The 50,993-nt window shown below is 59.8% G+C and carries 71 protein-coding genes and 1 pseudogene (2 of these 72 cut by a window edge); 40 read left to right on the forward strand and 32 right to left on the reverse strand.

Translation table 11 applies throughout. The features are described 5' to 3' along the window. The 11 genes from JH25_RS19435 to JH25_RS19385 all read right to left on the reverse strand — a co-directional run. A protein-coding gene (locus JH25_RS19435; protein WP_032877400.1) for a hypothetical protein crosses the window boundary here: on the reverse strand, positions 1–290 show its 5' portion. 367 nt of this gene lie to the left of the window's left edge; 290 of the gene's 657 nt are visible here — the first part of the coding sequence; its start codon is at positions 288–290; its stop codon lies beyond the left edge, outside the window. Between the two features lies 1 nt (position 291). Continuing rightward, positions 292–684: a hypothetical protein gene (locus JH25_RS19430; RefSeq protein ID WP_032877401.1), complete on the reverse strand. Its 393-nt coding sequence runs from the start codon at positions 682–684 to the stop codon at positions 292–294. A 2-nt stretch (positions 685–686) separates the two neighbouring features. Further along, complete coding sequence (locus JH25_RS19425; protein ID WP_032877402.1) at positions 687–1,064, reverse strand: hypothetical protein; 378 nt, start codon at positions 1,062–1,064, stop codon at positions 687–689. Between the two features lie 10 nt (positions 1,065–1,074). Beyond that, the gene (locus tag JH25_RS19420; RefSeq protein WP_032877403.1) at positions 1,075–1,380 is read right to left on the reverse strand and encodes a HeH/LEM domain-containing protein; all 306 of its coding nucleotides are present in this window, start codon (positions 1,378–1,380) and stop codon (positions 1,075–1,077) included. Between the two features lie 56 nt (positions 1,381–1,436). After that, positions 1,437–2,414, reverse strand: a complete 978-nt coding sequence (locus JH25_RS19415) for a major capsid protein (RefSeq protein ID WP_032877404.1) — start codon at positions 2,412–2,414, stop codon at positions 1,437–1,439. Positions 2,415–2,417: 3 nt separating this feature from the next. After that, complete coding sequence (locus JH25_RS19410) at positions 2,418–3,191, reverse strand: hypothetical protein (protein ID WP_032877405.1); 774 nt, start codon at positions 3,189–3,191, stop codon at positions 2,418–2,420. 84 nt (positions 3,192–3,275) lie between these two features. Beyond that, positions 3,276–3,761, reverse strand: a complete 486-nt coding sequence (locus tag JH25_RS19405) for a DnaT-like ssDNA-binding protein (RefSeq protein ID WP_032877406.1) — start codon at positions 3,759–3,761, stop codon at positions 3,276–3,278. An 8-nt stretch (positions 3,762–3,769) separates the two neighbouring features. Then, on the reverse strand, positions 3,770–4,882 hold the full coding sequence (locus JH25_RS19400) for a minor capsid protein (protein ID WP_032877407.1): 1,113 nt from the start codon (positions 4,880–4,882) through the stop codon (positions 3,770–3,772). Beyond that, on the reverse strand, positions 4,800–6,260 hold the full coding sequence (locus JH25_RS19395; RefSeq protein ID WP_032877408.1) for a DUF4055 domain-containing protein: 1,461 nt from the start codon (positions 6,258–6,260) through the stop codon (positions 4,800–4,802). The genes JH25_RS19400 and JH25_RS19395 overlap by 83 nt, the downstream gene beginning before the upstream one ends. Beyond that, a complete protein-coding gene (locus JH25_RS19390; protein ID WP_032877409.1) occupies positions 6,260–7,750 on the reverse strand; it encodes a terminase in 1,491 nt (496 codons plus the stop codon). The genes JH25_RS19395 and JH25_RS19390 overlap by 1 nt, the downstream gene beginning before the upstream one ends. 1 nt (position 7,751) lies before the next feature. Continuing rightward, on the reverse strand, positions 7,752–8,351 hold the full coding sequence (locus JH25_RS19385; RefSeq protein WP_032877410.1) for a hypothetical protein: 600 nt from the start codon (positions 8,349–8,351) through the stop codon (positions 7,752–7,754). A gap of 89 nt (positions 8,352–8,440) precedes the next feature. Between JH25_RS19385 and JH25_RS19380 the strand changes: the two genes are divergently transcribed. Further along, positions 8,441–8,635, forward strand: coding sequence for a hypothetical protein (locus JH25_RS19380; protein WP_032877411.1), 195 nt, complete (start codon positions 8,441–8,443; stop codon positions 8,633–8,635). Positions 8,636–8,666: 31 nt separating this feature from the next. Here the strand turns inward: JH25_RS19380 and JH25_RS19375 are convergent, their stop codons facing one another. The 4 genes from JH25_RS19375 to JH25_RS19360 are packed head-to-tail and all read right to left on the reverse strand — an operon-like array spanning position 8,667 to position 9,847. Further along, positions 8,667–8,921 (reverse strand): hypothetical protein, encoded by a 255-nt coding sequence (locus tag JH25_RS19375; protein WP_032877412.1) that lies wholly within the window; start codon positions 8,919–8,921, stop codon positions 8,667–8,669. Then, positions 8,918–9,109 carry a hypothetical protein gene (locus tag JH25_RS19370; protein WP_032877413.1) on the reverse strand — a complete coding sequence of 64 codons (192 nt, stop codon included), beginning with the start codon at positions 9,107–9,109 and terminating at the stop codon, positions 8,918–8,920. Before JH25_RS19370 ends, JH25_RS19375 begins: the two co-directional genes overlap by 4 nt. A 49-nt stretch (positions 9,110–9,158) precedes the next feature. Then, complete coding sequence (locus tag JH25_RS19365) at positions 9,159–9,476, reverse strand: hypothetical protein (protein ID WP_032877414.1); 318 nt, start codon at positions 9,474–9,476, stop codon at positions 9,159–9,161. Next, positions 9,476–9,847, reverse strand: coding sequence for a chemotaxis protein (locus tag JH25_RS19360; protein WP_025856073.1), 372 nt, complete (start codon positions 9,845–9,847; stop codon positions 9,476–9,478). The genes JH25_RS19365 and JH25_RS19360 overlap by 1 nt, the downstream gene beginning before the upstream one ends. 87 nt (positions 9,848–9,934) lie before the next feature. Here JH25_RS19360 and JH25_RS19355 point away from each other — a divergent pair, with 87 nt between their 5' ends. Continuing rightward, a complete protein-coding gene (locus tag JH25_RS19355) occupies positions 9,935–10,114 on the forward strand; it encodes a type II toxin-antitoxin system HicA family toxin (RefSeq protein WP_032877415.1) in 180 nt (59 codons plus the stop codon). Positions 10,115–10,165: 51 nt separating this feature from the next. Next, positions 10,166–10,573, forward strand: a pseudogene (locus tag JH25_RS29350) (type II toxin-antitoxin system HicB family antitoxin); the annotation flags it as partial. Positions 10,574–10,936: 363 nt separating this feature from the next. On the opposite strand, the gene JH25_RS19350 reads toward JH25_RS29350, so the two are convergent. The 12 genes from JH25_RS19350 to JH25_RS19295 all read right to left on the reverse strand — a co-directional run bounded on the left by JH25_RS19350 (position 10,937) and on the right by JH25_RS19295 (position 17,778). Continuing rightward, the gene (locus tag JH25_RS19350) at positions 10,937–11,449 is read right to left on the reverse strand and encodes an acyloxyacyl hydrolase (RefSeq protein WP_032877416.1); all 513 of its coding nucleotides are present in this window, start codon (positions 11,447–11,449) and stop codon (positions 10,937–10,939) included. Positions 11,450–11,714: 265 nt separating this feature from the next. After that, complete coding sequence (locus JH25_RS19345; RefSeq protein ID WP_032877417.1) at positions 11,715–12,401, reverse strand: hypothetical protein; 687 nt, start codon at positions 12,399–12,401, stop codon at positions 11,715–11,717. Between the two features lie 187 nt (positions 12,402–12,588). Beyond that, positions 12,589–13,200, reverse strand: a complete 612-nt coding sequence (locus JH25_RS19340) for a recombination protein NinG (protein ID WP_032877418.1) — start codon at positions 13,198–13,200, stop codon at positions 12,589–12,591. A gap of 330 nt (positions 13,201–13,530) precedes the next feature. After that, the gene (locus tag JH25_RS19330) at positions 13,531–13,947 is read right to left on the reverse strand and encodes a recombination protein NinB (protein WP_032877420.1); all 417 of its coding nucleotides are present in this window, start codon (positions 13,945–13,947) and stop codon (positions 13,531–13,533) included. Continuing rightward, a complete protein-coding gene (locus tag JH25_RS29200; protein WP_268872683.1) occupies positions 13,944–14,066 on the reverse strand; it encodes a hypothetical protein in 123 nt (40 codons plus the stop codon). Before JH25_RS29200 ends, JH25_RS19330 begins: the two co-directional genes overlap by 4 nt. Continuing rightward, on the reverse strand, positions 14,063–14,284 hold the full coding sequence (locus JH25_RS19325; protein ID WP_032877422.1) for a hypothetical protein: 222 nt from the start codon (positions 14,282–14,284) through the stop codon (positions 14,063–14,065). The genes JH25_RS29200 and JH25_RS19325 overlap by 4 nt, the downstream gene beginning before the upstream one ends. Next, positions 14,281–14,718, reverse strand: a complete 438-nt coding sequence (locus tag JH25_RS19320) for a hypothetical protein (protein ID WP_032877424.1) — start codon at positions 14,716–14,718, stop codon at positions 14,281–14,283. The genes JH25_RS19325 and JH25_RS19320 overlap by 4 nt, the downstream gene beginning before the upstream one ends. Next, positions 14,715–15,458 (reverse strand): replication protein P, encoded by a 744-nt coding sequence (locus tag JH25_RS19315; RefSeq protein WP_032877425.1) that lies wholly within the window; start codon positions 15,456–15,458, stop codon positions 14,715–14,717. The genes JH25_RS19320 and JH25_RS19315 overlap by 4 nt, the downstream gene beginning before the upstream one ends. Beyond that, complete coding sequence (locus JH25_RS19310; RefSeq protein WP_032877426.1) at positions 15,455–16,174, reverse strand: helix-turn-helix domain-containing protein; 720 nt, start codon at positions 16,172–16,174, stop codon at positions 15,455–15,457. Before JH25_RS19310 ends, JH25_RS19315 begins: the two co-directional genes overlap by 4 nt. Positions 16,175–16,176: 2 nt before the next feature. Then, a complete protein-coding gene (locus JH25_RS19305) occupies positions 16,177–16,980 on the reverse strand; it encodes a Rha family transcriptional regulator (protein ID WP_032877427.1) in 804 nt (267 codons plus the stop codon). A 61-nt stretch (positions 16,981–17,041) separates the two neighbouring features. Further along, entirely contained in the window at positions 17,042–17,509 is a 468-nt protein-coding gene (locus JH25_RS19300) for a YmfL family putative regulatory protein (RefSeq protein ID WP_032877428.1), read from the reverse strand. A 68-nt stretch (positions 17,510–17,577) separates the two neighbouring features. Further along, positions 17,578–17,778, reverse strand: coding sequence for a Cro/CI family transcriptional regulator (locus JH25_RS19295; protein WP_032877429.1), 201 nt, complete (start codon positions 17,776–17,778; stop codon positions 17,578–17,580). Positions 17,779–17,886: 108 nt separating this feature from the next. Between JH25_RS19295 and JH25_RS27885 the strand changes: the two genes are divergently transcribed. The 15 genes from JH25_RS27885 (at position 17,887) to JH25_RS19230 (ending at position 26,404) form a co-directional block, all read left to right on the forward strand. Next, positions 17,887–18,462: a helix-turn-helix domain-containing protein gene (locus JH25_RS27885; RefSeq protein ID WP_081883291.1), complete on the forward strand. Its 576-nt coding sequence runs from the start codon at positions 17,887–17,889 to the stop codon at positions 18,460–18,462. After that, entirely contained in the window at positions 18,443–19,321 is an 879-nt protein-coding gene (locus JH25_RS19290; RefSeq protein ID WP_032877430.1) for a hypothetical protein, read from the forward strand. The genes JH25_RS27885 and JH25_RS19290 overlap by 20 nt, the downstream gene beginning before the upstream one ends. Further along, positions 19,318–20,199 (forward strand): hypothetical protein, encoded by an 882-nt coding sequence (locus tag JH25_RS19285; RefSeq protein ID WP_032877431.1) that lies wholly within the window; start codon positions 19,318–19,320, stop codon positions 20,197–20,199. Before JH25_RS19290 ends, JH25_RS19285 begins: the two co-directional genes overlap by 4 nt. A gap of 461 nt (positions 20,200–20,660) precedes the next feature. Further along, the gene (locus JH25_RS29205; RefSeq protein WP_268872684.1) at positions 20,661–20,792 is read left to right on the forward strand and encodes a hypothetical protein; all 132 of its coding nucleotides are present in this window, start codon (positions 20,661–20,663) and stop codon (positions 20,790–20,792) included. A gap of 227 nt (positions 20,793–21,019) precedes the next feature. Further along, positions 21,020–21,211, forward strand: coding sequence for a hypothetical protein (locus JH25_RS19280; protein ID WP_032877432.1), 192 nt, complete (start codon positions 21,020–21,022; stop codon positions 21,209–21,211). Between the two features lie 15 nt (positions 21,212–21,226). Then, entirely contained in the window at positions 21,227–21,559 is a 333-nt protein-coding gene (locus tag JH25_RS19275; protein ID WP_032877433.1) for a hypothetical protein, read from the forward strand. Between the two features lie 21 nt (positions 21,560–21,580). Continuing rightward, positions 21,581–21,766, forward strand: a complete 186-nt coding sequence (locus tag JH25_RS19270) for a hypothetical protein (protein WP_032877434.1) — start codon at positions 21,581–21,583, stop codon at positions 21,764–21,766. 19 nt (positions 21,767–21,785) lie between these two features. Further along, positions 21,786–22,223 carry a hypothetical protein gene (locus tag JH25_RS19265; protein WP_032877435.1) on the forward strand — a complete coding sequence of 146 codons (438 nt, stop codon included), beginning with the start codon at positions 21,786–21,788 and terminating at the stop codon, positions 22,221–22,223. Then, entirely contained in the window at positions 22,220–22,411 is a 192-nt protein-coding gene (locus JH25_RS19260; protein WP_032877436.1) for a hypothetical protein, read from the forward strand. The genes JH25_RS19265 and JH25_RS19260 overlap by 4 nt, the downstream gene beginning before the upstream one ends. Beyond that, positions 22,408–22,602 carry a hypothetical protein gene (locus tag JH25_RS19255; protein ID WP_032877437.1) on the forward strand — a complete coding sequence of 65 codons (195 nt, stop codon included), beginning with the start codon at positions 22,408–22,410 and terminating at the stop codon, positions 22,600–22,602. Before JH25_RS19260 ends, JH25_RS19255 begins: the two co-directional genes overlap by 4 nt. 159 nt (positions 22,603–22,761) lie before the next feature. After that, on the forward strand, positions 22,762–23,919 hold the full coding sequence (locus JH25_RS19250) for a hypothetical protein (RefSeq protein ID WP_032877438.1): 1,158 nt from the start codon (positions 22,762–22,764) through the stop codon (positions 23,917–23,919). Between the two features lie 7 nt (positions 23,920–23,926). Next, positions 23,927–24,871 (forward strand): RecT family recombinase, encoded by a 945-nt coding sequence (locus tag JH25_RS19245; protein WP_032877439.1) that lies wholly within the window; start codon positions 23,927–23,929, stop codon positions 24,869–24,871. Then, positions 24,858–25,490: a lambda exonuclease family protein gene (locus JH25_RS19240; RefSeq protein ID WP_032877440.1), complete on the forward strand. Its 633-nt coding sequence runs from the start codon at positions 24,858–24,860 to the stop codon at positions 25,488–25,490. The genes JH25_RS19245 and JH25_RS19240 overlap by 14 nt, the downstream gene beginning before the upstream one ends. After that, positions 25,487–26,008: a hypothetical protein gene (locus JH25_RS19235; protein ID WP_032877441.1), complete on the forward strand. Its 522-nt coding sequence runs from the start codon at positions 25,487–25,489 to the stop codon at positions 26,006–26,008. Before JH25_RS19240 ends, JH25_RS19235 begins: the two co-directional genes overlap by 4 nt. 72 nt (positions 26,009–26,080) lie before the next feature. Further along, the gene (locus JH25_RS19230; RefSeq protein WP_032877442.1) at positions 26,081–26,404 is read left to right on the forward strand and encodes a hypothetical protein; all 324 of its coding nucleotides are present in this window, start codon (positions 26,081–26,083) and stop codon (positions 26,402–26,404) included. On the opposite strand, the gene JH25_RS19225 is transcribed toward JH25_RS19230, so the two are convergent. Continuing rightward, a complete protein-coding gene (locus JH25_RS19225) occupies positions 26,391–26,603 on the reverse strand; it encodes a hypothetical protein (protein WP_032877443.1) in 213 nt (70 codons plus the stop codon). The two genes, JH25_RS19230 and JH25_RS19225, sit on opposite strands and share 14 nt — an antisense overlap. Before the next feature lie 82 nt (positions 26,604–26,685). On the opposite strand from JH25_RS19225, the gene JH25_RS19220 reads away from it, so the two are divergent. The 15 genes from JH25_RS19220 (at position 26,686) to JH25_RS19155 (ending at position 37,198) form a co-directional block, all read left to right on the forward strand. After that, positions 26,686–28,770, forward strand: coding sequence for a DNA cytosine methyltransferase (locus tag JH25_RS19220; protein ID WP_032877444.1), 2,085 nt, complete (start codon positions 26,686–26,688; stop codon positions 28,768–28,770). A gap of 43 nt (positions 28,771–28,813) precedes the next feature. Further along, positions 28,814–29,140, forward strand: a complete 327-nt coding sequence (locus JH25_RS19215) for a hypothetical protein (protein ID WP_032877445.1) — start codon at positions 28,814–28,816, stop codon at positions 29,138–29,140. Beyond that, a complete protein-coding gene (locus tag JH25_RS19210) occupies positions 29,130–29,366 on the forward strand; it encodes a hypothetical protein (protein WP_032877446.1) in 237 nt (78 codons plus the stop codon). The genes JH25_RS19215 and JH25_RS19210 overlap by 11 nt, the downstream gene beginning before the upstream one ends. A gap of 64 nt (positions 29,367–29,430) precedes the next feature. Further along, on the forward strand, positions 29,431–29,691 hold the full coding sequence (locus JH25_RS19205; protein WP_032877447.1) for a hypothetical protein: 261 nt from the start codon (positions 29,431–29,433) through the stop codon (positions 29,689–29,691). Continuing rightward, positions 29,688–30,671: a hypothetical protein gene (locus JH25_RS28920; RefSeq protein WP_201772881.1), complete on the forward strand. Its 984-nt coding sequence runs from the start codon at positions 29,688–29,690 to the stop codon at positions 30,669–30,671. Before JH25_RS19205 ends, JH25_RS28920 begins: the two co-directional genes overlap by 4 nt. Positions 30,672–30,751: 80 nt before the next feature. Beyond that, on the forward strand, positions 30,752–31,708 hold the full coding sequence (locus JH25_RS19200) for a hypothetical protein (RefSeq protein ID WP_032877448.1): 957 nt from the start codon (positions 30,752–30,754) through the stop codon (positions 31,706–31,708). Positions 31,709–31,755: 47 nt separating this feature from the next. After that, a complete protein-coding gene (locus JH25_RS19195; protein WP_032877449.1) occupies positions 31,756–32,070 on the forward strand; it encodes a hypothetical protein in 315 nt (104 codons plus the stop codon). A 49-nt stretch (positions 32,071–32,119) separates the two neighbouring features. Further along, a complete protein-coding gene (locus tag JH25_RS19190) occupies positions 32,120–32,449 on the forward strand; it encodes a hypothetical protein (RefSeq protein ID WP_032877451.1) in 330 nt (109 codons plus the stop codon). Positions 32,450–32,484: 35 nt separating this feature from the next. Then, positions 32,485–32,712: a hypothetical protein gene (locus tag JH25_RS19185; protein WP_032877452.1), complete on the forward strand. Its 228-nt coding sequence runs from the start codon at positions 32,485–32,487 to the stop codon at positions 32,710–32,712. Continuing rightward, positions 32,709–32,951 carry an excisionase gene (locus JH25_RS19180; RefSeq protein ID WP_032877453.1) on the forward strand — a complete coding sequence of 81 codons (243 nt, stop codon included), beginning with the start codon at positions 32,709–32,711 and terminating at the stop codon, positions 32,949–32,951. The genes JH25_RS19185 and JH25_RS19180 overlap by 4 nt, the downstream gene beginning before the upstream one ends. Next, positions 32,932–34,035 carry a phage integrase Arm DNA-binding domain-containing protein gene (locus JH25_RS19175; protein WP_032877454.1) on the forward strand — a complete coding sequence of 368 codons (1,104 nt, stop codon included), beginning with the start codon at positions 32,932–32,934 and terminating at the stop codon, positions 34,033–34,035. The genes JH25_RS19180 and JH25_RS19175 overlap by 20 nt, the downstream gene beginning before the upstream one ends. Positions 34,036–34,085: 50 nt before the next feature. Continuing rightward, positions 34,086–34,448, forward strand: a complete 363-nt coding sequence (locus JH25_RS19170; RefSeq protein WP_005785565.1) for an ArsC family reductase — start codon at positions 34,086–34,088, stop codon at positions 34,446–34,448. A gap of 31 nt (positions 34,449–34,479) precedes the next feature. Further along, a complete protein-coding gene (dapD, locus tag JH25_RS19165) occupies positions 34,480–35,514 on the forward strand; it encodes a 2,3,4,5-tetrahydropyridine-2,6-dicarboxylate N-succinyltransferase (RefSeq protein ID WP_032877456.1) in 1,035 nt (344 codons plus the stop codon). A gap of 68 nt (positions 35,515–35,582) precedes the next feature. Beyond that, on the forward strand, positions 35,583–36,788 hold the full coding sequence (locus JH25_RS19160; RefSeq protein WP_032877458.1) for an aminotransferase class V-fold PLP-dependent enzyme: 1,206 nt from the start codon (positions 35,583–35,585) through the stop codon (positions 36,786–36,788). After that, a complete protein-coding gene (locus JH25_RS19155) occupies positions 36,785–37,198 on the forward strand; it encodes a SufE family protein (protein WP_032877459.1) in 414 nt (137 codons plus the stop codon). Before JH25_RS19160 ends, JH25_RS19155 begins: the two co-directional genes overlap by 4 nt. A gap of 486 nt (positions 37,199–37,684) precedes the next feature. Here the strand turns inward: JH25_RS19155 and tcdA are convergent, their stop codons facing one another. After that, a complete protein-coding gene (gene tcdA, locus JH25_RS19150) occupies positions 37,685–38,494 on the reverse strand; it encodes a tRNA cyclic N6-threonylcarbamoyladenosine(37) synthase TcdA (RefSeq protein WP_371920232.1) in 810 nt (269 codons plus the stop codon). 217 nt (positions 38,495–38,711) lie between these two features. Here tcdA and JH25_RS19145 point away from each other — a divergent pair, with 217 nt between their 5' ends. The 4 genes from JH25_RS19145 (at position 38,712) to JH25_RS19130 (ending at position 43,951) form a co-directional block, all read left to right on the forward strand. Continuing rightward, a complete protein-coding gene (locus JH25_RS19145; RefSeq protein ID WP_005785555.1) occupies positions 38,712–41,303 on the forward strand; it encodes a glycosyltransferase in 2,592 nt (863 codons plus the stop codon). A 254-nt stretch (positions 41,304–41,557) separates the two neighbouring features. Continuing rightward, on the forward strand, positions 41,558–42,709 hold the full coding sequence (dapE, locus tag JH25_RS19140) for a succinyl-diaminopimelate desuccinylase (RefSeq protein ID WP_005785553.1): 1,152 nt from the start codon (positions 41,558–41,560) through the stop codon (positions 42,707–42,709). After that, positions 42,709–43,518: a putative RNA methyltransferase gene (locus tag JH25_RS19135; protein WP_032877462.1), complete on the forward strand. Its 810-nt coding sequence runs from the start codon at positions 42,709–42,711 to the stop codon at positions 43,516–43,518. Before dapE ends, JH25_RS19135 begins: the two co-directional genes overlap by 1 nt. Positions 43,519–43,573: 55 nt before the next feature. Then, positions 43,574–43,951, forward strand: a complete 378-nt coding sequence (locus JH25_RS19130; RefSeq protein ID WP_032877463.1) for a hypothetical protein — start codon at positions 43,574–43,576, stop codon at positions 43,949–43,951. 71 nt (positions 43,952–44,022) lie between these two features. Here JH25_RS19130 and JH25_RS19125 read toward each other — a convergent pair whose 3' ends face one another. Then, positions 44,023–44,232: a cold-shock protein gene (locus tag JH25_RS19125; RefSeq protein WP_003219353.1), complete on the reverse strand. Its 210-nt coding sequence runs from the start codon at positions 44,230–44,232 to the stop codon at positions 44,023–44,025. A gap of 180 nt (positions 44,233–44,412) precedes the next feature. Here JH25_RS19125 and plsB point away from each other — a divergent pair, with 180 nt between their 5' ends. Genes plsB through JH25_RS19110 form a run of 3 tightly spaced genes read left to right on the forward strand, consistent with a single transcriptional unit; the run spans position 44,413 to position 48,101 of the window. Then, positions 44,413–46,932: a glycerol-3-phosphate 1-O-acyltransferase PlsB gene (gene plsB, locus JH25_RS19120; protein WP_032877465.1), complete on the forward strand. Its 2,520-nt coding sequence runs from the start codon at positions 44,413–44,415 to the stop codon at positions 46,930–46,932. Between the two features lie 51 nt (positions 46,933–46,983). Next, the gene (locus tag JH25_RS19115) at positions 46,984–47,385 is read left to right on the forward strand and encodes a YbaY family lipoprotein (protein WP_032877466.1); all 402 of its coding nucleotides are present in this window, start codon (positions 46,984–46,986) and stop codon (positions 47,383–47,385) included. 26 nt (positions 47,386–47,411) lie between these two features. Further along, positions 47,412–48,101, forward strand: a complete 690-nt coding sequence (locus JH25_RS19110; protein ID WP_005785540.1) for a DUF4197 domain-containing protein — start codon at positions 47,412–47,414, stop codon at positions 48,099–48,101. An 81-nt stretch (positions 48,102–48,182) separates the two neighbouring features. Here the strand turns inward: JH25_RS19110 and JH25_RS28615 are convergent, their stop codons facing one another. Next, a complete protein-coding gene (locus tag JH25_RS28615; RefSeq protein WP_143508414.1) occupies positions 48,183–48,434 on the reverse strand; it encodes a hypothetical protein in 252 nt (83 codons plus the stop codon). 235 nt (positions 48,435–48,669) lie between these two features. After that, positions 48,670–50,993 carry the 3' portion of an efflux RND transporter permease subunit gene (locus tag JH25_RS19100; RefSeq protein WP_032877469.1) on the reverse strand. Its footprint extends 742 nt past the window's final position, so the window shows 2,324 of its 3,066 coding nt (coding positions 743–3,066); its start codon lies beyond the right edge, outside the window; its stop codon occupies positions 48,670–48,672.

The raw sequence follows: 50,993 nt of genomic DNA on the forward strand, positions 1-50,993 counted from the left end.
TTTCGCAGCTTGCCGGCTTTGGTGAAGTTCGATTCGTTCAGATTGATGATCGTGTTGCGCACTGCGACCTTGAAATCGTAGTCATCAGCCGCCCGGGTGTTCGCCTGGCGGTGAATGACGTTCGCAGCCCAAATTTCAGGGTTTCCCACTGGCGACTTGAGGATGACGCTGCTACCGATTTCGATGACGATCTCGCGGATGGTTGCGTCGATACCAGCCTGGGCGCGCTCAGCGAAGTCGCGGATATTCTCGGCAAAGCTGCCGTTCATGCTAGCGTACTTGCTCGCCATATCATTTCCTCAGTTGCGCCGTCCACGTTGCGTCCGCCGGGTCCGCGGACACATTCATCACCCGTAGGCCATTGACGATATCGCCGATGGCCGGTGCAGCCGGTACCGCCGTCGGAACACCGGCCTCCGACACGAACAGTTCGTTCTGCAGCACCAGCAGCTTCTTGTCGGTGGTCTGGATAAGGGAGCCGTCGATCTCCTTGGACAGGTAGCTGCCCAGAACACCGCGCCCCGAGTACGTCACAGTGGTCTCCGGCGTTTCGCCGCCCAGGTCAGGGTCGTACTCGCCCGCCACCTTGCGCACGCCTGTGACCGGCTTGACTGCGTCGGCCAAGCCATCAGGATCGTCGAACGCCTCGGCCAGTTCAGCCTGGATCTCTTCGCGCATGCCCATGATCAGATCCTTTTCAGCATCATCACGCCTGAGCGCTTGATCCACGGCTCCAGTAGGGCCAGGGCGAAGTTGACGCCCGCCGACTGATCGGTAGAGCCCGCCACGTAGGTCTTGCTCACGGACGTGCCGGACTGCGCGGATACTGTCTTGCTCTGCACTTCCTTCTGCGTGGCCGTGTACAGCTTGCCCGCCGCTGCCTCTTTGGCAACCTGGGCGCCGGCTGTTTTGATCTCGGCCGGAACCGGATCAGGAACAGCCCGCTTAATCTTGGCCGTGAGCCAGGCATTGGCCATGGTCACAGCAAGGACCGGATCACCGGTGCCGGCCCAGTCAGGACCCAGCGAGGCATCAACATCGGCAACGGTGATGAAGTCGGTCATGTGTTTGTCCTTATTCCGCTGGCACCAGGGCCTGCAGGTCTTCTTTCTTGGCGGTCGCGTCGAAGGCAATGCCCTTCGCGGTCAACCACTCTTTCAACTCGGGGACCTTCATTTTCAAAGGGTCGGTTTCCGGCGCTTCCTGTTCGTTGCCATCGGAAACCTTGATGCCGGCCGCTTGGTAGGCGTCGTAGATGTCCGGGGCATCGCCATCAACGACCACCTCTGTCGCGGAGCCGATGACGCCAAAAAACTCGCTGAGCAGGCGGTAGCACACGCCGCGCTCTTTGCCCGGCTTGTCCGTATAAATCACTTTCATGAGTCACCTCAAAAGCATCCCGGCGCCCATAAAGACGCCAGGTTGTGTGGGCCGTATTACGGCGTGGTGGTACCGCTGATGACAGCGGCGAACGGGACTTGCTTGCGGTTGAACACGCGCTCCCAATTTCCTGCGGAGGCGTACTGAGTCGCGGTTGGGCTGAGGTTCTGAGCCTCGGAACCCTTCCAGCTGAAACCGGCAGGCTGGAGGATGTAGGTCTTCCGCTCCCACAGAACTTCGGCGCCGCCACCGTTACCGCCGCCTGGCTTACGTTCCAGCTCTACCGGCACCTTCGGCGTGCCTTCGCCGTAACCGAAAGCGCCCTGGCCGAAGAACACGGACAGGTACTTGCCCGCGCCATACACCAGCGCGTCGTCCATGAACACTGGCTTGCCGAGGTAGGTGGCCAGGATGATCTTGCCGTCGGAGTCGCGCAGGTACTCGATGAGGTCCTGCTTGACCATCTGGTTCATCACCACCGAGTGCACGCCGATCGCGCCGAACTGGTCGGCCGCATCACCGGCGGTGAACGCAGCGTCTTGGAAGGCGTTCGCACTGATGGTTGCGCCCGCGTCGATGACCATGTCACCACCGTTGTTCGCGATGTTCGAGGCGATGATGCCGCGAGCCGCGCCCAGGGTGTAACGCTGCCACTGGCGGGTCCAGTAGGTGCCGAAGCGGTTGCGGATCTGCTGCTGTGGTTCGGTGTTGGCCAGTTCCGCAGTCAGATCGGTTACGCCGTAGCCTTTGTTGAGGTACAGAACACGCGCACGCATGCTGTCCTGCTCGACCTTACCGACCTCGCCCTGGTCGTTCGGGTCATCGTTGCTGATGTTCGGGGCTTCATCAGCGTTGAGATCCTGCCAGTAGCTGATCTCGGCGGTACCCTGGCTGCCGGAGGCAATCGCGTCCAGCACGGGCGAGCGAGTTACGATGCCCGACTCGTACACAGCAGTCTTTTCCGGGCTGTTAACCGGCGCCAGGGAGGCGTAGTAGTCGCCGACGAAGATGTCGGTCAGTTGGGTAGTTGCCATGGATTAGGTTCCTTTGGTGGCCTGGATTTTCTTGAAGAGCTCAGGGTTGTCACGGGCGATCGCAGCGCGCTCGGTTTCCGTGTACTCGCCCCACTTTTTCGTGGCCTTGCCACCTTGATCGCCGGTCGGACCGGCACCCTGAGCCCTTGGCCACAGGTGCGTTGCTGTTTCACGCAGAGATTCCGCCCATTCGAGCGGCGACAGCGGGGTCTTCCCGTCCTTCCCGTAAACGACCTCGCCGTCACGGTCGGTGGCGATCGCTTCGCCGTCTTCACTGAGTTTGAAAGTGCCCCGGGCGCGCAGGATGATGTCCTCGGCGGCCTCAGGGAGCGCGCCGGCCTTGATCGCAGCAGCGCGGATGGAATCGGCCAGCACTTTGTCGCTGTACTTGGCGGCGAATTGCTCGGCCTTGTCGGCGCGGGTCTTCTCGGCGCTCAGCTTGGTGTCGTAGTCGCTGCGCAGGCGCTCGGTGCGGCGAGTGATCACCTCGTCCAGCTTGCCTTCAGCGATGAGCTTGGTTTCTTCGTCCTGGCCAACCTTCGCAAGCAGCCCCTTGACCGCTTCGATGTCCAGGCCTTCGAACTGCCCCTTCAGCTTGTCCAGTTCGGTTTTGATGGTCCGGTTCGAGCCCAGCAACTCCTGGTTCTTGGACTTGAGGCCGGTTACTTCCTTGTCCAGATACTCCTGAACCTTTCCGCCTAGCGCCTCCTGAAGGGCTACGGTCTGAGTTGCGTCGAGGGTGAGGCCAGCGGCGGCCGGGTCAAATTCAAATGGCATGGGTATCCCCTGGGGACTTGGTTGGCCCGCCTGACGGGCATAAAAAAAGCCGCCCATTGGGCGGCTTGGTGTGAATTCTGTGGTTTATCGGACTATCGAAAGCCCGCGCATGACCAGGTAATCGGCGAACTGCGTCCTGCTCGGCGCATATGGCGGCGGTCGCATACGCAGGCCTGGCGTATCTCGATTCAATCGAGTCCGCCGCCCGTTTGGCTCGGTACAGTGGGTCGGCTCTTCGATCTGAAAGCCCTGCTCTGCTGCATACAGCTCGATCGCCAGCCGTACCTGACCCCATTCAAGCTCAAAGGGCACGAACGTCTCAGACAATGTCTGGTATTCGATCTTGCAGTCACGTCGGGGCCAGGCCATTGCCTGTTCAGGATTGGCTTTGCGCCCTTTCCACTGGCGACCGTTGATGTCGGCCGCAGCGCGCAGCAGCAGTTCGACCTGGTCAGCCTCTGCTTCAGGTATCCGGAACCCGTAGTAGTTGCCGAAGAAGGTCAGCTTCTCCAGCGGCACGAAGCTATTCGCGTCTGGTCTGCCCTTCCCGTCCTCAACGATGATCTGCATGTGCTATCTCAACCTGGTTGAGCGCCGAGTGTAACGCCTGCTCGGATGAACATGTCAGGCTCTGCATCCTTCAGCTGCGCCAGGGTCAGCGGCTTGAACGACTTGTCGAGCTGCAGCTTGGCAAACTTCTCCGGCGTCAGGCCACCATCACGGAACAACTTACCCCGGACCGGCCCGAGGGCATGATCCTGGAAGCTCGCCGGCTGCGTTGCCAGCCACTCGTAATAATTCAGGCGAGCGTCGACCTGGGCCCCGCCATTATCGCCCACCGAGGCGCGCGTGGCGTCCTTGGCGAACATCTCCGAAAGCCTGGTGGTGGGCACCGTAGTTGATCGGCAGTTGATATGCGCCGGCGGCAGCGGGCCTTTACCCAGGTCGAAACGCATCCCATCCAGGCCCTTGCACTGCTGAGAGGTCTTGCGGTCGAGCGTCGACACCCAGCGGTAGCCCAGAACCACGTCACTGTTGGCCTTCAGCGTCTCCATTCGCGCCGTGGTAGCCACGTGCTGGATTGCCGTCTGCACCACGGCGGCAGCATTGCGGTTGCTCACCGCCAGGACGCCGTCAGTGAAGTTCTGCGCCGCGGTGCCGCGAATCGCCTGGATGATCTGGGCGTTGGTCTGGCCCTGGCCGAAGCCGAGCCGGATCGTGTTCGTGACGCGCATCGTCTCGGTCCGCGTCCAGCTGCTGACGAAGCTCTTCAGCAGCTTGCCGCCGTCGATGCCCTTGACCTGAAGCGGATAGGAGAACACCGCCGCACGGATCACCGTGTGGGTCGGCACCACCGCGTCGATGGAGAGCGCATTGCTCAGGCTTTTGGCCTCAAAGCTCGACTCATACAGCGCGATGTCGACCAGGTCGGCCTGTACCAGGTCGCCGTAGGCTTTGTAGATCTCCAGCAGCTTGCCGTCCACCCGGGCCAGGAATTGCTCAAGGCGGTCCCGGCTGTAGGTGGTCAGCTCCTTGCGGGTGAGTTGCTCCCGCACCAGTTTGTCGATCTGGCGCAGGTACTTCTCGAACTTCTTGACCTCGCCGGCCTTAAGTCGCTCCAGCATTACCGAGTGGCGGGTGGTCTGCTCCAGCAGTTGGCTGTCCGCCTGCGCCAGGCTTGTCGTTGGCATCGTCGTTGTCCAGGTTGATGCCGGCCGACTCGCGCTCATCGCTGATCAGGTCGGCCTCTTCGTCGTATGGGCGGTCCGGCAGCTTACCGGTGGTGAGGTACTGCCAATAAGTGTCGGCGCTTACAGTTCCAGCCATCACGCCCTTGAGAAGTTCGGCGAGCACCTGGGCGTCGACCACTGGGGTTACGAACTCGGGATTCACCTTGAACTTGACCTGCTTGGGGTCGTAGCCCTTCCACTCTGCCGCGTACCGCAGGCCCTGCTCCACCGCCTCGGCCACCGTGATAACGATGCTGTGCAGTGTCGCGTGCTGGTCGTTCTGGCGTGTTTTACGCGCTTCGCCCGACTCGGTGCCGGCCACGTCCATGACCTTGGCGCCTGCCTCAAGCGCGGCGTTCTTCTGGTCATCCATGGCTTTGCGCACGGCTTCGATGCCGGCGCCTTGGAATTCCAGGTAACCGCACTCGCCATTCGGACCGAGGTCCCATGCCGCCGATGGGCCGGTAACGCTCAGCTCCACCGCTTCATCCAGGCCAGAAACCCATGGCTGCGGGTGACTGGTCTGGTGCAGTGAGGTGAAGTAGTCAGCGCTCAACTGGTAGGACTTCAGCGCGGCCCGCGCCATGGTCAGCAGCGGCACCTCGTCGACATCCGGAGAATTGTCGGTGGAACCGCAGTAAATCACGGGCAGGTATGGCAGGCCTTTGACCAGCCGGTTATCGGTACCAGTGGTGCCCAGCGGCTTTTCGCCCTCGACCAGCTCACCGCCTTCATTCCGCACGGCGGTGTAGCAGACGTCGTTCAGCATGAAGAACTCGCGAAACACGGTGTAGCAGTCATGGCTGTAGCGATCGCCGCCCTTCTTGCGAAACTCGCGGAACACCGAGAGGACCAAGTCCTGCCGACCACCTTGATCAGCAGTGTCCCAGTTGATCGCGTTGCGAGTGGCGTACGTCGAGAAGTACGGCTCACCGCTCTCGTCGATGTTCACCACCAGCGGCACCCGGCCGTGGGAAATGGCCTGGCGCACCATCCGGAAGAAAAGTTGCTTCAGGCCGAAGCCGTCGGCCGTTGCATTGTCTTCCAGCGCCTTCAGCCCGGCGGGCAGTTCGATCTCCGGAATCAACCGGGAGACCAGACCCATCATCGAACGCAGCGAGTCGCGCACCCAGTGCTCGTACTGAGCCCGGTTCGTGTAGTTCTGGTACAGATACTTGTTGCCGGCGCCGTCGAGCTTTTCCGCCTCGACCATACCGCTCGGCTTGGGCAGGTTGCACTCGTTGCGCTTCACGGCGCACTCGCCCTCGAGCGCGTCGTCCATCATCTCCCACTCCGCGATGTGCGCGTCGTAGTCGGGGTTTGTCGATTGCACTGGCATCAGGCCAAGCCTCCAATTCGGCGTGTTCCGCCTGTGCGTTTGCGTCGGCCCATCGAGACGGCGAAGTAGCGGAAGGCATCCGCGCCGTGTGATGACCAGTCGTGAAGTGGTTTGTCTTTCCAGCAGCCCCGCTTGTCGTCCCACTCCTTTCGATAGTTCTCCAGGCAGGAAATACCCAGTTCGCACTTGGACTCATCGAAGGCGCAGGCCGGAAGAATCTCCCGAACCTGCTCAATACCCTCGTCGATGCCGAGCTTTGGAACAACGCTGAACTTGAGGCTGTATTTTTGCCCGTCGATCTCATAGCCCTCTCGGGCCAGTTCGCGCCGGGTCTTGCCGTCACTGCCGAATTCGCGGTTGTCGATGTCGTGCGGGCCCCAGTGATCGCCGTACGTGTATTTGCGATCCTTGAGCACCTTCATGTAGTGCCGCAGGCCTTCACCGCTGTTCTCGTAGAAGTCGATGACGTGGTATTCCTCGCCGACGATCCGAACGAACCAGATGGCCGTAGAGTCGCCGACGCCGATATCCCATATCGTGTGCACCGGCAGATGACTGTTGTCCGGTATCGGGCCGATTCTCTGCGCGCCATAAAGTTTGGTGAACTGCTTGGCGTAGTAGGCCCCCTCGATCGACTGCTGAAAGGCTTCGGCCGGCAGTGACGGGTATTCCCGCTTCATGTCGTCGCCGAGCGTCTTCTCCTTGGCTGCGTACCACGCTCGCTGGCCGTCGTCTGTGACGATCCCGTGCTTGGCGTGTAGTTCGCTGAAGTAGTCGGTCAGGCGCTGGGGCAGCACCACGTCGGTCGAGTCAAGGCTGTAGGCTTTGTTGTTCCACCAGCTGAAGAAAAAGAACTTCCAGTCGAGCAGGCCCAGCGGGACACCAGCGAGTTGCTGGCGCTCTGCTGACTGACTGTAATCAAAGAAATACCCGGCCCGGCCTTCTGCCGTCGACTCGATGGTGACGAAACAATCAGCGGCCACTGCCTCGAAAGCACCGGTGACAATCTCCCGCGCCTTGTGCGGGAACTTAGCGCAGATCTTCCCGAACTCGGATACGTGCAGGTAACGCAGCGTGCCGCCCCGGAAGGAGGTGGAGACGTAAAGCGAACCGCCCTTGCTGAATACCAGTTCGCCGGCGGCGTCATTCCTCGCCGGGTTGGCAGCGCGCAGCTCTTTCGGCAGGTTGTCGTAGGCGTACTTGACCTTCTCCCGAAACAGGCGCTTCGCGTCGTTCAGGGTGTGGGCAATCAAAGCGCACTTGGCAGCCTCGAACAGCGCGGCATCCAATTGGACGATGCACACCAGCGTCGTAAAGCCCAACTGGCGAGCTTTCAGGATGATGTTCCGGGTATGCATCCCCTGGAAGTAATCGATCTGCTCCTGCGTCATGCGGAAGCGAACCTTCTTTCCCTGCTTGTCGGTGATGAAGTAGAGATTATTCAGTCGCCAGAACCGATCCCGAAGCAGCTTCATGTGCTCGGGTTTCATATCAGGCGTCCTGTGATAGTTCGTCCATCATCTTCGAGATCTCGTCGGCGTCGTCCGTCTTCTCCTTCTCGTCCAGGCTGAATGCCTGACGCTCCAGAACCTGCAGGTTCTTCATTGCAGAGGAAAGCTGAAACAAGGTTTTGGAATTGCTGGGTAGTGCGACAGCAGCGAGCATCGAGGCCCGGCGCATGCTGTTATTGTCCTCGTCAGTCTCGTCGATGATCGCGTCTTCGATCTCTTCGCGGCGCTGGATGGTATTGAGCAGGTCATCCATCAGCAGGTTCGCAAGGTTCGTGGCTTTGCGAATGTCTCTACGGTGGCTGCGAACCACCCGAGCGCCTTCCTCTGCGGCCTCTTCGATGATCTCGGCGTCAAGTTCGCAGTTCGCGCCTTGGTCGTTGCGAACCTCTCCGCGAACCAGCTTGCTGCGAACCTCTTTGCGCACCTGGTCAGAAAGGTCTCTCGCCCATCCTTGGACCTTGGCTTTCTTCCTGATTGCAGTGTCGCTCACGCCTTGGCGCTCTGCGATAGTCCTGATGGAAAGCGAACCGGCCCGGTAGGCACGTTCGATTGCCTCCCAGTCGGGTTGCTTGGTTGTCATAAATTGTCTCAGCTAAACCTAAGGCTTGATTGAAATATTAGGGGTTTGCCGGTATTGGTGAGGATCAACTCAACAGCAAGGAATGCGACATGGCTCTTTTAGATCACGTCAAGTATGAAAACGGTTCAGCGGCAGACAAACGCGGCCTAGCTGTAAATGCTGCGCTGGAACTCATCTCTGTGCGCATTGGGGCAACCTCCCCCAACGGAAACCATCTAGACCAAGAGTTGGGAAAGCTCTCTAGCTACGCGGACAAAATCCAAGAGGCTCTGAAAGCGCAGTGATCCATCCGTGCCGCACTCACCTGCGGCACACCTACCCTTCCCCGTTATCCAGCAGGACATCAATCAGCTTCTGCTCACCCAGGCGTATCGCACCCAGGCATTGCAAGTCGTCACACTTGGGGCCGAGGCCAAACACAGTGACCTCTCCCTTCGCCCCGATCAGCGTCAAGGCGCCTACGGTGCACTCTGGATGCTCACCGGCATCAAGGTCATCGGCAATCTTGCGCAGGGTCTTGGCTGCATCGCGCCAGTCTTCGCGCTTGAACTCCAGAACCTTGACTCTCATACGGTCACCATCTGGTGTGTCTGTGCGTGTGCGTGACCGTGAAGCAGTCCAACGATCAGGCCCTGCGGCAACCCGGCAGACTTGGCGGCATCCACGGCATCAGCAATGGCTTTGTCGAGCGCAGTCACGGCTGCGTTGATTTCTTGCCCCAAGGGAAGCGCGTGGCGCAGGCGGGTGACTTTGCTCATCTGCAAAACCTCGCGCCACGATTTGGCGCATTCGAAAACGTGGCGCGGATTACTGCGATACCCGATTGAGGGCTTCGTCCGCTTTGTCGGCAGCCTGAGCCGCAGTAGTTGCAGCCTTCGTGGCTTTGTCGGCGGCGGTACCAGTTTGGCGGGTCAGCTCTTCCAGGCGCTTGTCCCGCTCAGTCATGGCCGTGTCGTAGGCCTTGCGTATGTCAGTCACTTGGCTGCTCTGCTTCTCGGCGAGCGACCAGTAAGCAGCCTGGTAGCCCAAGACAGCACCACCACCCACCAGCACGACTGCAATAGCCCAGACCTCGGCCCGGCGCCACCAGCGGCGTGCGATAAATTCCAAAGCACATCTGTCCATCAGGCAATTCCTCCCAGCTTGGTGCGCAGGCGAGTGATCTCGTCGCTCTGTTGCGTCACGCGGTCAGTGAGTTGAGCGACCTGACTGGTCAGCGCTTCGATCTTGCCTTCCATGCGCCCTACTGCTGCGGCCAGGTCGTTCCGCTCTTTCGCGAATTGATCGGCGCGGGCTTCGGCTTCCTTGCGGGCCGCTCGCTCCTGGTTCAGCAGCTCGTTCAACCGCTTCAGCGTGCCGATATCGGCGCTGTCCATCGCGCGGTCAGTCGCATCCTTTGAAAGGAACCGGCGCAGCCATAGCAGGCCGCCCAGCACAACGGTGGCACTACCGCCCAGCCAGGTAGCTGTGCCTGGGCCGAGGTCAGTAGGATCCATCGTCACTCCAAGAATAAATACCACAAATTAGTTGTATTACCACAAAAACGTTGTATGCTGGACCCATCCAAACAACGAGGCGAGGTGATGAAGTTCAGCGAGTTCAGACGATGGTTAAAGGCCAAAGGGGTGATCTTCGAAGCCGGCAAAGGAAGCCACTTCAAAGTCATAGCCCCAAACGGCAACAGGACCACCTTCGCGGATCACGGTAGTAAGGAAATGCCAGAACCGACCCGCAAGGCGATCATTAAACAACTGGGGCTCTGAGAGCCCCCTTCACCACATCTGAGCGCAGAGCATCACCTCCAAGGAGTGACCATGTACGACTATGCAATCCGTTTTGAGCAAGACAGCGCCACAGGGGTGGCCGTCTTCTGCCGCGATCTACCAGAGCTGAACAGCTACGGCGACGACAAAAATCACGCCATCAGTGAATCGGTGGATGCGATCGAGTCAACCTTGTCTATCTATGTTGATCAGCGTCGGACGATTCCCCAGGCATCAGCACCAGAGGAAGGCGAATATGTTGTTCGCCTTCCGGCCGTTACCGTGGCGAAGATATTCCTGTGGAACGAGATGATGGCTCGCGATATGCGCAAGGCCGATCTGTGCCGTCTGCTTGGCGTAGCCCAGACACAAGGCGATCGCCTGGTGGACTTCCTCCACACCTCCAAGATGGAAGCGATCGAAAAAGCTCTCTCCGCTCTTGGAGTAGGAATACTCGTGCAGCCTATCGATCCGGCAGCCGTTAAAATTCAGTTCTACCCAGGCTTCGGTCCGAAGGGTAATAGGGCCATCTTGGTCAAACTCCCAACGATTCCCTTCTCGGCCCTCCCAGATGAACTCCGCTTGGATTATGAAGGGATTACACCACAAGAGAGCGTGATTAACCTTAACGATCTTGAGTCTCGTTGGTGGCTTACAGAGCAGGATGCGCGCAACTTGAAAATCAAAGGCTGGTCAGCATTCTCGTTTGCGCCAATGGCATAACTTTCAGGTTGTTAATAGCCGCCATCTCTTGCAATGGAACCGTGGCGGCTAATTTGAGGCTCAAAAAACCCGGCGCTTTGCCGGGTTTCTCTGTGCTATTTAGATCGAATGACTATAGAAAAGAGCGTACGATTCGATTCCGTCGTTTGGCTGTTTGATGCCCGCATTTGAATAGTGAGTAGCGCGAATACCGACTCGCTGCGTATCGCCAAACTTCAAGCCAGCGCCGATCCGATCTTCAAAGTTGAAGGAGGATCCGAATTTTTGATCGCCAGCGGTCGTACCCGAAAACATTGCGACGCCGACGCCAGCTTCAATGAACGGCTTGATGTTGCCCTGTCCAAACTCGTAAACGAAAACTGGCGAGAAAGAGACAGAGTGACGGGCACCAGCCTCTTTGCCCGATTCCCAGTACGTGTACCCCAGATCCCAATAACCTGTCAGCTTGCCTGTCGAACTTTGCAACCAGGCCTTGTCCCAACCAAAACCCAGCGCCGTTCGGGCAGTCAGACCACTCTGACTAGTGGCACCAATAGCGCCAGATATTTCTGCAGCCTGCACGTTCAGGACTGCACAAGAAAGCACGAAAGCAGCGAGTACTATTTTCTTCATTTTATGACCAGTTAGTATTGAAAATACAGGCAATTACGTATTTTGGAGACACTCAGAGGCAAGCAGTATCCTAATCGCTCCAAAAACTTTCAACCCGTGATTTTTCAAGCGTGTCTTGGCCAAGTACCCCCACTCTCCGCGTATCCGTACATATCACACCCAATAAAAAACCCGGCGCTTGGCCGGGTTTAAGGTTTCGTGTGCGTTTCGCGTTACTTGTGCACTATGGGAAAAGTACATCAAAAACCCCAACATGACAATACCTTTATGCCGCTACCTCTTCTTTTTCTGAGTGAATGACCTGCCATACCGGCTGTTGCACACGAATATCCACTTCCTCAATGGCATCCCGCAGGAAATTCCACGCTTCTTTCCAGTCCCTATCCCAAACTTTGGGTTCTATGTGGATGCCGTAGAGCTTGAGCATACCCTCAGCGATACGAGCGGGACCCCACTGAGCGCCGTCGTGAGCCTCGACCTTGTAGGACTGCAGGGCCATCGTCACAAGGCAATGCACTTTCGCCTCCTTGGCTTCGGTCAGGGTGGAAAAGTCCACGCAGCTCCAGATCAGCTTCTCGGCGTTTAGCACGTGCGCGAGCGTCATGCATGGGTGATACAGGTAGTGCCCGAACTGCTGCTCCTGGAATGGCAGGGTGCCGATAGCGCGCAGGACTTTACCAATGGTGGCCAGGTGGGCGGCGCGGGCCGTTGACTTGCCCGCGGATGTGCGCCGGGTTTCGCTGATGCTGATCCGCTGCCCAGGCACGGAGAAGCGCCCGGCCTCCTCCCCTTTCTCGCTGCCCATGGCTGGGAACTGGGCGTCACGCTTGCCGATGCGCCCTCCAGTCTTCACCGGTGCCGACTCTGCCCGGTCAATTGCTACAGCGCTGATCGACGCGTTCGATTCATGCTGAGCTTCGGTCCATACCTGCCTTGCGTTGATCAGTTTCATGCTTCGCCCCCAGTCTTCTCAACTTTTTTTAGTTTTCCAGCTGCATCAATGTGAGCTGGTGGCCACCCGCGAATAGCGATGTTTACGGCTCTAAACGGAAGCGATATGAGCCACACAGCCGGCCCGCACAACATCCAGACAAGGAAGAATGTCAGCACTGGACTGTTTGACATAAATTCAAAAATATTCACGCTGCAGCCCTCTTGAGTTCTTTGGTCTTTGCCCGGTATTCGGTGGTCATCGCCTTCAGTTCTTCCACGGTGTACTTCTTGGCCTCATGAGGGCCTTCAAGCCATGCCACCTTTTCCTCGCCAATTCTCTGTAGGAGCGAGATTCGGTAATTGATGAGGTTTCCTGAGAGATGGTTGTTGCATGGGGCGCACTGTTTCCAAGCGTTGAGCGGTTCAAACCTCAACTCTGGGTTCGCTCCTACAGTGCGGTAATGGCCCGCGTGATACTGGCCTTCATGGTGGCGGCCGCAGCTGATGCATGGCAGTGCCGCATCACGGGCGCGCACCCAGGCGTTGAATGCCTGCTGTGTGTCCTTGAGGTGGTCCGCCCTGGTCTTCAGCTTCTCCTTGCGTACCTTGATCTCCCGGCGCCCTACCTCTGCCAGCGCCTTGCGAGCGGTCGCTTTCCCCCTCTCGGACTGTCCATGAGCGATCGCGCATTCGATCTCACCGCAAACCGCCTGCGAGTCACGGGCAGGCGCGAACATCACTCGGCACTCTGGGCAGCGCTTGCGGCGTGATGCACCAGACTTGAGCGGGGTTTTGCGTTGCAGCGGGGTGCGCTTCATACAGCCTCCTTGGCTGTCTGCCGGTTGTTACCGAACAATGGCGCTTGACCCTGGGCCAACTTCCAGTCGAACTTCTCCTTGCAGCCTGTAGCGCACTGGCGAAGGTTCAGGCTTGGCATGTTGCTCATAGGCTCGCCGCAGCCAGGGCAAGGCTTTCCGTATCCGTTGTCGTGGCTCATAGCGCCCTCCTCACTGCGCGCTCTACTTCGGCCTTACGGTCGCGGCACTTGCGTTCGAAGTCTTCTACTGCGCGCTTGCGGCGGTGATCGAGTACCGTCCCGATGACCAGGGCCAAGGCAATCAGGACTCCGTAAATATCTGCGTAATCCATCAGTACCTACCTCCCCAATTGTCCTTCTGCGTCCATCGCACCTGGTGCTCGGCGCCGAAGGCGTGAACCCACTCAATCAACTCGCCGCACTGCTTCACGGTGAGCTTGCTGGTGCGCTCGTAGATGACGTCGAAGCCGTTGCCGTCTACCGCAGGGATCATTTGCGGCTGGTCGCCCGACTCACGCAGCCAGGCGGCAGTCAGCAAACGCTTCCAGATCAGGACGTCCCACTTCTTACCGGCGTGCTCGACCTGGGCTGCGATATCTGCCAGCGCCGCGTGCAGCGCCTTGTTCTGCTCCCCGCTGCGGTCCACTTCGGTGATGGCGAGCTTCTTGGGCTTGGTGATGTCCATGCCAGCGATATGACCAAGCACCCTTGCGCGGTCTGATTCGTTGCGGATCTGGAGGCTGGTCATTGGGCAAACCCCGCATAAATGCCCATCCACACCGCCAGAACCAGGCCGATGAGGATTGACGAGAGAAGGACTAGGAGCGTGCAGTAGGCGAAGCGCTCAAGGTGTTTGCGCGTGCTCATGACTGAACCCCCGTCTTCTTGCTGACCTTGCCTTCCGCCTCAAGCTGACGCATGGTTTTGCGCAGGGTGTTCAAGTCATAGGCTCGCATCATTGCCTTGATCCACTTGTTCACGATCGTTACGCAGGCATAGGACAGAACGAAAAGAACCAAGGCCAGGACGCCAACGGCCGAACAAATCATCACTCCGTAGCCGATCCATTGAGCAATCTCGTTCATGACTGCTCTCCCTTGCCCATGGCGGCGAGCAGGTCGTCGCACTTCTTCACGACAGAATCCAGATTGGCCTGACGCAGCGGGCGGTAAGTCGCCATGCACTGTCGGTGTTCGTCCGCTTCGGTGTTGGCCGCATCGCGCAGGGTTTCGAACAGCTCCAGATCACAAAGCACCTTGCCTTCTCGTTCACGGCGCAGCGCCTCGTTCTCGGCCTTGAGCTGGTCGCGCTCGGCGCCCCACTGCATGGCGGCCTCCTCCCACTGCCTGGCACACATGGCGTGATGGTCGTTCTCGGCGAGCAGGGCCAGAACTGTTACGGGATCAACCTCTTCGTGGAACTGCTGGAGCGCTCGCATTTCCTCCTCTTCGTCGGCGAACTTGATGGTGTCCTGGGCGGCGTATTCGGCAGCCTTTTGGAGGTCCGTGTAGTCGGTCATGTCCGTTGCTCCTGAGTCTTGTTCTTGCCGAACTTGGCCAGCAGCAGTTCGCGGGCGGACTTGCCGTCGGCCGGGATGCCTTGCTGAATGATTTTTGCCTGGACTTGCTGGTCAGCCAGTTCGTTTGCCAGTTCGAATTCGGTCTTCTGGCTGTCGTGGCCAATACCGGTGAGGATCTTCCCGTCCATCGGCTGGCCTTCCTGGGCGCGGCGTATCACCACGGCGTAGTTGTGGTCGAAGCGCTGCCGAAGGCCCTTGTCTTCCTGTTTGGCGGAACGCAGGTCGAACAAGCCGGTGGCAATGGCCGCGATCTTCACGCCTTCGTGGCTGTAGACGCCCATCAATGCCTCCACCCATGCGTCAGCGCTCGCTGGCAGACCAAACGCCTCCGGCCCAGGCGTGCACCAGCCTATGAACTGGCCGACGCTTGGGGCGAACGGAGAGCCGCTTTTCCGGCACTGCTTGATTCCATAGCGGATCTGCTCCAGCGAGCGAATGCCGGCGGCCATAAAGCCCATCGTCCAGTTGCGCATCGCGGCGGCTTTGGCCTTGTCGTCTGGCCAGGCCTGCTTGTGCGCCGGGAAGATGGCCTGCAACTGCCGAAACAGGCGCTCCACCACTTCACCGGTGGCATCATCCACAACGCCCAGTTGGGTACCTGTCTGCGCCGGGGCCTGATAAGGGGCGGCGGTGGCCAGGGCCCGTGCTGCACCTGGGATCATCTGAGTGACGTTCTTCATAGGTCATCACTCGTATCGGTGCGCCACGATTGGTCGTAGTAGTCAGGGCCGTTGCCAACAGTTCTGCCGCCAGGCACGACCTTATCTGGGAACAGACCAGTCCAGCCGTTGCTGATGGACTGGATGATCACGGCGTCGGGCCAGTGGTGGCCGGCCAGGGTCTTGGCTTGGCGCTCGCAGGTGGTCTTGGTCAGCTGCTTGCGGATCTCTTTGCGGTGCTGGCACCAATCAGCCCAAACCTGTTCGCTAACGTTGGTCGGCTTGCAGGTAAGCGGGTCGAATTTTGAAGCCTTCTTTTTGCCCGCATAGGGAGCGTCAGCGACCGGCTGCTCTACTGGTTCAATGACTGGTTCAAAAGAGTGACTGGTTCTGGTGCTTTCTGGGCCTACAGGGGGTGTAGGCTGTGTGCCTACACCTGTGCTTTTTTGGCCTACAGGTGTGCTTTCTGTGCCTACACCTCCAAGGGTCAGCAAATAGAGGTTCGACGAATTGCCTTTCGGGCCATCGCGGTTCTCAATTTTCAGCAGACGCTGCTCTTCCAAGTGCTTGATATGGCGGCGAACAGTACTGCGGTCGATCTCGCATTGGTCGGCAATGTGCTGGTAGGACGGCCAGCACTCGCCCACGTCGTTAGCGTTGTCGGCCAGCTTGATCAGCACCAATTTTCGCAGCGGGTTCCCGACCTTGGTCTTCATGGCCTTGACCATCAGCTCCATGCTCACGCTGCACCCCGCATCGCCTTGTCATGGGTGAACAGGCCATCCCAGGTCTTCTTCATGGGCAGATCGCCGGCCAGGTACAGGTCGTACAGGCGTGCGGCGCCCTTCTTCAGCAGGATGGGCGTGTAGGAGATGAACGGTTCTTTGCCGTGCGGGGTGACTTCGACCTGGTGCTCGGTCATGTATTTGTCGCGGGCGTACGAGCCCACACGGTGACGGGTGCCGGACTTGCTCTCGTTGTAGAGCCAACTGCGCGCTTCCAGGTACTTGCCCACCTGCATGACGTTGACCCCATTGAGGCCCTTGCAGAACTGGGTGTGGGTCATGCCTTCCTTGAACAGGTTCTCCAGGGAATGGATCTTTGTGGCTTGTTGGTGATTCTCGACGCGCAGAACCGCCGTCTGCTCGATCTGGTCAGCGTATAGCCTCAAAGCCTCTGCGTAGGACGGCATCGCAACAGGCTGGGCGACCTGAGCATCCTGCAGCTCATGAAGTCGGCGGATGACCTTGTGGCGAAGCGGAATGCTGTACCCAGTCACCAGGGTTTCTGTAAGCTCGCGATCCAGATGAAAGCAAGGCATTGAGCGTCCAGAGCCGTCCATATAGGTGCCCCCAAATTTGGGGTCAGTGATTTTCAGTTCTGAGAGCATGTTGCGGATGTCGCGCATGACGTGGTCATGACGCTTTCCCGTCAAATCTGCAATCTCACGGGACGACATCGTGGTGAGCGCCACGTTTTCAGATTGCGGAAAATGTGGCGCGAGATTGTTGGGGGTATTGACGGGGATGGATTGTGTATTCATTATTGCCTCGCTGAAGTAGCAATGAGCCAGGCCACGAACCTGGCTTTTTTGTGCCTGCGATTTATGCGCGGGCTTTGTGCAACTCAATTACCGCCCCGATGGCCTCAAGGCTCGCCGACATGTACTTGGCGTGCAGGGCGCGGATCTTCTTTGCTTCGCTCGCGTCGATTTCGCCGTCTTCCAGGGCGGAAGCCACCATCTGGTCAAGCGCACCACGCTGTGCGGATGCGGCCAGCGAGCGCTGATACAGATCGACGTTGTCCAGCTCCCCCGCTTCAGGGATCTTCACGAACACGCCGCCGTACATCGCGCAGATGTAGTCCGGCAGATGCTCGGTCTTGGTCTCGCATTCCAGTACGTGGATCTCGACATCGCTGAGCGGCTTGCACCCGGCGGTTTCATAGATCTGGTTCTCCAGGCGCTTGTCCTTGATACCGAGGCGAGCAGCTGCGCAATCCATCCCGCCAGGGAAAGCGTTGGACACGGCTGCCATTACTTGGCGGCGGGTCTCTAGTACGGGCGTTTTCATGTCCTAGTTTTTCCTTGGGTCGGTTGCGGTCAGAATTGCTTCAATGGAACGGCGGACAGGGATGTCGCTTAGCTGGCGAGGCGTTGATTCTGCGAAGGAAAGGCTCTCACCTCTTCTGCTGTACAAATCCCATTCGGGTGAGGGGTGACATAGATGTCACGGCCGATTCGAATGGCTTTACTGATGGCGCCCTGCGTCATCCCCAGCAGAGCGGCAGCCTCGCTCTGCCCAAGCCAGCGGGCAAAATCAGTGATGTGAATTCGGTTCATGGGAGTGATCTCCGTGGTTCTTCATGCACGGATATTACCTATGGCATTTTTAAAAGTAAATGCCATTGGCATTTGTAGCTATATTACCGATGGGAATACGATTCAGGGATGAGCAAGAAACCCCTACCGCAAGACAAAAAGGATGAGTGCCTTCGGCTGAAGGCACTGTTCAATAGAAAGAAAAATGAGCTTGGCCTGACCCAGGAGAAGCTGGCTCACGCCTTAGAGATCAATCAAAGCTCCGTCAGCCACTATCTGAATGGCGTTAACCCGCTCAATCCTTCGATTGCCGCCTCGTTCGCGAACATATTGAAGGTAGATGTTCGGGAATTTAGTGAGCGCCTCGCCAAAGAGATTTCTCAAATGGCGTCGTCCATCGACCAGCGGCACGCCGGATCTGGCACCGCCATCTCGCTGGATGGAGAAGATTCGTCCAAATCTGATCGTGATTTTACGGGGGCTGGCGAAAGAGCAAGGGCCCTGGCCTTGGCTGCAAGCCCAAGGTCTAGATCGGCACTCGAGCGGATTGCAGAGGCCGCAGATTCTGGGCTGCTGAGCGAGCAAGATGTTCTGCTATTGGAGGCCATCGCTACTCGCCTCTCGATCAGGACCCCAACCAAAACAGAATCGCCTCATCAGCGTTTAAGGAAAAAGCTGACTCAAAATGATCCAGTTCCTGAATAGCGACTGCTTCGGTGGTCAATTGCGTGACCCAGTAAAAACGGGGCTTAACCCATTATTCCGCGCAAAAATTCGGGTCGGTGACGAGTCTTTGCACTGCTACGTTAAGCCGATCCCCGATAAGGTTTGGGAAAGGCCGGGCACCTACGAGTTTGAGTCATTTGAAATCGTAAGCGAGGCAATCGGGTATGCGCTGGCCGGTATCGTTGGTCTCCCGGTGGCCAAGAATGCAGGGGTAATTGAGCTGGATCGCGATCAAATCCCTGAGAGAGTTCAGCGCGCCCTCGACTTTATTTCTCCCTCAGGCCCACAAAAAAGCTATTTGGCGTGGTTCTCGCAAGACACGACGTATCCCAATCTCGTGCAAAAGCACGTGGATGGTTTTCCTGATTTTATGAAGGAGCGTCGAGCAAAGAGACTTGTAGCGCAGCTATCCAAGAACAAATCTATCCCGGCAATTTTGTCTTTTGATGCATGGCTTCAAAACTCTGACAGGCACCTAGGAAACCTGCTGTGGGCGTCTAGCGGCTCGTACACCTTGATAGATCATGGAAGGCTATTTGTATGGCCTGACTGGACTCCAGCCAAGCTGAGCGGGGCAAGGAAGTGCCCAAATAGGCTGATGGAAATAATCGATCTTTATGTCCCTCAGTGGAGCCAGAATTTACCCGTTCGAAGCGCAAGGTTGCTCGCGTACAATTCGTTCTCTGTAGCGTTTCGGGATGGTGGAGCAGAAAAAACAACGGAAATGCTATCGAGCTTTCTAGGCGACGAGGGGTCGGCCCAGGTGGTCGACTTCATTGCCGCGCGTCTGGATAATGACCGATACTCCAAGGAACTTGGAATGCTGGCAATATCATGAATATCTCCGAAAAGCTCAGAAGTCGCATAGGTGGCGCACCCCGCCAGGAGCTCGTGCGTGGCTCCTGGAGAAGCATAAGCATGTGCCTTGATCCTGATGCAGGGGAGTTCCTTAATGTGGGGGTTGCCTTCCAGCATGGCGTGCAAGTCGAGATTCGAATGCTCGACACCTTCCAGCGCCTGGCTTGCTTATATGACGGCCGAATCGATCAAAACGATTTGGTGCATTACCTTCAAGACGTAGAGGCCACCCTGCTGAGTTATGGCGGTAATCTTCCTGACTTTATCGGACACGATGTTCGACTGGGAGAGGCCCTATTTGCATCTGGCGCCACTGCAGAAAGCGTCGTCGATGAGTTCTTCAATGACGTAGTGACCCTCGCCCGCCCAAAATTTGGAGCCAAGCGTGACCACTTCCGCTATCACTCCACACCCAAGCTTCGAGACGGCGTGCTGAGAATAATGGAAGAGAAAATGAGGCTGAAGGCATCCCGCATTATTCAGCAGGGAAGATTCAGCTTAAAAATGAAAGGTTCTGCGAACCGCATCGAAGTAGACGTCCCCCTGCTTAGCAGTGACGCCGCCGGCACAATTGTCTCGGCGTGGTACAAGAGCCCGCTGGTGGTTGAGCACAACATCTTGCAAGCAGCCTCGGACATTCTGCTCATCACGAGCAACTCAGATCGAAAAGGGTCTATTTCGGTACTTATGCCCAGTTCTGATAGCGGCATGTCCGCAGAGGAATTTCGGAAAGTCCACGACACAGCCTTTCGCCAGATGGATCGGGCCAGCAAGGCTGGTGTTGACGTCATCGAAGCAGTGTCGACTGACGCATTGGCCAACCAAACAATCGAATGGTGGGACGATAGAGCTGCATAACGCCTAAATCATCCATCAAATCAGCCCGCCTAGTGCGGGCTTTTTATTGCCATCGACAAATATTATTACCAATGGCATTGACAGTAAATAATGCCATTGGTAATGTTCACCCATCGCAGCGACACACAGTCACTGCGAAGGGCCTCCGCCCGCCGCTCTTTAAAAACCTGAAATCTTCGCGGATCGATCCCCGGAAACGGGAAGCCCTTGAGGCATCGCCAATACGGCGAACAGCGCGAAAAACAAATTCGATCCCCATGCCAGCTCTGGAACTGGCCGTGCTCACCAGATGTGAGTACGCGAAACCACGCAAGCCGGTCGGCGAAGAACACCGTCCACGAAATGTGTGACGCCGGCCAGAGATATGAATCGGGCGATGCGCGTGGTGGAGATGAAACACCCACAGATTTACTGATGCCGCTTCTATGAGGCGGCATTGGAAATCAATGGAGGGCAAGAAAATGCAAATCATGATCAAAAGCCGTTTCGCGGGCACCGTTTACGTTCAAGGCTGGACGGTATCTACCGGTCAGGCCCAGGCCTTTGTATGCGAGGAAGGTTACGACGGCCCTTGCTGCATCGTTTTCTTTTGACCGCATCACCTCTGTCCATTCCACCGAGTGGGCAGACGGATGTGGACGAAGCAACACTCCTCGCAACGAGGCCACCTACATCAAGCACCTATGACGACCTACCCCGGCCCGACTCCAGCAGAGTGACCGGGTACAGATGGCTCCCTGCTGATTCAGGTAGCCATCTGGTTTCACAAATGCCTCTAGACCCCCTGGAGGTATTTGGAAGCCAACGAATGGAGAGAGTCATGCCTGAGCAACGAGCGCGGTATCCACGGCAGGCGGGCAACGCCGATCAAATGAATTTGCCCGATGGCAAGACCTGCGGCGACTGCGTGCATTGCCGCCGCTGCACGCTGATGTTCGGCCACATCCCGGCCGACGAATCTTGCGACTGGAGCCCATCGCGCTTTCGTGAAGTAGTCATCACCACCGCCTAGCCCAAGGAGAAAGTCATGGAAACCAAACATACGCCAGGAAACTGGACCCCGATTCAAGAGCGTCATTTCTGGGTTGTTGAGGATAGCGAGGGTCAGCGCCTTGCTTCGCTTCTTGAATCCGAGTGCGTGTTCACCGACGGCATTGAGCACGACGACGCCGCAGCCAACGCCACGTTGATGGCCGCTGCGCCTGACTTGCTGGCTGATTTGGTAGTAGCCGCTGAAACCCTTCGTCGCTACGAGGCACTGCACCGAGCCAAATGCACCGCAGAGAGCCTGGAAAAAGCCGAGGTGAACGCTGGGCTTGCTCAACGATTCGAGCAGACCATAGCCAAGGCAACCGCCTAACCCCAAACACTGGAGGTCGCCATGAGCGATAAACAGTTCGACTGCCCGCAATGTGGCTTCCAAACAGAGGCACTGCACGAAGGCTACTGCGAGGCCTGCTGCGCCAGTAATCAGGCGGCGCTGGACGACCACAACCACCAGCATGACCGCTGGGAGCAGTTGAGCGACAGCCAGCGCGCTTCCGAAATCAATCGGACCCACCGATAACGCCACCCTGGAGGCGACCATGAACGCAGCATTGAAGATATGCCAGGAGCGTTACGACGCTCAGTTGCCTCCAGAGGTCAGCGAGGCGAGCGCGGAACAGGAATGGCTGGAACACTCAGCGGAACAGTTGGTGTGCGGCATGGACATCAAGTGGAAGCGCCGCTACGGCCAGCCGCAGCTGGTGACGTTCGACCGGTTCTGCACCTACCTGCAAGGCGTCCTAAATCAGCGCCAGATCGACGGTCTGGACCAGCGCGATTCGTTCGCCCGGCTGTTCCTGTCTTCGATCCTGGGCAGCCAGGCCGATTCGCGCGGACACGCCGCTGACCTGATCGGCCAGCCCCGCCCCATCGAAGCCGCCGAGAAGGTCGCCATGGACCTGCTCAGGCCCTACGCCGCCGATGCTGTAGCAGCGGAGCGGGAAGAGGCAGAAGACGACGTGGATGCCGACCTATGAGCCCGCACATCCTGATCGATGAAGCGCTCGAGGCCCTGGAGCATCCCGCCAGCGAGCCAGGCGCCCAGCGCGTCGTCCTGAACATGATCACCAACATGCTCACCGGCAACGCCATCACCAATGAAGAGTTCGCCCACTACTGCCAGCGCCTCCTGAAGATCACCAGGCAGCGCAAGGAGGCCGCATGACCACTCCAGTCGTGAAAACGCTGATCGACGACCAGCTCGACGACATCGAGCGCCGCATTGCCATCCTGGGCTTCGGCCTTCCCTTCAACGAACTGATCGGGCGCAAGCGTGAAGACCTGGTGCGGGATCTGCCTCAGCGCCTGGCGCCGACAATGAAGGGTGGCCGAATCGCGGTGAGGGTTCGGCCGTGACCACCCACCAGCGGCACGGGCGCCGCGCCATCCGCGCTCTGTCGGCCATCGTTGGCCTGACCTTCCTCACCATCGTTCTACTGGGCCCCGCTGTAGGCGGCCTGATTACTCAATAAACAACACCTTCAATCGCTGCGACCATCGCGGCAAGGATTCCCCATGTCCGCACAACAGCAAGTCATCACCATCGACGACATCAGCGCCGACAATGCGCCGGCCATCTACGTGGCCGGCGGCCTGGGCCAGTTCTTCGAAGCGGTGAAGGCCGAAGTAACTGGCGAGGTGCCAGACCTCAAGACCGCAAAGGGCCGAGCCCGCATCGCCAGCCTGGCCGCGACTGTCAGCAAGTCCAAGACCGCAGTAGAGAAGCCTGGGCGTGACTACCTGAAGCGCCTCAAGGAAATGCCAAAGGTCGTCGAGGCTGAGCTGCGCGAGTTCGTCACCAAGATGGACAACCTGCGCGACACAACCCGCCAGCCCCTGACCGACTGGGAAAATGCCGAGCAGGCCCGCAAGGACCGGCACGTCGACAACATCCAGGCCATCAAGGATATGGAAGTGTTTGGCGCAACGCCGTCTGCAGCTGCGGTGGCGCAAGTGATTGTCCAGCTGGAAGCCATCGAGCTCGGCGACTCTTGGGAAGAGTTCCTTCCGGAGGCCGCCCAGGCCAAGGACCGAACCCTTTCCTTGTTGCGGGCCATGCAAAACGAGCGCACACAGCACGAGGCCGAACAGGCCGAACTCGTACGGTTGCGCGCCGAAGCAGAAGCCCAGGCCCAGCGTGACCGTGACGCCGCTATCGCCCAGGCCGCCGCTGATCAGGCCCGCCGTGAAGCAGCTGAGCGTGCCGAGGCTGAGCGCTTGGCTGCCGCCCGCCGAGAACAGGAGCTGCTTGATCAGGCTGCAGCAGCACAGCGCGCCGCTGCTCAGGCAGTGTTGGACGCCGAGGCCGCCGCTGAGCGCCAGCGTATGCAGCTCGAGTTGCAGGCCGAGCAAGCCCGCACAGCAGCAGCGCAAGCCGAGGCAAACCGAATCGCCGCCGAGCAGCGCGCAGAGCAAGACCGACTTGCGGCCATACGCAGACAGGAAGAAGCCGTCGAACAGGCGCGACTAGCTGAGAAGGCCAGGGCCGATGCAGCTGCAGACGAAATCCTGCGTCAGGAAAAGCTGCGGGAGGCTGACAAGGCCCACAAAGGGAAGATCTACAAGGCCGCCAAAGAAGCATTCATTGAGCACGGTATGACCGAAGACTGTGCCCGGCTGGCTGTGAAGCTGGTTGCAAGCGGCTTCATTCCCTCCATGTCCATCCAGTACTGAGGTCGCCATGAGCCAGGCCGTCGCAACAATCACCGAGGACATCTACGGCGCGCGCAATCAGTTCGCCAACGTCCTGACCGATCGCTCCCTGAATTTCGAACGCGAGGCTGAATTCGCCATTCAGGTGATCACCTCCAGCGAGTACGCCACCAAGATCGCCGTACAGAACCGGCAGTCGGTGGTCAACGCAATCACGAATATAGCCGCCATTGGGATCAGCCTGAACCCTGCCAAGAAGCAGGCTTACCTGGTTCCTCGCGACGGCAAGATCTGTCTCGACATCAGCTATATCGGCCTGATGGACTTGGCCATGGCTACCGGCGCAATCCGCTGGGCACAGGCCGAGCTGGTGTATACGGCCGATTCATTTGCCTTGAACGGCTTCGATAAGCCACCAACCCATTCGTACAACCCGTTCGCCAAGGACCGCGGCGATGTCGTCGGCGTTTACGTAGTGGTCAAGACTGCCGATGGCGACTACCTCACCGAGACGATGAGCATCGACGATGTGAACGCTATTCGTGACCGGTCCAGCGCGTGGAAGGCTTGGATCAGTAAGCAGAAGTCCTGTCCCTGGGTGACCGACCCTGGCGAGATGATGAAGAAGACCGTCGTAAAGCGCGGCTACAAGTACTGGCCGAAGACGGAACGCCTGGAGCAGGCCATCCACCACCTCAACACCGACGGCGGCGAAGGCCTCGCATCAATCCAAGGATCCGCACCAACCGATCCGGAGATGGTGAACAACTGGATTGATCTGGCGATGCGCGCCGGCAGCCTTGAAGCGCTCGCAGAGGTTTACCACAACGCCACAGCTGCCATGAAACAAGCCAAAGATGCTGCCGGCCATGCCCGCTTCAAGGCGGAGGTGACCAAGCGCAGTGAAGCCCTGAAAGCAGCGGCCGAGCCCATCGAGGGGCAGGCTGAGGAGGTGTTAGATGGAGCAGCGTAGCGCTGAATGGTTTGCGGCCAGGCTTGGCAACGTAACGGCCAGCCGGGTCAAGGATGTGATGGCCAGCGGGCGCGGTGGCGCTCCTTCTGCCATACGCAAAAACTACATGATGGAGCTTCTGTGCGAAAGGCTTACCGGCCAACAAGGCGGAAGCGACCTTTCGCGTAACGCCGCAGTGCAGCGCGGCGTCGAACTTGAGCCATTCGCCTGCATGGCCTACGAGGCTGATAAGGGCTTGATGGTCGCCGAGACCGGCCTTGTCATGCACCCAAAGATTCAGGGATTCGGCGCGTCACCCGACGGGCTTGCTGGTGATGATGGAGTGCTTGAGATCAAGTGCCCGAACACCGCCACCCATATCGCGACAATGCAGTCAGGCAAGCACGACCCACAGTACGAGTGGCAGATGCTTGCCCAGATGGCGTGCACGGGGCGCAAGTGGGCAGACTTCGTGAGCTACGACGACCGCCTGCCGGATGAACTCCAATACGTCTGCTTCCGGTACGAATTCGACTTCAAGCGTGCCAGGGACATGGAAGCCGAGATCCAGGCCTTCCTGGAAGAGCTGGCAGAACTGGAGAAGGAAATGCGGGAGCGGATGAGGAGCAAAGCAGCATGATCAGCATCCTACAGAACGAAGTAGAGCGCCTTCGGCCAGCATCCGACGAACTGGCGGCCCAGGTTGCGCAGTTCCTGGCAGCCGGCGGCAAGATCGACAGCTCTGGACAGTCAAAGCCCAGGCCAGAAGTACTCGCCAGCCTCAAGCAGCCACCATTCTTTCAGCGCCAGGAGGTCAAAGCCGAGACCGATCTACAGGTAGCGCGCATCCGAGAAATGGCGCCAACCATGAGCCGCCGCGATATCTGCGAGAAGGAAGGCATCACCATCGGCGTATTAAAAGGGATCGCTGGCCGGTACGGAATCACATTCCCCATCAGGCCAAAGCTACCAAGCCCGCCAAACAAAGTTGACTCAATCAGGGATGCGTTTTTGGTCGTCCGTATAGGCGAGTGCATCGCCGCTGGCGTCAGTCGGCAGCAGTGCTGCATCAAGCTAAAGATCAGCTCCACCCTGCTCTACCGCCTGATCAAGGAATGCGAGATCGACTATCCAAAGCTGAAACCCGCATTCCGATGAAGCGGCGAGTTCAGCAACGCAAACGACAAACCTGGCTCGCACTGCCGGCCAGCGGAATAGAAGAGGTAGGCCATGGCCAAGACTGTGCAGGAACGCTCGGCAAAAACTGCCAGGAAGCGCGTGGCAAATGCCGAAGAGGAATTGAGGCTCAGGGTGCGCCCAGGCACCCGGCAGGCCTTGGCCGATCTGATGGAGTGGTCAGGCATTACTGAGCAAGGCGAGGCGATGACGCTGATGATTCATCACCTGCATGCGCTTGGTTCGAAGGCCAGCTTCCTGCTGGAACCGCCGCGCCACGAAATCGCAATCTCTGAAAACGTGGCGCGGGATTTTCACAGAAAGAGCATGCAAATGATTCAGCAAGATCCAGGTGACGAAGTCATCAGCCCCGGATAAGGGGACGGTTCTCAGAGCAGAATCTCACCCACTGACCTGCAGCAGCTTGAGCCTCGTTCTCAAGCTCCCAATATTTATCAAGGGCGCCCGGCTCTTTCAGCTCTGGGTCTTTTTCTAAGAATGCCTCCACCGCCTCCATCTTTTGCCCGAAAGAGTTCGAAAGCCTGCTGGCCTCAACAAAATATTCGTGACGTTTCATTTTCAGCTCCTTGATCCGGCTCCATGCCGGTCACCCGTAATACCCCATATCCAACAATCACGCCAGCCGGCGAGGATCCCCTATGTCCGCACAACAGAAGAAACATCCCTTCGATTTCAAAACCCAATACGGACTCGGCTTCAACCCTCAGGACGATGAGATCGTTGTCGACTTCTTCTGTGGCGGTGGTGGCGCCGGTACCGGTCTGGAGATGGGCCTGGGCCGCACGGTGAACGTGGCGAAGAACCACAGCCCGCAAGCGATCAGCATGCACACCATCAACCACCCTGGCGCCAAGCACTTCACCACCGACGTGTTCGAGGGTGATCCGGACACCGAGTGCGACGGCAAGGCAGTGGGCTGGTTCCACATGTCACCGGACTGCACGCACCACAGCCAGGCGGCCGGCGGCCAACCGCGCAAGCGCGAGATCCGCAACCTGTCGTGGATCGGGCTGAAGTGGGCTGGCATGAAGCGCCCCCGGGTGATCAGCCTGGAGAACGTGAAGCAGATCTTGCAGTGGGGCCGACTGATCGCCAAGCGCGACAAGGCCACCGGCCGCGTCGTCACCCTCGACCAGGTTCCGCACCCTACCAAGAAGGGAGCGACCACCAACCGGGTCGCTGCGCCAGGCGAGCAGGTGCCCGTATCCAACCAGTTCTTGGTGCCCGACCCGAAGCAGCGCGGCCGGACCTGGCGCCGCTTCGTGGCCCTACTGGAAGGCATGGGCTACGTCGTTGAGTGGAAGGTGATCCGGGCCTGCGACTTCGGCGCGCCCACCAGCCGGGAGCGGCTGTTCATGATCGGCCGGTGCGACGGGCAGCCGATCGTTTGGCCGGAGCCGACCCACGTCAAGAACCCCACCAAAGGCCAGCAAGAGTGGAAGACAGCCGCTGACTGCATCGACTTCACTGACCTCGGCAAAAGCATCTTCGGCCGCAAGAAAGACCTGGCCCCGGCGACCCTGCGTCGCGTTGCCAAGGGAATGAAGAAGTTCGTCATCGACAGCGCGGCACCATTCATTGTGCCGATTGCCAACTGGTCCGGCGAGGCAGTTCAGTCAGCAGATGAACCGCTGCGCACAATCACCTCCTACCCGAAGGGCGGCGCCTTCAGTGTGGTCAGCCCAATCATCGCACCGGCAACGCACCAGGGTAGTGACCGAATCAATGACCCGCTCGACCCGCTGCCGACGGTGACCTGCGCGAACCGCGGCGAACTGACGTTGATCAGCCCGTTGATGGTTGGGGCCGGTGGCCCGGAGTACTCAGGAAAGCCGGTGGGCATGGACCAGCCGGTGGGCACGCTGATGACCCAGAACCACCGAGCGCTGGCTTCAGCCTGCATCGTCCAGGCTGGGCACGGCGAGGGCTCTGGCGCAAACAAGCGGCGCTCCCACGGGGTGAACGACATCTGCGGCCCGATCGGCACCATCACTGCCAGCGGCGGCGGCCAGTCCGTCAGCGCCGCAGTGATGATTCAGGCCAATGGCGGATTCAACACCACTCACGCCAAAAGCATGCACGAACCCATGACGACGGTCACCAACACCGGCAGCCAGCAGCAGTTGGCCGTGGCGAACCTGGTGCACCTGCGTGGCAACTGCGATGCGCGCGACCTCAATGACCCGCTTCACACCGTAAGCGCCGGCGGCCAGCACCACGGGTTGGTCAGTGCATTCATGGAGCGGGCATTTGGCGGCAGTGTTGGCCAGGGCCTGGAAGAGCCGGCGCCGACCATCACGGCAGGCGGCGGTGGCAAGAGCTCGCTGGTGTCGCTCACCTTGTCGCCTGAACACGAAGCCGGCGCCCTGCGCGTTGCTGCGTTCCTGATCAGCTACTACGGTACCGAGAACATCAGCGCCTGCGACTCACCGGCGCCGACGATCACCACCAAGGACCGCCTGGCCATGGTGACCGTGATTGTCAAGGGCACGCCCTACGTAATCGTCGATATCTGCCTGCGGATGCTGAAGCCGGCCGAGCTGTACAAGGCCCAGGGGTTCCCGGCCGACTACATCATCAGCCACGGCGCAGACGGCAAGCCGTTCACCAAGACCCAGCAGGTGCACATGTGCGGCAACAGCGTCAGCCCGCCGCCGATGGCTGCGCTGGCACGGGCCAACGACCCCTGGCGAGCCGAAGAACGCCAAGCGCACGCCGCATAACTCCCCCACTCCACCGCCGGGCATGGCCCGGCAAGGACTCCCCATGCCTACCAATCAAGACGAAACCCTTCCGCAGCGATACGCCAGGGAGCATCAGGACTACCTGAAGCTCTGCGGCAGCATGACTGCCGAGCAAGTGGCTGACATTCAGTTGCAGCTGCACAATTCGCTCGCCCGCGAGCAAGCCCTGCAACAGCGCCTGACCGCAGCGGATGAGCGGGCGGATGCGCTGGCGGATGCGCTGGAGAGTCGAAGAGGCGATTTTGAGCTAGCGCTGATGTGGGTGCGCAGCCAGATCACAGATCCGAAGATCGTCCAGTTTATTGATATCGCACTCAAGCCAGCAGAGGGTGGTGGCGATGTGGATTGAAATCCGTTGCGACAACAGAACTTCGAGCAGCGCCGAATTTGACGGCAAGGCGCGCTGCTATAGCCATGACAACGACGGGCCAATGGCCGAATCCTCCGATAACCAGCGCTCGATCATTCAAGTGGTTCGCGGCCTGGAGCAGGAGGCGAAGGAAACTGGCTGGAAAAAGGTCGGTGGTGACTGGGTTTGCCCACACTGCTCAAGGCTGCCCAACGCAAAGCCCTAACCCAACTCCCCGCCTACTGCTGGTGCCTGCTGGCACTGGCACAACTGATTTGCTGAGGTGATTTATGAGTGTTCTGACGGAGAACGAAATCCGAATCGCCAAAGACTGGCAGGCGATGACCGTAACCACCAATGAACAAGCGCAGTACCTGAAGATCGCTCGATACCTCGGCGACTCTCCGGCAACCACAACCTACATGGTAGGCCTACATATGCGTGAGGCTTGCTCGGTAGTGCGCCGCGACCTTCGCAAGATGGAAAAGCTCGGGTATGTCGTGGCAGATAGTAACGGATCGAACAATATTTGCTGGAGCCTGAAGCCATGACCACCAACCAAACGATTGACGGCGTGCTGGTACTGCGTGCGGCAGTTACCCTGGTCCGTAGCAATGAAGCGCCCGTAAAAGATGCCGCTATTCGTGAGCTGCGCGCCCTGCTGGATGCGCCTGCTGCGGATGCTAATGCTTGGCGCCTGGATCCATCTAAGCGCTGCCCTCAATGCGTCGGTCACGGTACTTACCTTGATGGCGTGCCGTGCGGCTCATGCGCAGGAGCTAGCAAGCCAGCCTCCCAGCCCCATGGCGAGCCGGTGGCGTGGCTGAACATTGCGACCGGCCATGTCACTACCAGCGCAGTCGTGGTGATGGATTGGGACGACGAAAAGGAGCAGGTTCAATCACTCTACGCCGAGCAGCCCGCGCCGTTCCAATCCCGCGTACAGCCGTGGATGATGGCTTGCTTCGGCGAAGCGATTGCCGCAGACCGCCAGGAGCGCAACCATCGTTTCCTTGAGGAAGCGCTCGAACTGGTGCAGGCCAACCAGTGCACTGCCAGCGAAGCGCACCAGCTTGTTGACTATGTGTACAGCCGCACGGTTGGCGAGCCATCGCAGGAGGTCGGCGGCGTGATGGTCACGCTGGCCGCGCTGTGCCTGGCTTCCGGCCTGGATATGCACACCGCCGGCGAAACCGAGTTGGCCCGCATCTGGAATAAGGTCGAGCAAATTCGCGCCAAGCAGGCGACAAAGCCGGCCATGTCGCCACTGCCAGGCGCCTACCCTGACCGCGAGCAGCCCGCGCCGGTAGCGGTGGCGCACCCATTCGCCGACAAGGTGATCCGCAAGCTGGAGCGCTTCCAAGAATGCGCGGACGACGGTCAAGGCGCCGACATTGGCCGACACTGGTTTGACCTGCTCACCCAGCTCGGCCTGCTGAATCGTGTGCAGCGCAGCCCTGCTCTCTGGGAGATGACCCAGCAAGGCGAAGACGCCCTGGATTTATCACGGCAGAACGCCAAATCCCGATAGGAGTACATCCGTACTCCACCCGCAAAACCTGTAACCCCTCCCCCTTCAAAGTCAGCCGCTATAGCGGCAAGGACGAAGTCATGCCCAGAAAAAACCACCTGATCGTCGACTCAGGGTGCACTCAGGATAACGAGCGCTGGGCGCTCTCGGCCTGTGGCCTGAACGAAGATTCAGAAGTAGCGTGGGACGGAACACACCAACGCGACTTCGTCAGCTGTAAGCGGTGCCAGGCGAAAATGGCCAAGCCGCGTCGGGCGCCGGAGCCACTCCATAAAGAGCGGCCCATTCTTTTCAACAGTGCGATGGTTCGCGCGATTCTGTCCGGACAAAAGACAGTCACGCGCCGCCTGGTCAAAGGCAATCAGATCCCGAGCCGTAGCAAATCCGACTCCCCGGAGCATCAGTGGATTGCCGTCGTTCAAGACCATCCACGCTGGGGTTTCGCCGCTTTTGGCGCGACTGAACAAGAATGCGCCGCTGAGCTTGCCATGTACGGCGGATGCCCATATGGGCGGCGCGGTGATCGGCTGTGGGTGCGCGAGACATTCATTGATCTGCGCGGTACCGGTGTTGAGCATCGCCCAGACCCGGACGGCCCGCTTCAGCGCTACGCCTACGCCGCAGACTGCCGCCCCGGATCGCACAGCGACGAGGCAAGGAAAGACTTCGGCTTGAAGTACAAGCCCAGCATTCATATGCCACGCGCCGCCTGCCGCATCCTGCTGGAGATCACCGGCGTGCGCGTCGAGCGGTTGCAGGACATCAGCGAAGACCAAGCCAAGGCCGAGGGCTGCTTCTTCACCGACTACGGCCAGAAGTGCGGCCACAGCGGCACTGGCTGGAAAGACGTCGGCATTTGTCCGTCGCAGGCCGGCCACCAGCAGCGCGCCGGCTGGGCCTGGGACAAAACCACCAGCCATGAGGAATGCCTCGGGAGTCCGCGCTGGGCGTTCGCCAATCTGTGGAACTCCACCGGCGGCGACTGGGACGCCAACCCGTGGGTCTGGGTGGTCGAGTTCAAGCGGGTGACGCCATGATCGCCCCTCTGGTTCGCTTACGTCTTCATCTACAAGGTGAATAAGCCATGACGCAGACAATGCAGGAACAGTTCGAACAAGCCTTCAGCGACGACAACGGCAAGATGCCAGTGGCTTTCATCAAACTGCAGCGCCAGGGCGACAGCTACAGCGTGCCGCGCGTTGCCCGGGCCTGGTACTGGTTCAAGCGCTCTCGTGAAACCCTAGTGGTGGACCTGCCAGCCGTCGAGGCCTGGGACAACGACGGGCGCCTGGATCGCGAGAAAGACGACACGGCGGATTGTGCAATCGGTCTGGTGCCGGTGATTGATGTACGCAATGCACTTACTGAGCTCGGCATCACCTTCAAAGCAACAGCCTAACCCAAATCCCCCTACATGCCTGCCGGTGAGCGGCGGGCGAGGTATCCTCATGACCAAAGATAAGTTGCCAAAGCTGGTGGCGGCGGTCGCGCGCGCCATCGAAGCAGGTAAAGCCGCAGCAGCCGCCGCTCCGGACGATGGCGGTAGCGCGAACCTCGACCGCGTATACCTCCGGGTCGGCCTGCTACGCGAAAAGACCCTGCACGATGCCGGCCTTCAAGGTTGGATGCAGGCAGCAAGCACCTACCATGCCCGCGCCTTTCACCTCAGTGCGCCCTTCGATGGCCAGGGTAACCGGCGCTACGTCGGCGTGCAGGCCATGTACAAATCGCTGACTGCCGACGGTGTCGACTGCGGCGTCTGGTACCAAATGGATTAACCACCTTCTGCCGCCCAGCGCGGCAAGGACACCCCATGTTCGCTATGAAACTCACCCTGATACTGCTGGGCGCTTTTCTGTACCTGGTAGGAACCATCGGCTGGTTCGGCTGGCTCGGGCTCGACCTGCTGTACACCGGCACCACCGAGGCACTGCTCTACGCATTCGCCGGCACATGCGCCTGGCTGCTGATCACCTTCGGCCTGGCCATCCACATCATTAAGACAGCGCGGCCCACGGTGGGCGGCGGGAGTAACCCATGAGCAAAGTCACCCTGGATGAATGGGCGGCGGCCGAGTTCAAGACGCCGCCAAGCCCCAACACCCTGCGCAAATGGGCCCGAGAGGGCCGAATCGCGCCGGTACCGGTCAAGCACGGGCGCAACTACTATGTAGAGTCCGACGCCCACTACCAAGAACCTGATCAACAGCCCGCACGGATCGTCGGCGGGAGCCTGGTCAGCAGAATAGAGAGAGCACGCAATGGCGCCCAGGCCGCGTAACACCGGGTCAAAGGATCTTCCGCCCAATCTCTACCGCAAGACCGACGCCCGCAACGGCGTCACTTATTACACCTACCGCGACCCAATCAGTGGTCGCGTATTCGGCCTGGGCAGGGACAAGGAGGCGGCGATCGTTGAGGCCGTCGCCGCCAACCATGCAGACGCCATAAAGCCAACGCTTGCACAGCGCATGAGCACGCCGGCGCCAGCGCCGGGAAAACTGTTCTCGGAATGGCTGGACGAATACCGCGAGCTGTTCGCCGAGCGGAAGCTGTCCGCCAGCAGCAATAAAAACGTGGGTATGCGGCTAAACCGCCTGACGGCAGTCTTCGGATCGAAGGGGATTAAGGACATCACAACGATGGATGTGGCCGATTACCTGACGGGCATGGCCAAAGAGGGCAAGGCGCAGATGGCCAGGGCGATGCGCTCGCTGTTGCGAGACGTGTTCGCCGAGGCTCAGGCGCGAGGTTGGGCAGACGCCAACCCGGTCGAAGTGACCAAGGCCGCGCGGGTGAGCATCAAGCGCGAACGGCTGACGCTGGAACTGTGGAAGGCAATCTATGAGGAAGCCAAGAAACCATGGCTTCGCAGGGCAATGGAGCTGGCGATGCTGACTGGCCAGCGCCGGGACGATATAGCCTCGATGCTTTTCAAGGACGTGCACGACGGCTTCCTTCATGTCGTTCAGTCCAAGACCGGGGCCAGGCTGCGGATCAGCACCGCGCTTCGCCTCGAGTCGGTCGGCCTGGATCTATCCAACGTAATTAAACAATGCCGCGACCGCGTTCTGTCACAACACCTGGTGCACCATGCACAAGCTTCGGGCCGGGCAAAGGCTGGCCAGCCGCTGGTTCTGGACACTCTGAGCTCTGCATTTGCAGAAGCGCGCGACAAGGCTGGGGTGAAGCTGGGGATAACTTTCGGGCGCCAGCCACCGTCCTTTCACGAACAGCGCTCGCTGGCTGCACGCCTTCATGAGCTTGAAGGCCGTGACGCCCAGAAACTACTCGGTCACCGTTCGGCCACAATGACCGATCTGTACCGCGACAGCCGAGGCGCTGAGTGGATCGACGTGGCATAATCGACGGCTGAATTTTTGGGCGATATTGGGGAAGTTTTGGGGAGGATTTTATGCCCAATGGAATCAAGCACTTACAGCTTTACGGCATCAAAGCCTGCGACACCATGAAAAAGGCGCGCACCTGGCTCGATGAGCACGCGCTGAGCTACGAGTTCCATGACTACAAAACGGCCGGTATCGACCGTGAACACTTGACCCAATGGTGCAACGAGCACGGTTGGCAGGTGGTTTTGAACCGTGCGGGCACCACCTTTCGCAAACTCGAAGACGAACGCAAAGCCGATCTCGATCAGTCGAAAGCCATTGAATTGATGCTCGCACAACCCTCGATGATCAAGCGCCCAGTGCTCGATCTCGGTGACAGAACCCTGATTGGCTTCAAGCCAGATAGTTATTCGGCGGCCCTCAAGTAGGCCAGCCTTCCATTTTTGTAGAGGTAACAGCATGTCCAATTCCCTGTTCAGCCTGGGCTTCGGCGTCGGCACTCAGAACCGCCAAGGTGCTTGGCTGGAAGTGTTTTACGCACAACCGTTGCTCAACCCGTCAGCCGAGATCGTTGCCGCCATTGCGCCGATCCTGGGTTACACCGAGGGCAACCAGGCGATCACGTTCACCATCAGCCAAGCGCTGCAACTGGCAGATGCACTCAAGAACGTCGACGCCACTCAAGCCGCGCTGCTGAATCGCCTGGCTGAAAGCCACACCCCACTGGTTGCCACACTGCTGGCCGAAGACGCCGCGCTGACCTCCACGCCAGAGGCCTACCTCAAGCTGCACTTGCTGTCCCATCGCCTGGTCAAGCCTCACGGCCTGAACCTGGCAGGCGTGTTCCCGCAGTTGCCGAACGTGGCCTGGACCAGCCAGGGCGCCATCGACATCGCCGAACTTGCCGAGCGCCAGCTCGAAGCGCGTCTGCGTGGCGAGCTGCTGGAAGTGTTCTCGGTGGACAAGTTCCCGAAAATGACCGACTACGTGGTACCGGCCGGCGTGCGCATCGCTGACGCTGCGCGTATCCGCCTGGGCGCCTACGTGGGCGAAGGCACTACCGTGATGCACGAAGGCTTCGTCAACTTCAACGCCGGCACCGAAGGCCCGGGCATGATCGAAGGCCGTGTATCGGCAGGCGTGTTCGTCGGCAAGGGTTCGGACCTGGGCGGCGGCTGCTCTACCATGGGCACCCTGTCGGGCGGCGGCAATATCGTGATCAAGGTGGGCGAAGGCTGCCTGATTGGCGCCAACGCCGGCACCGGTATCCCGTTGGGCGACCGCAACACCGTGGAGTCGGGCCTGTACATCACCGCCGGCACCAAGGTTGCGCTGCTTGACGAGCAGAACCAGTTGGTCAAGGTGGTCAAGGCGCGCGAGTTGGCCGGTCAACCGGACCTGCTGTTCCGCCGCAATTCCGAGACCGGTGCCGTGGAGTGCAAAACCCACAAATCGGCCATCGAACTGAACGAAGCGCTGCACGCTCACAACTAAGCAGCCACTCGATGCCACTAGCGGGCCGCACCTTCGGGTGCGGCCCGCTTATACGAGTCTTGATCACCATGCTTGTGCCCTCCCCCTGGCGCGCCGATTTCCCGGCGATCGCCACCCTGCAAAGGCAAGACCAGACCTATCTGGACAGCGCCGCCACCGCCCAAAAACCCCAGGCCCTGCTGGATGCCATCAGCCATTACTACGCCAATGGCGCAGCCAATGTGCACCGCGCCCAGCATTTGCCGGGGGCCCATGCGACCCAAGCCTTTGAGGACAGTCGCAGCAAGGTCGCGCAGTGGTTGAATGCAGGCGACAGCGGGCAGGTCGTATTCACCCACGGCGCAACCTCTGCGCTGAACCTCTTGGCCTATGGCCTTGAGCACCTATTCAATGCGGGCGATGAGATAGCCATCAGCGCCCTGGAACACCACGCCAACCTGTTGCCCTGGCAGCAATTGGCCAAACGGCGTGCGCTGACGCTGGTGGTATTGCCCCTGGACGATGACGGCGTGATCGACCTGCAAGCCGCCGCATCATTGATCGGCCCGCGCACGCGCCTGCTGGCGGTGAGCCAGTTGTCCAACGTGCTGGGCACCTGGCAGCCGCTGGAAGCGCTACTGACGCTGGCCCAGGCAAACGGTGCCCTGACTGTTGTGGATGGCGCCCAAGGCATCGTGCATGGTCGCCACGACGTACAGGCCCTGGGCTGCGATTTCTACGTATTTTCCAGCCACAAGCTCTACGGCCCGGACGGCATCGGCGTGCTGTTCGGTCGCAACGCTGCCCTGCATCACCTGCGCCACTGGCAGTTTGGCGGCGAGATGGTGCAGCAGGCAGATTATCAAGGCGCCAGCTTCCGCCCTGCCCCACTAGGGTTCGAAGCCGGCACGCCGCCCATTGCCGGCGTGATCGGCCTGGGTGCCACCCTGGATTACCTGAGTTCACTGGATCAGCACGCCGTGACCGCCCATGAAGCGGCACTGCACGACTATTTGCTGCGCGGGCTGAAAGCACGCAATGGCGTGCGCGTACTGGGATCACCGCAAGCAGCGCTGGTGAGCTTTGTGGTGGACGGTGTGCATAACGCCGACCTGGCTCACCTGTTGACCGAGCAAGGCATCGCCGTGCGCGCCGGGCATCACTGTGCAATGCCACTGCTCAAGGCCTTGCACTTATCCGGCGCCATTCGAGTGTCCCTGGCGCTGTACAACGATTCCGATGACCTGGAGCGCTTCTTTGAAGCGTTGGACCAGGCGCTGGATATGTTGCGATGAGCTTGCCAGTGGACGCGATGGCTGCGCTGCAGGCATTCCAGGCTGTCGGCGGTTGGGAGCAGCGCGCGCGGATGCTGATGCAATGGGGCGAGCGACTGCGCGCGTTGGCGGATGATGAAAAGGTCGACGCCAACCTGGTGCAAGGCTGTGAAAGCCTGGTGTGGTTGGTGGGGCATTTGCAGGACGGCCATTGGCAGTTTGCTGCCAGCAGCGAGGCGCGAATGATTCGCGGGTTGGTGGCGCTGTTGCTGGCGCGGGTCAATGGGTTGTCGGCTGATGAACTGCAAGCGGTGGATTTGCCGGGTTGGTTTGCACAACTGGGCCTGTCCCGGCAGCTGTCACCATCGCGCACCAACGGCTTGAATGCAGTCCTGCAACGTATGCGCGAACTAAGCCATACACACAACTGAATGTGGGAGGGGGCTTGCTCCCGATGGCGGTAGGTCAGTCACACATGCATCAACTGACACTCCCTCATCTACAGAACTTGATAGCAACCGACGGTAACCACGATGCGAAGCGAGCCGCTCTTGATCTTGATCTTAGGCGCCCCGTCAAACCACGCTGGCCGGAATTCGACAGGGATTTGGGGGGTAAACCGGCAGGGATGCCGGTTTAGCCGCCCCGCGCCATGGATGGCGCGTGGCGGCGGCCCCCCAAATCCATGGCGGATTACGGGCACACCGAGCCTAAGCGAGGTGCCGAGTGGTGGGGCAAGAGCGCTTTGGTTACTTTCGCGCTTTTCGAAAGTGACCCGCTGTAAAAGCGGAACCAATAGCGGCCGTTACCTAAATAACGGATATGTACTCGGTCTAATCCAACATCCTGGTCGGCCCTGAGGCCGCCATCGGGAGCAAGCCCCCTCCCACATTTTGAACGGTGTGAAACTCTGAGACTCAGAGGGGCTTGACCCGCTCCGAAGGTCTGCGCACCCCAGCCACAATCTTGTCCACCGCCTTGGTCGCCGCCACCATCCCGAAGGTAGCCGTGACCATCATCACCGCGCCAAACCCGCCCGCGCAGTCCAACTTTACGCCGTCGCCAACAAAACTCTTCTGCAAACAGATGCTGCCGTCCGGCTTCGGATAGCGCAGTTGCTCGGTGGAAAACACGCACGGCACGCTGTAATGACGGGTGACGGTGCGCGAGAAACCGTAGTCGCGGCGCAGGGTGGAGCGCACCTTCGAGGCCAGCGGGTCATTGAAGGTGCGGTTCAGGTCGCACACCTGGATCAGCGTCGGGTCAATCTGCCCGCCAGCGCCGCCGGTGGTGATGATCTGGATCTTGCGGCGCTTGCACCAGGCAATCAGCGCCGCCTTGGCGTTGACGGCGTCGATGCAGTCGATCACGCAGTCGATATTCGGGGTGATGTACTCCGCCATGGTGTCGCGGGTGACGAAATCCGCCACGGCATGCACGGTGCAATCCGGGTTGATGCCTCGCAGGCGCTCGGCCATCACTTCGACCTTGGGCTTGCCCACGGTGCTGTCCAGGGCGTGCAACTGGCGGTTGCTGTTACTCACGCAAACATCGTCCAGGTCAAACAGCGAAATCTCGCCCACCCCGCAACGGGCGATCGCTTCCGCCGCCCAGGAGCCCACGCCGCCGACGCCGACAATCGCCACATGGGCCGCTTTCAAGCGTTCCAGCCCTTCGATGCCGTACAAGCGGGCGACGCCTGCAAACCGCGGATCTTCTGTACTCATGATCATTACCCCAAAAACCGGCGCGCATTATGGACTACAGCGCGACAAGTTCGAAGCTTCCAGCTACAAGTAAAGAACTTAGGTGGACTTTCGCAGACTAACGTCCGGCTTTTCTCTGTCTGCTATACGCTCAGGGAAAGGCCGGTGTAGGATGCGCGCCGTTCGGCGTAGGCCGACACCTCTTTTCGTTCCGCACCTTTTGGAACCCGACATAACCATGGCATCGCGTAAATTTGGACTCAACCTGGTGATCGTGCTGGCCATCGCCGCGCTGTTCACCGGTTTCTGGGCGCTGATCAACCGCCCAGTCACCGCTCCCAACTGGCCTGAACAGATCTCCGGGTTTTCCTACTCGCCGTTCCAGCAAGGCCAGTACCCGCAGAAGAATCAGTTTCCGACTGAAGAGCAGATGCGTCAGGACCTTGCGATCATGAGCAAGCTGACAGACAACATCCGTACCTACTCGGTCGATGGCTCCCTGGGCGAAATCCCCAAGCTGGCCGAAGAGTTCGGACTGCGCGTGACCCTGGGGATCTGGATCAGCCCGGACCTTGAACGCAACGAGCGTGAAATCCAGCGTGCCATCGAGATCGCCAATAACTCGCGCAGTGTCGTGCGCGTGGTGGTCGGCAACGAAGCCTTGTTCCGTGACGAAATCACCCCTGAAGCGCTGATTGTGTTGCTGGACCGCGTGCGCGCTGCCGTGAAAGTGCCGGTGACCACTTCCGAGCAATGGCACATCTGGGAAAAGAACCCGCAACTGGCCAAGCACGTCGACCTGATCGCCGCGCACATCCTGCCGTTCTGGGAGTACATCCCGATGGACAAGGCCGGCCAGTACGTACTCGACCGTGCCAAGGATCTGAAGAAAGCCTTCCCGAAAAAGCCGCTGCTGCTGTCGGAAGTTGGCTGGCCGAGTAACGGCCGTATGCGCGGTGGTAATGAATCGTCGCCGGCTGACCAGGCCATTTACCTGCGCACGCTGGTAAACAAGCTTAACCGCCAGGGTTACAACTACTTCGTGATCGAGGCCTTCGATCAGCCGTGGAAAGTCAGTGACGAAGGCTCGGCAGGTGCTTACTGGGGCGTGTTCAACGCCGCGCGCCAGCAGAAATTCAATTTTGAAGGCCCGGTCGTTGCTATCCCGCAATGGCGGGTGCTGGCCATCGGCTCGGTGGTGCTTGCACTGCTGTCCCTGACCCTGTTGATGATCGACGGCTCGGCGCTGCGCCAGCGGGGCCGGACCTTCCTGACCTTTATTGCGTTTCTGTGCGGGTCGGTGCTGGTATGGATCGGCTACGACTACAGCCAGCAATACAGCACCTGGTTCAGCCTGATAGTCGGCGTGTTGCTGGCCCTCGGTGCTCTCGGCGTATTTATCGTGTTGCTGACCGAAGCCCACGAACTGGCGGAAGCGGTATGGACCCACAAGCGCCGGCGTGAATTCCTGCCGGTAGAAGGCGATTCGGACTACCGTCCGAAAGTGTCGATCCACGTGCCGTGCTACAACGAGCCACCGGAGATGGTCAAACAGACCCTCGACGCCCTGGCTGCCCTCGACTATCCGGACTACGAAGTCCTGATCATCGACAACAACACCAAGGACCCGGCGGTATGGGAACCGGTGCGCGACTACTGCGAAACCCTGGGCCCGCGCTTCAAGTTTTTCCACGTCGCACCCCTGGCTGGTTTCAAGGGGGGCGCGTTGAATTATCTGATCCCGCACACCGCCAAGGATGCCGAAGTGATCGCGGTGATCGACTCGGACTACTGCGTGTCACCCAACTGGCTCAAGCACATGGTGCCGCACTTCGCCGATCCGAAAATCGCCGTGGTGCAGTCGCCCCAGGATTACCGCGACCAGAACGAAAGCACCTTCAAGAAGCTCTGCTACGCCGAATACAAAGGCTTCTTCCATATCGGCATGGTTACCCGCAACGACCGTGACGCGATCATCCAGCACGGCACCATGACCATGACCCGTCGCTCGGTGCTTGAGGAACTGGGCTGGGCCGACTGGTGCATCTGTGAAGACGCCGAACTGGGCCTGCGCGTGTTCGAGAAAGGCTTGTCGGCAGCGTACTACCACGACAGCTACGGCAAGGGCCTGATGCCGGATACCTTTATCGACTTCAAGAAACAGCGTTTCCGCTGGGCCTACGGCGCGATCCAGATTATCAAGCGTCACACCGCCAGCCTGATACGTGGCAAAGACACCGAATTGACTCGCGGCCAGCGCTACCACTTCCTCGCGGGCTGGTTGCCGTGGGTAGCGGATGGCATGAACATCTTCTTTACCGTCGGCGCGCTGTTGTGGTCGGCGGCGATGATCATCGTGCCGACACGGGTCGACCCGCCGTTGCTGATTTTCGCAATCCCGCCGTTGGCGTTGTTCGTGTTCAAGGTCGGCAAGATCATCTTCCTCTACCGTCGTGCCGTAGGGGTGAACTTGAAAGATGCGTTCTGCGCGGCCCTGGCCGGGTTGGCGTTGTCCCATACCATCGCCAAGGCGGTGTTGTATGGCTTCTTCACCACCAGCATTCCGTTCTTTCGCACGCCGAAAAACGCGGACAACCATGGCTTCTGGGTAGCGATCTCTGAAGCCCGCGAAGAAATGTTCATCATGCTGCTGCTGTGGGGCGCCGCGCTGGGGATCTACCTGGTGCAGGGCCTGCCAAGCAATGACATTCGCTTCTGGGTCGTGATGTTGCTGGTGCAGTCGCTGCCCTACGTGGCTGCGCTGATCATGGCGTTCTTGTCGTCGCTGCCGAAACCGGCGCCGAAGGCTGAGCCCGCCACGGCTGTGTAAAAACTTGCGCAATGCACTAAACGGCGGCCTCTGGCCGCCGTTTTGCTATAAGATAACGGCCCTTTTGTGAGACTTGGCCTGGCCCAATTCTATGTGGGGGCTGGCTTGCCTGCGATGCAGACGCCGCGGTCTGACAGGCACACCGCAGTGATGCTATCGCAGGCAAGCCAGCTCCCACATTGGAATTGCGTCGCTCCAGGCTCGATATTTCCACATTCGTCCTGCGCCCATCACACGCTTTCCGGAGTTTCCCCATGACGGCCCATGCCGACCTTTCGCCGACCCTTCAACTGGCCATCGACCTGATCCGTCGCCCCTCGGTCACGCCGATCGATGCCGATTGCCAGAAGCTGATGATGCAGCGCCTGGGCGACGCCGGTTTTGCGCTTGAACCGATGCGTATCGAAGACGTAGACAATTTCTGGGCCACCCACGGCAAGCACGAAGGCCCGGTGCTGTGCTTCGCCGGCCATACCGACGTGGTGCCGACCGGCCCGGTGCAGGCCTGGCAGAACGACCCATTCGACGCCTTGATCGATGAAAACGGCATGCTTTGCGGCCGTGGCGCGGCAGACATGAAAGGCAGCCTGGCGGCGATGCTGGTGGCGGCGGAACGCTTTGTCACCGACTACCCGGACCACAAGGGCTCGGTCGCCTTCCTGATCACCAGCGACGAAGAAGGCCCGGCGCATCACGGCACCAAGGCCGTAATCGAACGCCTGGCTGCACGCAAGGAACGCCTGGACTGGTGCATCGTCGGCGAACCGTCGAGCACCACCCTGGTGGGCGATGTGGTCAAGAACGGCCGTCGTGGCTCCCTCGGTGCCACCTTGACCGTACGCGGCGTACAGGGCCACGTGGCTTACCCGCACCTGGCGAAGAACCCGATCCACCTGGCTGCAGCGGCTCTGGCCGAGTTGGCTGCCGAGCATTGGGATGACGGCAACGCCTTCTTCCCGCCGACCAGCTTCCAGATTTCCAACCTCAACTCCGGCACCGGCGCCACCAACGTGATCCCCGGCGACCTGACGGCGGTGTTCAACTTCCGCTTCTCGACCGAATCCACCGTCGAGGGCCTGCAACAGCGGGTCGCGGCCATCCTGGATAAACATGGCCTGGACTGGCATGTGGATTGGGCGCTGTCGGGCCTGCCGTTCCTCACCGAGCCGGGTGCGCTGCTGGATGCAGTATCTGCCAGTATCAAGGCGATCACCGGGCGTGAGACCAAGGCGTCCACCAGCGGCGGTACTTCCGATGGGCGCTTTATCGCCACGCTGGGCACCCAGGTGGTCGAGCTGGGCCCGGTCAACGCGACCATCCACCAGGTCAACGAACGCATCCTGGCCAGCGACCTCGATGTGCTGACCGAAATCTATTACCAGACCCTGATCAAGTTGCTCGCCTGATGCTTGCCTGCCCCATTTGCAGCGCACCGCTCAACGCGGTGGACAATGGCGTGGCGTGCCCGGTCGGGCACCGTTTCGACCGTGCGCGCCAGGGCTACCTGAACCTGTTGCCGGTGCAGCACAAGAACAGCCGTGACCCGGGCGATAACCTGGCCATGGTCGAGGCACGCCGTGACTTCCTCAACGCCGGGCACTACGCCCCGGTGGCCAAGCGCCTGGCCGAGCTGGCCGCCGAGCGCGCACCGCAGCGCTGGGTCGACATCGGCTGTGGCGAGGGTTACTACACCGCGCAAATTGCCGAGGCGCTGCCCGACGCTGATGGCTATGCCCTGGATATATCCAAGGAAGCGGTCAAGCGCGCGTGCAAACGCAACCCGGCGCTGACCTGGTTGATCGCCAGCATGGCCCGAGTACCCTTGGCCGATGCCAGCTGCCAGTTCCTCGCGAGCGTGTTCAGCCCGTTGGACTGGCAAGAAGCCAAGCGCCTGCTCAGCCCCGGCGGCGGCTTGATGAAGGTCGGCCCGACCAGCGGCCACTTGATGGAACTGCGCGAGCGCCTGTACGACGAAGTGCGCGAGTACACCGATGATAAACACCTGGCCCTGGTGCCGGAGGGCATGAGCCTGGCGCACAGTGAAACCCTTGAGTTCACCCTGAGCCTGGCCGAGCCTGCCGACCGCGCCAACCTGCTGGCCATGACGCCTCATGGCTGGCGGGCCAGTGCCGAGCGCCGCGCCGAAGTGATCGAGGCGGCCGAGCCGCTGCAGGTCACGGTGTCGATGCGCTACGATTATTTCGTGCTTCAATAGCTGACTTTACAAATATCCGCGAATGGATTTTCGAATCCCGCAACGAGGAACATCCATGCGCCAACCCGATATCGAGATTTACCTGAAAGACGCCGACGTCGATCACAAGGCCATCGCCGCCTGGCTGGGCGCCGCCCTGGGCCCTTGCTCCGACTGGGTCCAGAGAGGCCAGACCTACAAGTGCAAGGCCGGCAGCGTGCCAGTTACCTGGCTACCCAAGGCTGTAGGCAAATGGAACAGCCTGTACCTGGAAAGCGACCAGACCCCGTGGGACGACGACATCGCCTGCGCCCGCGCCGCGTTTGCCGCATTGAATGTTGAAGTGCGCTGCGCACCGGGGACGTGGGTTGAGGAAGAAGGCGAGGAAAGTGCCGATACCTGGATTCGCATCAGCGTAGACGGTGAAGAGCAGATCACCTGGAAGACCACCTGATCCTGATCTGTAAACCCAATCAAAAGTGTGGGAGGGGGCTTGCTCCCTCCCACATTGGTTCAGTGCTGAACTTACAAACCGACCACATCCTCTGCCTGCAAGCCCTTCTCCCCCGTGACCACGGCGTATTCCACCTGCTGGCCTTCGGCCAACGAGCGGTGGCCTTCACCGCGAATGGCGCGGTAGTGCACAAACACGTCCTTGCCGTCTTCACGCTGGATAAAGCCGTAGCCCTTTGCATCGTTGAACCACTTCACATTGCCGGTTTCGCGCGTTGCCATCTGTTCACTCCCACTGGTTTTTTATTGTTGAGTCGCACGTATTGAACTGCCGAGTATAAGACAGGCTCAAAAACCATCAACTCAAGTTTACATCGCTGCTTTTTTGCCGATTTTCGGTGAATACGGCACACTACCTGCCCGAGCATCTGCTCGGTTTTTTCCACTTGAAGCAGTTCGCCTATGACCCGCTCCCCGTTCCGCCGTCTGGTGTTTGGCACCTTGCGCCGACTGTTGTACCTCTGGGTTCGCTCGGAGACGATCAACCAGTCGTCCCTCACCCTTAACCTGGACCGCAGCCGGCCGGTTTTCTACGTCCTGCAATCACCCTCCCTCACCGAGTTGGCGGTGGTCGATGCCGAGTGCACCAAGGCCGGCTTGCCGCGCCCGGTGCTGCCAGTGTCGGTAGGCCCATTGATGGAGCCCGCGGCGTTCTTCTATCTCACGCCGGATCCGGATTGGCTCGGCCGCCAGGACAAGCGCGGTGCACCGCCCACCCTGACACGCCTGGTCAATACCCTCACCGAGCACGCCGAAGAGAATGCACAAATCATTCCCGTCAGCGTGTTCTGGGGTCAGTCTCCTGCAAGCGAGTCCAGCCCGTGGAAACTGCTGTTTGCCGACAGTTGGGCGGTGACCGGGCGTCTGCGCCGGTTGCTGAGCATCCTGATCCTGGGGCGCAAGACCCGCGTGCAATTCTCCGCGCCAATCAACCTGCGTGAATTGATCGAGCACAATAAAGGTCACGAACGCACCGTGCGCATGGCCCAGCGCATCCTGCGCGTGCACTTTCGTAACCTGAAGACGGCAGTGATCGGTCCCGACCTGTCTCACCGCCGTAACCTGGTGAAGGGGCTGGTGAATATGCCGCTGGTGCGCCAGGCCATTTTTGATGAAGCCGAACGAGAAAAAATCTCTGCGGAAAAAGCCAAGGCCCTGGCGCTGCGCTACGGCAACGAGATTGCCTCGGACTACACCTACACCGCGATCCGTTTTCTGGAAGTGGTGCTGAGCTGGTTCTGGAACAAGATCTACGACGGTATCAAGGTCAATAACATCGAAGGCGTGCAGAAGGTGGCCCAAGGCTACGAGGTGATCTATGTGCCTTGCCACCGCAGCCACATCGACTACCTGCTGCTGTCGTACCTGCTGTTCAAGAACGGCCTGACCCCGCCGCACATCGCGGCCGGTATCAACCTCAACATGCCAGTGATCGGCAGCCTGCTGCGCCGTGGCGGTGCGTTCTTCATGCGCCGCACCTTCAAGGGCAACCCGCTGTACACCTCGGTGTTCAATGAATACCTGCACACCCTGTTCACCAAGGGGTTCCCGGTGGAGTACTTCGTCGAAGGCGGCCGCTCGCGCACGGGGCGCATGCTGCAACCGAAAACCGGGATGCTGGCGATTACCCTGCGTAGCTTCCTGCGCTCCTCGCGTATGCCGATCGTGTTCGTGCCGGTGTATATCGGCTATGAACGCGTGCTCGAAGGCCGCACCTACCTCGGCGAATTGCGGGGCGCGAGCAAGAAGAAAGAGTCGATCTTCGATATTTTCAAAGTGGTCGGCGCCCTCAAGCAGCGCTTCGGCCAGGTCGCGGTCAACTTCGGTGAGCCGATCAAGCTGGCCGAATTTCTCGACGCCGAGCAACCGGACTGGCGCGCCCAGGAACTGGGCCCGAACTACAAGCCGGCGTGGCTCAACGAAACCACCAACCGCCTTGGCGAGCAGGTGGCGCGGCACTTGAACGAAGCCGCGGCGATCAACCCGGTGAACCTGGTGGCCCTGGCCCTGCTGTCGACCACACGCCTGGCCCTGGATGAACAAGCCATGGCGCGCCAGCTCGACCTGTACCTGGCGCTGCTGCGTCGCGTGCCCTACTCGCCCCACACGACCTTGCCGGAGGGCGATGGCCTGGCGCTGATCAAGCACGTCAAGGACATGAAGCTGCTGTCGGAACAAAGCGACGCCTTGGGCAAGATTGTCTACCTGGACGAACAGAACGCCGTCCTGATGACCTACTACCGCAACAACGTGCTGCATATCTTCGCCCTGCCGGCGTTGCTGGCGAGCTTCTTCCAGAGCAGCTCGCGGATGAGCCGCGAACAGATCCTGCGCTACACCCGTGCGCTCTACCCGTACCTGCAATCGGAGCTGTTTATCCGCTGGTCGCTGGAAGAGTTGGACACCGTGGTCGACCAGTGGCTGGACGCGTTTGTCGAACAAGGCCTGCTGCGCTTCGAAAACGCTGTGTACCTGCGCCCGGCGCCGAGTTCGCGACAATTTGTGCTGTTGACGCTGTTGTCCAAGAGCATCGCCCAGACCCTGCAACGGTTCTACATGGCGATATCGCTGCTGCTCAACAGCGGCCAGAACAGCATCAGCGCCGAAGAACTGGAAGACCTGTGCACGATCATGGCCCAGCGCCTATCAATCCTGCACGGTCTCAACGCCCCGGAATTCTTCGACAAGAGTCTTTTCCGACATTTTATTCAGACGTTGCTGGAGCAAGATGTGCTGCGTCGCGATGAAGCCGGCAAGCTGGGCTATCACGACCTGCTCGGCGAACTGGCTGAAGGCGCCGCCAAACGCGTGCTGCCGGCCGATATTCGCCTGTCGATCCGCCAGGTGGCCTTGCACCGCGTAGATGGCGCAGCCGAAGCGCTGGCGCAAGCAGAAGCGGTCACACCTGAACAAAGCCGTTAGATTGACTGAGGCGCCGGGCGGATTCCGGCGCCGTTGAAAAGGAGCTGCACCATGAAAAAGATCATTCTCCTGGGCCTGACCGCCCTGCTCGGAGCCTGCCAATCAATGACCCCAACCCCAAAAGCCAGCCTCGACGGCGAAGTGTTCTATCTGCAACGTATTGCCCTGCCGCCTGCTGCCACCTTGAGCGTCAGCCTGCAAGATGTGTCCCTCATGGACGCCCCGGCCGTGACCCTCGCCGAACAGAAAGGCCCGGTCAAAGGCCAGGTGCCTCTGCCGTTTCACCTGAGCTATGACCCGGCCCAGGTCAAGCCAGGCCATACTTACTCGGTCAGCGCTCGCATCGAATTGGATGGCAAGCTACTGTTTATCACTACAGAGCGGCACGCCGTGCAACTCAATGGCCAGGATCCACAACCGTTGCGCCTGCGGGTTGATGCAGTCGCACACTGAACATTCCACGTCATAAGGAAGCGCCCATGCTCCGCAAATCTCTTCGCCTCACCGCCCTGTGTGCCGGCTTGCTGTTCGGTGCCAACGCCATGGCCCTGGACCTTGGCAGCCTGTCCCAGGGCGACGCCAGCGGCGGCCTCAAGGATGCCTTGACCCAAGGTGCGCAGATTGCCGTCAAACAACTGGGCAAGCCCGGTGGTTTCAGCAACAACCCGGAAGTAAAAATCGGCCTGCCGGGCAAGCTCGGCAAAGTCGCCGACAAACTGAAAATGTTCGGCATGGGTGACCAGGTCACGCAGCTGGAAACCAGCATGAACGCAGCGGCTGAAACCGCCGTGACCCAGGCCCAGCCGATTCTGGTCAATGCGGTGAAAAACATGAGCGTGACCGACGCCAAGGGCATTCTCAGCGGTGGTCAGGACTCTGCCACCCAATACCTGAACAAAAGCAGCCGAGAGGAAATCCGCGCCAAGTTCCTGCCCATCGTCAAGGCCGCTACCGACAAGGTCGGCGTGGCTCAGCAGTACAACGCCCTGGCCGGCAAGGCCGCGGCCTTCGGCGCCGTGGATGCCAAGAGCGCCAACGTCGAAAACTACGTGACCGAGCAAGCGCTGGATGGTTTGTTCAAGATGATTGCGCAGCAGGAAGAGACGATTCGCAAGAATCCGGCGGCGGCTGCCACCAGTTTGGCAAAGAAGGTGTTTGGAGCGCTGTAACCCCGCACTACGACCCTACTGCGCAAAGGCCGCTGGTAACGGGCCTTGGCGCAGTTGTTTCAGGCCAAGCCTGTCACGGGTTTAACGAAACAGCGGATACAAAGGTCTGCTGGGTGATTGATACCCGTTGACCGGTTGTTGATGCAGGTATGACGGGTTGTGATACCTGGTGGGTTGGGCATAGCTAAAATGCGGGCGGTGATAATGACCTGAACTGCCATGATGAGGTCTATACGGTTGGGTAACCGCGAAATCATTTCGCGGCGCATGATTACCCAGCAAGGCCCCGAGAAAAGCCCCTTTGAAAGCCGCAATCGCATTAAAGAACGACATGTAAAACTCCATGAACTCAATGAAAAGGCCTGGCCGCCACATGGCAGTGCCAAGTCCTCTGCCTGTCCGTCAGGCATTGCCTGAGTGGAGTTACAAGGGCAAGCGTTCCATCTGAGCGACTGCGTGTTTGCATCGGTATGTAAATACTGCCCGGTGGGAATCAGGGGATGGCCAGGCACCGGCCTGGCAGAGAAACCCGCAAAAAACACATGTACGGGAAACAGCAAATACCTCGCTACGCTACCTCCTTCCTGACTCTGAACCACGCCGCGTACAACGCCGGCAAAAACAACAGCGTCAATGCCGTAGCCACAATCAACCCGCCCATGATCGCCACAGCCATGGGCCCGAAAAACACGCTGCGCGACAGTGGGATCATCGCCAGTACCGCCGCCAGGGCCGTCAGCACAATCGGACGAAAGCGTCGCACGGTCGCTTCGATAATCGCCTGCCACGGCGCCAGTCCGGCCTTGATGTCCTGCTCGATCTGGTCCACCAGAATGACCGAGTTACGCATGATCATTCCCGACAACGCGATCGTGCCGAGCATGGCGACGAAGCCAAAGGGTTGGCGGAATACCAGCAGGAACAAGGTCACACCGATCAGGCCGAGGGGGGCAGTCAGAAAAACCATCGCCGTGCGTGAGAAACTGCGCAATTGCAGCATCAGCAAAGTCAGCACCACCACGATGAACAGCGGCACGCCGGCCTTCACCGAGTTTTGCCCGCGAGCAGAGTCTTCGACGGTGCCACCCACTTCCAACAGGTAACCGTCCGGCAGTTCGGCACGCACACCTGTGAGCGTCGGCAGGATCTGCTGCACCAAGGTCGCCGGTTGTTCCTTGCCGTAGACATCGGCACGCACGGTCACGGTCGGCAGGCGGTTGCGGTGCCAGATGATGCCTTCTTCGAAACCGTATTCGAGGGTGGCGATCTGCGACAGCGCCACGCTTTTACCATTGTCAGTGGGTACGGCAAGGCTCGGCAGCAGCGACAACTCGGTGCGTTCGTGGACGGTACCGCGCAGGAGGATCTCGATCAATTCGTTGTCCTCCCGGTATTGGCTGACGCTGGAACCGGTCAGGGAACTCTGCAGGAATTTCGACAGGTTGGCAGTACTCACGCCAAGGGCGCGCGCCCGGTCCTGGTCGATATTCAGATACACGATTTTGCTCGGCTCTTCCCAGTCCAGATGCACGTTAACCACGTGGGTGTTTTCGCGCACCTTGGCCGCCACTTTGCGGGCCAGGGCGCGGACCTCTTCGATGTGTTCGCCGGTCACGCGAAACTGCACCGGATAGCCCACGGGCGGGCCATTCTCCAGACGAGTGACCCGCGAGCGCAGCTCGGGGAACTGCTCGTTGAGCGTTTCAATCAGCCAGGTGCGCAGGCTTTCACGCTCCTCGATGGTGTTGGCCAACACCACGAACTGCGCGAAGCTGGCGGCCGGCAGTTGCTGGTCCAGCGGCAGGTAGAACCGCGGCGAGCCGGTGCCCACGTAGGCCACATAGTTTTCGATACCCGCGTGCGCCTTGAGCAATACCTCCAGACGCTTGACCTGCTCGGCGGTGTTGCTCAGGGAGGCGCCTTCGGCCAGTTTCAGGTCGACCATCAGTTCCAGGCGCCCGGAAGCAGGGAAGAACTGCTGCGGTACAAAGCGGAACAACGCGACCGAGCCGATAAACAACAGCAGGGTCAACACGATGACCGTCTTGCGCCGACGTATACACCACTCCACCAAACGTCTTACACGCTGGTAGAAAGGCGTGCCGTAGGGATCCGGGCCGTCGGTGCCGTGCTTGGCCGCGTGAATTTTCGCCAGGTCCGGCAGCAGCTTTTCCCCGAGATACGGTACAAAGACCACGGCAGCCACCCAGGAGGCCAATAAGGCAATGGTCACCACCTGGAAGATCGAGCGGGTGTATTCACCGGTGCTCGACTGCGCAGTGGCAATCGGCAAAAAACCCGCCGCCGTGATCAAGGTACCGGTGAGCATGGGGAATGCTGTGCTGGTCCAGGCGAAGCTCGCAGCCTTGAGCCGGTCGTAGCCCTGCTCCATTTTGATCGCCATCATTTCCACAGCGATGATCGCGTCATCCACCAGCAAACCCAGGGCCAGCACCAGAGCGCCAAGGGAAATCTTGTGCAGGCCGGTGCCCAGGTAATACATGCAGGCAAATGTCATCGCCAGTACCAGCGGGATCGCCAGGGCGACCACCATGCCGGTGCGCACACCGAGGGAGAAAAAACTCACCAGCAATACAATGGCCAATGCCTCGGCGAGCACCTGGACGAATTCGCCGACGCTGGTCTTCACCGCTGCCGGTTGGTCGGACACCTTGCGCAGCTCCATGCCCGCAGGAAGGTTCTTTTGCAGGCGTGCGAATTCACTCTCAAGAGCTTTGCCCAGTACCAGAATATCCCCACCGTCGCGCATGGCCACGGCCAGGCCGATGGCGTCCGCGCCCATATAACGCATGCGCGGTGCCGGTGGGTCGTTGAAGCCCCGATGGATATCGGCCACGTCTCCGATACGAAAGGTGCGATCGCCCACTCGAA

It is taken from the genome of Pseudomonas sp. BRG-100, assembly GCF_000737955.1.
In the GTDB taxonomy this organism is placed as follows: domain Bacteria; phylum Pseudomonadota; class Gammaproteobacteria; order Pseudomonadales; family Pseudomonadaceae; genus Aquipseudomonas; species Aquipseudomonas synxantha_A.

What these genes read in the sequence shown, in the direction of transcription:
- JH25_RS19125 (WP_003219353.1), bottom strand. Translation starts at nt 44,232, where the DNA reads ATGGCAACGCGCGAAACCGGCAATGTGAAGTGGTTCAACGATGCAAAG.
- JH25_RS19400 (WP_032877407.1), bottom strand. Translation starts at nt 4,882, where the DNA reads ATGCCAACGACAAGCCTGGCGCAGGCGGACAGCCAACTGCTGGAGCAG.
- JH25_RS19315 (WP_032877425.1), bottom strand. Translation starts at nt 15,458, where the DNA reads ATGAAGAACGTCACTCAGATGATCCCAGGTGCAGCACGGGCCCTGGCC.
- JH25_RS19220 (WP_032877444.1), top strand. Translation starts at nt 26,686, where the DNA reads ATGTCCGCACAACAGAAGAAACATCCCTTCGATTTCAAAACCCAATAC.
- JH25_RS19195 (WP_032877449.1), top strand. Translation starts at nt 31,756, where the DNA reads ATGACGCAGACAATGCAGGAACAGTTCGAACAAGCCTTCAGCGACGAC.
- JH25_RS19235 (WP_032877441.1), top strand. Translation starts at nt 25,487, where the DNA reads ATGATCAGCATCCTACAGAACGAAGTAGAGCGCCTTCGGCCAGCATCC.
- JH25_RS19420 (WP_032877403.1), bottom strand. Translation starts at nt 1,380, where the DNA reads ATGAAAGTGATTTATACGGACAAGCCGGGCAAAGAGCGCGGCGTGTGC.
- JH25_RS19185 (WP_032877452.1), top strand. Translation starts at nt 32,485, where the DNA reads ATGTTCGCTATGAAACTCACCCTGATACTGCTGGGCGCTTTTCTGTAC.
- JH25_RS19155 (WP_032877459.1), top strand. Translation starts at nt 36,785, where the DNA reads ATGAGCTTGCCAGTGGACGCGATGGCTGCGCTGCAGGCATTCCAGGCT.
- JH25_RS19145 (WP_005785555.1), top strand. Translation starts at nt 38,712, where the DNA reads ATGGCATCGCGTAAATTTGGACTCAACCTGGTGATCGTGCTGGCCATC.
- JH25_RS19230 (WP_032877442.1), top strand. Translation starts at nt 26,081, where the DNA reads ATGGCCAAGACTGTGCAGGAACGCTCGGCAAAAACTGCCAGGAAGCGC.
- JH25_RS19350 (WP_032877416.1), bottom strand. Translation starts at nt 11,449, where the DNA reads ATGAAGAAAATAGTACTCGCTGCTTTCGTGCTTTCTTGTGCAGTCCTG.
- JH25_RS19285 (WP_032877431.1), top strand. Translation starts at nt 19,318, where the DNA reads ATGAATATCTCCGAAAAGCTCAGAAGTCGCATAGGTGGCGCACCCCGC.
- JH25_RS19385 (WP_032877410.1), bottom strand. Translation starts at nt 8,351, where the DNA reads ATGACAACCAAGCAACCCGACTGGGAGGCAATCGAACGTGCCTACCGG.
- JH25_RS19200 (WP_032877448.1), top strand. Translation starts at nt 30,752, where the DNA reads ATGCCCAGAAAAAACCACCTGATCGTCGACTCAGGGTGCACTCAGGAT.
- JH25_RS19325 (WP_032877422.1), bottom strand. Translation starts at nt 14,284, where the DNA reads ATGAACGAGATTGCTCAATGGATCGGCTACGGAGTGATGATTTGTTCG.
- JH25_RS19265 (WP_032877435.1), top strand. Translation starts at nt 21,786, where the DNA reads ATGAACGCAGCATTGAAGATATGCCAGGAGCGTTACGACGCTCAGTTG.
- JH25_RS19380 (WP_032877411.1), top strand. Translation starts at nt 8,441, where the DNA reads ATGGCTCTTTTAGATCACGTCAAGTATGAAAACGGTTCAGCGGCAGAC.
- JH25_RS19305 (WP_032877427.1), bottom strand. Translation starts at nt 16,980, where the DNA reads ATGAATACACAATCCATCCCCGTCAATACCCCCAACAATCTCGCGCCA.
- JH25_RS19245 (WP_032877439.1), top strand. Translation starts at nt 23,927, where the DNA reads ATGAGCCAGGCCGTCGCAACAATCACCGAGGACATCTACGGCGCGCGC.
- JH25_RS19375 (WP_032877412.1), bottom strand. Translation starts at nt 8,921, where the DNA reads ATGAGAGTCAAGGTTCTGGAGTTCAAGCGCGAAGACTGGCGCGATGCA.
- JH25_RS19415 (WP_032877404.1), bottom strand. Translation starts at nt 2,414, where the DNA reads ATGGCAACTACCCAACTGACCGACATCTTCGTCGGCGACTACTACGCC.
- JH25_RS19300 (WP_032877428.1), bottom strand. Translation starts at nt 17,509, where the DNA reads ATGAAAACGCCCGTACTAGAGACCCGCCGCCAAGTAATGGCAGCCGTG.
- JH25_RS19275 (WP_032877433.1), top strand. Translation starts at nt 21,227, where the DNA reads ATGGAAACCAAACATACGCCAGGAAACTGGACCCCGATTCAAGAGCGT.
- JH25_RS19215 (WP_032877445.1), top strand. Translation starts at nt 28,814, where the DNA reads ATGCCTACCAATCAAGACGAAACCCTTCCGCAGCGATACGCCAGGGAG.
- JH25_RS19250 (WP_032877438.1), top strand. Translation starts at nt 22,762, where the DNA reads ATGTCCGCACAACAGCAAGTCATCACCATCGACGACATCAGCGCCGAC.
- JH25_RS19240 (WP_032877440.1), top strand. Translation starts at nt 24,858, where the DNA reads ATGGAGCAGCGTAGCGCTGAATGGTTTGCGGCCAGGCTTGGCAACGTA.
- JH25_RS19205 (WP_032877447.1), top strand. Translation starts at nt 29,431, where the DNA reads ATGAGTGTTCTGACGGAGAACGAAATCCGAATCGCCAAAGACTGGCAG.
- JH25_RS28615 (WP_143508414.1), bottom strand. Translation starts at nt 48,434, where the DNA reads ATGTCGTTCTTTAATGCGATTGCGGCTTTCAAAGGGGCTTTTCTCGGG.
- JH25_RS28920 (WP_201772881.1), top strand. Translation starts at nt 29,688, where the DNA reads ATGACCACCAACCAAACGATTGACGGCGTGCTGGTACTGCGTGCGGCA.
- tcdA (WP_371920232.1), bottom strand. Translation starts at nt 38,494, where the DNA reads ATGAGTACAGAAGATCCGCGGTTTGCAGGCGTCGCCCGCTTGTACGGC.
- JH25_RS19390 (WP_032877409.1), bottom strand. Translation starts at nt 7,750, where the DNA reads ATGAAACCCGAGCACATGAAGCTGCTTCGGGATCGGTTCTGGCGACTG.
- JH25_RS29205 (WP_268872684.1), top strand. Translation starts at nt 20,661, where the DNA reads ATGCAAATCATGATCAAAAGCCGTTTCGCGGGCACCGTTTACGTTCAA.
- JH25_RS19280 (WP_032877432.1), top strand. Translation starts at nt 21,020, where the DNA reads ATGCCTGAGCAACGAGCGCGGTATCCACGGCAGGCGGGCAACGCCGAT.
- JH25_RS19160 (WP_032877458.1), top strand. Translation starts at nt 35,583, where the DNA reads ATGCTTGTGCCCTCCCCCTGGCGCGCCGATTTCCCGGCGATCGCCACC.
- JH25_RS19405 (WP_032877406.1), bottom strand. Translation starts at nt 3,761, where the DNA reads ATGCAGATCATCGTTGAGGACGGGAAGGGCAGACCAGACGCGAATAGC.
- JH25_RS19115 (WP_032877466.1), top strand. Translation starts at nt 46,984, where the DNA reads ATGAAAAAGATCATTCTCCTGGGCCTGACCGCCCTGCTCGGAGCCTGC.
- JH25_RS29200 (WP_268872683.1), bottom strand. Translation starts at nt 14,066, where the DNA reads ATGAGCACGCGCAAACACCTTGAGCGCTTCGCCTACTGCACGCTCCTA.
- JH25_RS19290 (WP_032877430.1), top strand. Translation starts at nt 18,443, where the DNA reads ATGATCCAGTTCCTGAATAGCGACTGCTTCGGTGGTCAATTGCGTGAC.
- dapE (WP_005785553.1), top strand. Translation starts at nt 41,558, where the DNA reads ATGACGGCCCATGCCGACCTTTCGCCGACCCTTCAACTGGCCATCGAC.
- JH25_RS19310 (WP_032877426.1), bottom strand. Translation starts at nt 16,174, where the DNA reads ATGGAGCTGATGGTCAAGGCCATGAAGACCAAGGTCGGGAACCCGCTG.
- JH25_RS19110 (WP_005785540.1), top strand. Translation starts at nt 47,412, where the DNA reads ATGCTCCGCAAATCTCTTCGCCTCACCGCCCTGTGTGCCGGCTTGCTG.
- JH25_RS27885 (WP_081883291.1), top strand. Translation starts at nt 17,887, where the DNA reads ATGAGCAAGAAACCCCTACCGCAAGACAAAAAGGATGAGTGCCTTCGG.
- JH25_RS19270 (WP_032877434.1), top strand. Translation starts at nt 21,581, where the DNA reads ATGAGCGATAAACAGTTCGACTGCCCGCAATGTGGCTTCCAAACAGAG.
- JH25_RS19370 (WP_032877413.1), bottom strand. Translation starts at nt 9,109, where the DNA reads ATGAGCAAAGTCACCCGCCTGCGCCACGCGCTTCCCTTGGGGCAAGAA.
- JH25_RS19395 (WP_032877408.1), bottom strand. Translation starts at nt 6,260, where the DNA reads ATGCCAGTGCAATCGACAAACCCCGACTACGACGCGCACATCGCGGAG.
- JH25_RS19355 (WP_032877415.1), top strand. Translation starts at nt 9,935, where the DNA reads ATGAAGTTCAGCGAGTTCAGACGATGGTTAAAGGCCAAAGGGGTGATC.
- JH25_RS19130 (WP_032877463.1), top strand. Translation starts at nt 43,574, where the DNA reads ATGCGCCAACCCGATATCGAGATTTACCTGAAAGACGCCGACGTCGAT.
- JH25_RS19330 (WP_032877420.1), bottom strand. Translation starts at nt 13,947, where the DNA reads ATGACCAGCCTCCAGATCCGCAACGAATCAGACCGCGCAAGGGTGCTT.
- JH25_RS19360 (WP_025856073.1), bottom strand. Translation starts at nt 9,847, where the DNA reads ATGGATCCTACTGACCTCGGCCCAGGCACAGCTACCTGGCTGGGCGGT.
- JH25_RS19430 (WP_032877401.1), bottom strand. Translation starts at nt 684, where the DNA reads ATGGGCATGCGCGAAGAGATCCAGGCTGAACTGGCCGAGGCGTTCGAC.
- JH25_RS19260 (WP_032877436.1), top strand. Translation starts at nt 22,220, where the DNA reads ATGAGCCCGCACATCCTGATCGATGAAGCGCTCGAGGCCCTGGAGCAT.
- plsB (WP_032877465.1), top strand. Translation starts at nt 44,413, where the DNA reads ATGACCCGCTCCCCGTTCCGCCGTCTGGTGTTTGGCACCTTGCGCCGA.
- JH25_RS19135 (WP_032877462.1), top strand. Translation starts at nt 42,709, where the DNA reads ATGCTTGCCTGCCCCATTTGCAGCGCACCGCTCAACGCGGTGGACAAT.
- JH25_RS19210 (WP_032877446.1), top strand. Translation starts at nt 29,130, where the DNA reads ATGTGGATTGAAATCCGTTGCGACAACAGAACTTCGAGCAGCGCCGAA.
- JH25_RS19225 (WP_032877443.1), bottom strand. Translation starts at nt 26,603, where the DNA reads ATGAAACGTCACGAATATTTTGTTGAGGCCAGCAGGCTTTCGAACTCT.
- JH25_RS19190 (WP_032877451.1), top strand. Translation starts at nt 32,120, where the DNA reads ATGACCAAAGATAAGTTGCCAAAGCTGGTGGCGGCGGTCGCGCGCGCC.
- JH25_RS19295 (WP_032877429.1), bottom strand. Translation starts at nt 17,778, where the DNA reads ATGAACCGAATTCACATCACTGATTTTGCCCGCTGGCTTGGGCAGAGC.
- dapD (WP_032877456.1), top strand. Translation starts at nt 34,480, where the DNA reads ATGTCCAATTCCCTGTTCAGCCTGGGCTTCGGCGTCGGCACTCAGAAC.
- JH25_RS19345 (WP_032877417.1), bottom strand. Translation starts at nt 12,401, where the DNA reads ATGAAACTGATCAACGCAAGGCAGGTATGGACCGAAGCTCAGCATGAA.
- JH25_RS19175 (WP_032877454.1), top strand. Translation starts at nt 32,932, where the DNA reads ATGGCGCCCAGGCCGCGTAACACCGGGTCAAAGGATCTTCCGCCCAAT.
- JH25_RS19320 (WP_032877424.1), bottom strand. Translation starts at nt 14,718, where the DNA reads ATGACCGACTACACGGACCTCCAAAAGGCTGCCGAATACGCCGCCCAG.
- JH25_RS19410 (WP_032877405.1), bottom strand. Translation starts at nt 3,191, where the DNA reads ATGCCATTTGAATTTGACCCGGCCGCCGCTGGCCTCACCCTCGACGCA.
- JH25_RS19365 (WP_032877414.1), bottom strand. Translation starts at nt 9,476, where the DNA reads ATGGACAGATGTGCTTTGGAATTTATCGCACGCCGCTGGTGGCGCCGG.
- JH25_RS19170 (WP_005785565.1), top strand. Translation starts at nt 34,086, where the DNA reads ATGCCCAATGGAATCAAGCACTTACAGCTTTACGGCATCAAAGCCTGC.
- JH25_RS19340 (WP_032877418.1), bottom strand. Translation starts at nt 13,200, where the DNA reads ATGAAGCGCACCCCGCTGCAACGCAAAACCCCGCTCAAGTCTGGTGCA.
- JH25_RS19255 (WP_032877437.1), top strand. Translation starts at nt 22,408, where the DNA reads ATGACCACTCCAGTCGTGAAAACGCTGATCGACGACCAGCTCGACGAC.
- JH25_RS19180 (WP_032877453.1), top strand. Translation starts at nt 32,709, where the DNA reads ATGAGCAAAGTCACCCTGGATGAATGGGCGGCGGCCGAGTTCAAGACG.
- JH25_RS19425 (WP_032877402.1), bottom strand. Translation starts at nt 1,064, where the DNA reads ATGACCGACTTCATCACCGTTGCCGATGTTGATGCCTCGCTGGGTCCT.